General features: G+C 56.9%; 54 protein-coding genes and 2 pseudogenes (1 of these 56 running past the window's edge). 39 read left to right on the top strand and 17 right to left on the bottom strand.

Going from position 1 to position 57,671, the window contains the following annotated elements; genetic code table 11:
• Positions 1-398 carry the end of an ethanolamine ammonia lyase-activating protein gene (locus EXR70_04395; GenBank protein MSP37711.1) on the top strand. It extends 658 nt beyond the left edge of the window, so only the last 398 of its 1,056 coding nucleotides appear in the window; its start codon lies beyond the left edge, outside the window; it ends in the stop codon at positions 396-398.
• Between the two features lie 94 nt (positions 399-492).
• On the opposite strand, the gene EXR70_04390 is transcribed toward EXR70_04395, so the two are convergent.
• The 3 genes from EXR70_04390 to EXR70_04380 form a co-directional block, all read right to left on the bottom strand.
• Positions 493-1,677 carry an ABC transporter substrate-binding protein gene (locus tag EXR70_04390; protein MSP37710.1) on the bottom strand — a complete coding sequence of 395 codons (1,185 nt, stop codon included), beginning with the start codon at positions 1,675-1,677 and terminating at the stop codon, positions 493-495.
• Positions 1,563-2,690: an amidohydrolase gene (locus EXR70_04385; protein ID MSP37709.1), complete on the bottom strand. Its 1,128-nt coding sequence runs from the start codon at positions 2,688-2,690 to the stop codon at positions 1,563-1,565. Before EXR70_04385 ends, EXR70_04390 begins: the two co-directional genes overlap by 115 nt.
• Before the next feature lie 141 nt (positions 2,691-2,831).
• Positions 2,832-3,641 carry an ABC transporter substrate-binding protein gene (locus EXR70_04380; GenBank protein MSP37708.1) on the bottom strand — a complete coding sequence of 270 codons (810 nt, stop codon included), beginning with the start codon at positions 3,639-3,641 and terminating at the stop codon, positions 2,832-2,834.
• A gap of 132 nt (positions 3,642-3,773) precedes the next feature.
• Between EXR70_04380 and EXR70_04375 the strand changes: the two genes are divergently transcribed.
• Complete coding sequence (locus EXR70_04375; protein ID MSP37707.1) at positions 3,774-4,733, top strand: hypothetical protein; 960 nt, start codon at positions 3,774-3,776, stop codon at positions 4,731-4,733.
• Positions 4,734-5,082: 349 nt separating this feature from the next.
• On the opposite strand, the gene EXR70_04370 is transcribed toward EXR70_04375, so the two are convergent.
• A complete protein-coding gene (locus EXR70_04370; protein ID MSP37706.1) occupies positions 5,083-6,360 on the bottom strand; it encodes a hypothetical protein in 1,278 nt (425 codons plus the stop codon).
• 192 nt (positions 6,361-6,552) lie between these two features.
• Between EXR70_04370 and EXR70_04365 the strand changes: the two genes are divergently transcribed.
• The 3 genes from EXR70_04365 to EXR70_04355 all read left to right on the top strand — a co-directional run bounded on the left by EXR70_04365 (position 6,553) and on the right by EXR70_04355 (position 8,658).
• A complete protein-coding gene (locus EXR70_04365) occupies positions 6,553-7,275 on the top strand; it encodes a dienelactone hydrolase family protein (protein ID MSP37705.1) in 723 nt (240 codons plus the stop codon).
• 73 nt (positions 7,276-7,348) lie between these two features.
• The gene (locus EXR70_04360) at positions 7,349-8,149 is read left to right on the top strand and encodes a sterol desaturase family protein (GenBank protein MSP37704.1); all 801 of its coding nucleotides are present in this window, start codon (positions 7,349-7,351) and stop codon (positions 8,147-8,149) included.
• Between the two features lie 71 nt (positions 8,150-8,220).
• Complete coding sequence (locus tag EXR70_04355; GenBank protein ID MSP37703.1) at positions 8,221-8,658, top strand: VOC family protein; 438 nt, start codon at positions 8,221-8,223, stop codon at positions 8,656-8,658.
• A gap of 135 nt (positions 8,659-8,793) precedes the next feature.
• Here the strand turns inward: EXR70_04355 and EXR70_04350 are convergent, their stop codons facing one another.
• The 4 genes from EXR70_04350 to EXR70_04335 all read right to left on the bottom strand — a co-directional run bounded on the left by EXR70_04350 (position 8,794) and on the right by EXR70_04335 (position 12,658).
• Complete coding sequence (locus EXR70_04350; GenBank protein MSP37702.1) at positions 8,794-9,636, bottom strand: enoyl-CoA hydratase/isomerase family protein; 843 nt, start codon at positions 9,634-9,636, stop codon at positions 8,794-8,796.
• Positions 9,637-9,738: 102 nt separating this feature from the next.
• A complete protein-coding gene (locus tag EXR70_04345; GenBank protein ID MSP37701.1) occupies positions 9,739-10,947 on the bottom strand; it encodes a CoA transferase in 1,209 nt (402 codons plus the stop codon).
• A gap of 65 nt (positions 10,948-11,012) precedes the next feature.
• Positions 11,013-11,384: a GxxExxY protein gene (locus EXR70_04340; GenBank protein MSP37700.1), complete on the bottom strand. Its 372-nt coding sequence runs from the start codon at positions 11,382-11,384 to the stop codon at positions 11,013-11,015.
• 68 nt (positions 11,385-11,452) lie between these two features.
• Entirely contained in the window at positions 11,453-12,658 is a 1,206-nt protein-coding gene (locus EXR70_04335) for a CoA transferase (GenBank protein MSP37699.1), read from the bottom strand.
• Positions 12,659-12,827: 169 nt separating this feature from the next.
• Here EXR70_04335 and EXR70_04330 point away from each other — a divergent pair, with 169 nt between their 5' ends.
• The 23 genes and pseudogenes from EXR70_04330 to EXR70_04220 all read left to right on the top strand — a co-directional run bounded on the left by EXR70_04330 (position 12,828) and on the right by EXR70_04220 (position 31,626).
• The gene (locus tag EXR70_04330) at positions 12,828-13,835 is read left to right on the top strand and encodes an extracellular solute-binding protein (protein MSP37698.1); all 1,008 of its coding nucleotides are present in this window, start codon (positions 12,828-12,830) and stop codon (positions 13,833-13,835) included.
• A 4-nt stretch (positions 13,836-13,839) separates the two neighbouring features.
• On the top strand, positions 13,840-14,829 hold the full coding sequence (locus tag EXR70_04325; protein ID MSP37697.1) for an ABC transporter substrate-binding protein: 990 nt from the start codon (positions 13,840-13,842) through the stop codon (positions 14,827-14,829).
• A gap of 76 nt (positions 14,830-14,905) precedes the next feature.
• Positions 14,906-15,268, top strand: coding sequence for a VOC family protein (locus EXR70_04320; GenBank protein ID MSP37696.1), 363 nt, complete (start codon positions 14,906-14,908; stop codon positions 15,266-15,268).
• 36 nt (positions 15,269-15,304) lie between these two features.
• On the top strand, positions 15,305-16,321 hold the full coding sequence (locus tag EXR70_04315) for an ABC transporter substrate-binding protein (protein ID MSP37695.1): 1,017 nt from the start codon (positions 15,305-15,307) through the stop codon (positions 16,319-16,321).
• 160 nt (positions 16,322-16,481) lie between these two features.
• Complete coding sequence (locus tag EXR70_04310; GenBank protein ID MSP37694.1) at positions 16,482-16,718, top strand: hypothetical protein; 237 nt, start codon at positions 16,482-16,484, stop codon at positions 16,716-16,718.
• A pseudogene (locus EXR70_04305) lies at positions 16,715-17,131 on the top strand (HNH endonuclease). The gene EXR70_04310 and the pseudogene EXR70_04305 overlap by 4 nt, the downstream one beginning before the upstream one ends.
• A gap of 244 nt (positions 17,132-17,375) precedes the next feature.
• Positions 17,376-17,909 carry a hypothetical protein gene (locus EXR70_04300; GenBank protein ID MSP37693.1) on the top strand — a complete coding sequence of 178 codons (534 nt, stop codon included), beginning with the start codon at positions 17,376-17,378 and terminating at the stop codon, positions 17,907-17,909.
• 592 nt (positions 17,910-18,501) lie between these two features.
• Complete coding sequence (locus EXR70_04295) at positions 18,502-18,948, top strand: hypothetical protein (GenBank protein MSP37692.1); 447 nt, start codon at positions 18,502-18,504, stop codon at positions 18,946-18,948.
• A 33-nt stretch (positions 18,949-18,981) separates the two neighbouring features.
• Positions 18,982-19,995 (top strand): extracellular solute-binding protein, encoded by a 1,014-nt coding sequence (locus EXR70_04290; protein MSP37691.1) that lies wholly within the window; start codon positions 18,982-18,984, stop codon positions 19,993-19,995.
• Positions 19,996-20,082: 87 nt separating this feature from the next.
• Positions 20,083-20,448, top strand: a complete 366-nt coding sequence (locus tag EXR70_04285; GenBank protein ID MSP37690.1) for a VOC family protein — start codon at positions 20,083-20,085, stop codon at positions 20,446-20,448.
• Positions 20,449-20,538: 90 nt separating this feature from the next.
• Positions 20,539-21,282, top strand: coding sequence for an ABC transporter substrate-binding protein (locus EXR70_04280; protein ID MSP37689.1), 744 nt, complete (start codon positions 20,539-20,541; stop codon positions 21,280-21,282).
• A gap of 321 nt (positions 21,283-21,603) precedes the next feature.
• Complete coding sequence (locus tag EXR70_04275) at positions 21,604-22,605, top strand: ABC transporter substrate-binding protein (protein ID MSP37688.1); 1,002 nt, start codon at positions 21,604-21,606, stop codon at positions 22,603-22,605.
• A gap of 13 nt (positions 22,606-22,618) precedes the next feature.
• Positions 22,619-23,566 carry an ABC transporter substrate-binding protein gene (locus tag EXR70_04270; protein MSP37687.1) on the top strand — a complete coding sequence of 316 codons (948 nt, stop codon included), beginning with the start codon at positions 22,619-22,621 and terminating at the stop codon, positions 23,564-23,566.
• A gap of 60 nt (positions 23,567-23,626) precedes the next feature.
• Positions 23,627-24,514 (top strand): MBL fold metallo-hydrolase, encoded by an 888-nt coding sequence (locus tag EXR70_04265; GenBank protein ID MSP37686.1) that lies wholly within the window; start codon positions 23,627-23,629, stop codon positions 24,512-24,514.
• A 237-nt stretch (positions 24,515-24,751) separates the two neighbouring features.
• The gene (locus EXR70_04260) at positions 24,752-25,774 is read left to right on the top strand and encodes an ABC transporter substrate-binding protein (protein MSP37685.1); all 1,023 of its coding nucleotides are present in this window, start codon (positions 24,752-24,754) and stop codon (positions 25,772-25,774) included.
• 55 nt (positions 25,775-25,829) lie between these two features.
• On the top strand, positions 25,830-26,435 hold the full coding sequence (locus EXR70_04255; GenBank protein MSP37684.1) for an ABC transporter substrate-binding protein: 606 nt from the start codon (positions 25,830-25,832) through the stop codon (positions 26,433-26,435).
• Positions 26,371-26,817 (top strand): hypothetical protein, encoded by a 447-nt coding sequence (locus EXR70_04250; GenBank protein ID MSP37683.1) that lies wholly within the window; start codon positions 26,371-26,373, stop codon positions 26,815-26,817. Before EXR70_04255 ends, EXR70_04250 begins: the two co-directional genes overlap by 65 nt.
• 27 nt (positions 26,818-26,844) lie before the next feature.
• On the top strand, positions 26,845-27,861 hold the full coding sequence (locus EXR70_04245) for an extracellular solute-binding protein (protein ID MSP37682.1): 1,017 nt from the start codon (positions 26,845-26,847) through the stop codon (positions 27,859-27,861).
• A gap of 15 nt (positions 27,862-27,876) precedes the next feature.
• The gene (locus EXR70_04240) at positions 27,877-28,254 is read left to right on the top strand and encodes a hypothetical protein (GenBank protein ID MSP37681.1); all 378 of its coding nucleotides are present in this window, start codon (positions 27,877-27,879) and stop codon (positions 28,252-28,254) included.
• A gap of 63 nt (positions 28,255-28,317) precedes the next feature.
• Entirely contained in the window at positions 28,318-29,358 is a 1,041-nt protein-coding gene (locus EXR70_04235) for an ABC transporter substrate-binding protein (protein ID MSP37680.1), read from the top strand.
• 117 nt (positions 29,359-29,475) lie between these two features.
• Positions 29,476-30,522, top strand: a complete 1,047-nt coding sequence (locus tag EXR70_04230; GenBank protein ID MSP37679.1) for a hypothetical protein — start codon at positions 29,476-29,478, stop codon at positions 30,520-30,522.
• Between the two features lie 92 nt (positions 30,523-30,614).
• Positions 30,615-31,274 carry a hypothetical protein gene (locus EXR70_04225; protein ID MSP37678.1) on the top strand — a complete coding sequence of 220 codons (660 nt, stop codon included), beginning with the start codon at positions 30,615-30,617 and terminating at the stop codon, positions 31,272-31,274.
• Positions 30,991-31,626 carry a hypothetical protein gene (locus EXR70_04220; GenBank protein MSP37677.1) on the top strand — a complete coding sequence of 212 codons (636 nt, stop codon included), beginning with the start codon at positions 30,991-30,993 and terminating at the stop codon, positions 31,624-31,626. The genes EXR70_04225 and EXR70_04220 overlap by 284 nt, the downstream gene beginning before the upstream one ends.
• On the opposite strand, the gene EXR70_04215 is transcribed toward EXR70_04220, so the two are convergent.
• Positions 31,616-31,900: a hypothetical protein gene (locus EXR70_04215; protein ID MSP37676.1), complete on the bottom strand. Its 285-nt coding sequence runs from the start codon at positions 31,898-31,900 to the stop codon at positions 31,616-31,618. The two genes, EXR70_04220 and EXR70_04215, sit on opposite strands and share 11 nt — an antisense overlap.
• Before the next feature lie 15 nt (positions 31,901-31,915).
• On the opposite strand from EXR70_04215, the gene EXR70_04210 reads away from it, so the two are divergent.
• The gene (locus EXR70_04210; protein ID MSP37675.1) at positions 31,916-33,364 is read left to right on the top strand and encodes a MutL protein; all 1,449 of its coding nucleotides are present in this window, start codon (positions 31,916-31,918) and stop codon (positions 33,362-33,364) included.
• A 167-nt stretch (positions 33,365-33,531) separates the two neighbouring features.
• On the top strand, positions 33,532-34,536 hold the full coding sequence (locus tag EXR70_04205; GenBank protein MSP37674.1) for an ABC transporter substrate-binding protein: 1,005 nt from the start codon (positions 33,532-33,534) through the stop codon (positions 34,534-34,536).
• 322 nt (positions 34,537-34,858) lie between these two features.
• Here the strand turns inward: EXR70_04205 and EXR70_04200 are convergent, their stop codons facing one another.
• The gene (locus EXR70_04200) at positions 34,859-35,734 is read right to left on the bottom strand and encodes an LLM class flavin-dependent oxidoreductase (GenBank protein ID MSP37673.1); all 876 of its coding nucleotides are present in this window, start codon (positions 35,732-35,734) and stop codon (positions 34,859-34,861) included.
• Between the two features lie 53 nt (positions 35,735-35,787).
• On the opposite strand from EXR70_04200, the gene EXR70_04195 reads away from it, so the two are divergent.
• Entirely contained in the window at positions 35,788-36,780 is a 993-nt protein-coding gene (locus EXR70_04195) for a phosphate/phosphite/phosphonate ABC transporter substrate-binding protein (GenBank protein ID MSP37672.1), read from the top strand.
• Positions 36,781-36,828: 48 nt separating this feature from the next.
• Here the strand turns inward: EXR70_04195 and EXR70_04190 are convergent, their stop codons facing one another.
• From EXR70_04190 to EXR70_04170, 5 genes are all read right to left on the bottom strand, one after another.
• A complete protein-coding gene (locus EXR70_04190) occupies positions 36,829-37,962 on the bottom strand; it encodes a hypothetical protein (protein ID MSP37671.1) in 1,134 nt (377 codons plus the stop codon).
• A 167-nt stretch (positions 37,963-38,129) separates the two neighbouring features.
• On the bottom strand, positions 38,130-39,221 hold the full coding sequence (locus tag EXR70_04185) for an extracellular solute-binding protein (protein ID MSP37670.1): 1,092 nt from the start codon (positions 39,219-39,221) through the stop codon (positions 38,130-38,132).
• A gap of 198 nt (positions 39,222-39,419) precedes the next feature.
• Entirely contained in the window at positions 39,420-40,574 is a 1,155-nt protein-coding gene (locus EXR70_04180) for a hypothetical protein (GenBank protein ID MSP37669.1), read from the bottom strand.
• A gap of 172 nt (positions 40,575-40,746) precedes the next feature.
• Entirely contained in the window at positions 40,747-41,508 is a 762-nt protein-coding gene (locus EXR70_04175) for an enoyl-CoA hydratase/isomerase family protein (GenBank protein ID MSP37668.1), read from the bottom strand.
• A 198-nt stretch (positions 41,509-41,706) separates the two neighbouring features.
• The gene (locus EXR70_04170) at positions 41,707-42,486 is read right to left on the bottom strand and encodes a citryl-CoA lyase (GenBank protein MSP37667.1); all 780 of its coding nucleotides are present in this window, start codon (positions 42,484-42,486) and stop codon (positions 41,707-41,709) included.
• A 275-nt stretch (positions 42,487-42,761) separates the two neighbouring features.
• Between EXR70_04170 and EXR70_04165 the strand changes: the two genes are divergently transcribed.
• The 8 genes from EXR70_04165 (at position 42,762) to EXR70_04130 (ending at position 55,115) form a co-directional block, all read left to right on the top strand.
• Positions 42,762-44,006: a CoA transferase gene (locus EXR70_04165; GenBank protein MSP37666.1), complete on the top strand. Its 1,245-nt coding sequence runs from the start codon at positions 42,762-42,764 to the stop codon at positions 44,004-44,006.
• Between the two features lie 471 nt (positions 44,007-44,477).
• Positions 44,478-44,666 (top strand): hypothetical protein, encoded by a 189-nt coding sequence (locus tag EXR70_04160; protein MSP37665.1) that lies wholly within the window; start codon positions 44,478-44,480, stop codon positions 44,664-44,666.
• 20 nt (positions 44,667-44,686) lie between these two features.
• Positions 44,687-45,667 (top strand): hypothetical protein, encoded by a 981-nt coding sequence (locus EXR70_04155; GenBank protein MSP37664.1) that lies wholly within the window; start codon positions 44,687-44,689, stop codon positions 45,665-45,667.
• A gap of 95 nt (positions 45,668-45,762) precedes the next feature.
• Positions 45,763-47,988, top strand: a complete 2,226-nt coding sequence (locus EXR70_04150) for a xanthine dehydrogenase family protein molybdopterin-binding subunit (protein MSP37663.1) — start codon at positions 45,763-45,765, stop codon at positions 47,986-47,988.
• 88 nt (positions 47,989-48,076) lie between these two features.
• On the top strand, positions 48,077-49,501 hold the full coding sequence (locus EXR70_04145) for a UbiD family decarboxylase (GenBank protein ID MSP37662.1): 1,425 nt from the start codon (positions 48,077-48,079) through the stop codon (positions 49,499-49,501).
• Between the two features lie 360 nt (positions 49,502-49,861).
• Positions 49,862-51,010, top strand: a complete 1,149-nt coding sequence (locus EXR70_04140) for an amidohydrolase (GenBank protein MSP37661.1) — start codon at positions 49,862-49,864, stop codon at positions 51,008-51,010.
• 133 nt (positions 51,011-51,143) lie between these two features.
• On the top strand, positions 51,144-52,268 hold the full coding sequence (locus EXR70_04135) for an amidohydrolase (protein ID MSP37660.1): 1,125 nt from the start codon (positions 51,144-51,146) through the stop codon (positions 52,266-52,268).
• A 1,323-nt stretch (positions 52,269-53,591) separates the two neighbouring features.
• The gene (locus EXR70_04130) at positions 53,592-55,115 is read left to right on the top strand and encodes a hypothetical protein (protein ID MSP37659.1); all 1,524 of its coding nucleotides are present in this window, start codon (positions 53,592-53,594) and stop codon (positions 55,113-55,115) included.
• Positions 55,116-55,509: 394 nt separating this feature from the next.
• Here the strand turns inward: EXR70_04130 and EXR70_04125 are convergent.
• Positions 55,510-56,280: pseudogene (locus tag EXR70_04125) on the bottom strand (Fic family protein).
• A 107-nt stretch (positions 56,281-56,387) separates the two neighbouring features.
• Complete coding sequence (locus EXR70_04120; protein ID MSP37658.1) at positions 56,388-57,449, bottom strand: cupin domain-containing protein; 1,062 nt, start codon at positions 57,447-57,449, stop codon at positions 56,388-56,390.
• Between the last annotated feature and the right edge of the window lie 222 nt (positions 57,450-57,671).

Genomic DNA, 57,671 nt, shown 5'->3' with positions numbered 1-57,671 from the left:
CGATGAGCGCCCACCTCGAGCAGTATCCGTCCGGCACTTACCCGCGCGGCCATCGACACGGGCCGGGCGCGCACCTGGTGATTCTTTCCGGCGCGGGCTACTCGTATCTTTGGCAGGAAGGGCAGCCGCGCATCCGCATCGACTGGCGTCCCGGAAGTCTCTTCGTGCCGCCGGCGAATTGGTTTCACCAGCACTTCAATCCTTCACCGGAACCCGTGCGCTACCTTGCTTTGAAACCGTGGGGCTTCACCTATCAGGTCGAAGACCTTTCAAAGACCGATCAAGACATCAAGTCGGGGGGAACGCAGATCGAGTACAAAGATCAGGATCCGGAAATTCATCGCGCTTTTCTCGCGGAGTGTGAAAAGAGAGGGACTCAATCGAGAGTGGCAGTCTGAGTCGGCATCGTGGCGGTACGATCGATCAGCAAGCGGTTGCCGGTCATCTAAGTCGGGTGAGATAGCAAAGATTAAAAAACTTGCGATACCGCAGTTAGCTCCCCAAAAGCTTGCGCATAATTCGATCGTCGATCAATTCTTCGACTTTGAGCGATCCCACCTTGGGGTTCTGTACTTTCATCAAGCGCTGAACGTTGCGTAGGGCTTCGACGGACGGCAGCGGTCTGGCTTCGACGCCGGCGATAATGTCTTGGTAGCCGACTTCGGCGCTGGCGGGGTCGGGGATGCGCAGGCGGGCGGTCATGGTTTTGATCACGGCGGCTTTATTAGCCGGCGCCAGGCTGAACTGGATTCCTTCGACTAGACCTTTCAAAAAACTCTCGACGATGTTTCCCTGCTTCTGCAGAAAGGCGCGCGAGACGACGATGCCTTGGCCGGGAAACGGGATGTTGGCTTTGCCGAACTCGGCGATGACCTTGAAGCCTTTTTGTTTCAACCGATGCGTGTAGACGCCGTCCAACGTCGTCACGTCGATGTTGCCGGCTTCGAGGGCTACGGCGTTGTTGGTCTGGTCGCCGACAATCATCAGCGAAATGTTGTCGCGCGTGGCGTCCAGACCTAAATGTTCCAATCCCAAGAGCGCGCCCATCCATAAACTGCCGCCGATGCCGCCGGTGCCGAAGCGCTTGCCGCGCAAATCTTCGGATTTGTTGATGCCCGGCCGGGCGATCAATTCGTAGGTCAACTTGTTCGACATCATGGCGAGGATCTTGAGTTCGGCGCCGCTGGCAGCTGCGCCGAGTGAAGTATTGGAACCGCCGTAGACCATTTGCAGTTCGCCGGCGAGTAGGCCGGCGATGGCGGGTTGAGATAGTCGGGTCAGCACCAGGAGAACGTCGAGGCCTTGTTTGGCGAAGAAGCCTTTTTCCTGCGCGATCCACAGCGGCGAGACTCGCGAGTTGAGTGTGGACAGGCCGACGATGACTTTGGTTTGGGCGGAGGCGATGGAAAAGCTTTGAGAGTAAAGAGAGAAAGCGAAAAAGATAACGACAAGACTACGGGTTGGTTTTGTCATCGCGATTGTACCTTGAATTAGATTCTTGCCCTCACCCTCGCCCTCTCTCTTCGGAATGGGCGAGGGGATCGGATTATGAACTGGAATTTTTAGCTTAACGGTTGTTTCAGGTTGTACAGGCGCGCGGCGTTGTCGCCTAAGATGCGTTGTTGTGTTTCCGCGGAAAAGCCGGCGCTGCGAATCCTCGAAACGGTTTCCGGCCATTTGCTGTCGCCGTGAGGATAGTCGGATGCGTACATGATGCAATTATCGCCGGCGGCGCCGATGACGGCGGGCAGCATGATTTCGCCGGGCTCGCAGGAGACGACCATGCGGCCGGTGGCGAACAGCTCGCTGGGCTTGATCCGGTTCTTCGGCCGTTTACGATTTAAAATGCCGTCGTACATGCGCGGGTTTTTTTCGCCGCGCTCGTGCATCTCGTCCATTCTTTCGATCCAGTAGGGCAGCCAGCCGCAGCCGGTTTCGAGCAGGCCGAAGCGGATTTTTGGAAATAGATCGACGATGCCGCCGCCGACCAGTGAGACCATTGCCGTCGTTAACGTCAGCGGCATCGATACCGCTTTGGCGCCCCAGAAGTGATCGAACAATTCCTGGCCGACGGTTGGATACATTCCCGTGACTGTGTGCACGCCGACGCCGGCGTCGAGCTGCTCCACCGCTTCCCAGAAGGGATAGAGATCGGGATGATCGAGAGTTCGCGTGCCGATGGTGCCGGTGACCATGACGCCGACGGCGCCGAGATTTTTCATCGCGCGCTTGAGTTCTTCGGCGGCGGCTTTGGGATCTTGCAGGGCGACGACCGCGGCGAAGCGCAGGCGACCGCCGGCTTGGGCGCATTTCTCGGCGATCCAATCGTTGTAAGCACGGGCGCAGGCGCCGGCCAATCCGGCATGCTCCCAGCTGTTGATCGACATCAAGACGTTGGGATAGATCACTTGTACGTCGATGTTTTCGAGATCGAGATCGGCCAAACGCCCCGGCACGTTGCTCAGATCGATATCCTTGGTGGCGATGGTCGGCGTCGAGTTGGCGATGCTGCCCGGCGTGCCTGGACCCCAACCGAAGGGCTTGCTGATAATCCGTCCTTCGATCAGATAGAAACCGCGGCCGTCGTCGTAGGTGACGAAGCGCGGCCGCTGGCGATAGAACTCTTTGTCGAGATACTTGTCGAAGACTTCCGTCGGTATCTGGGTGTGGCCGTCGGCATCGATGATCATGGGTCCTCCGTGAAATTCATTTCTGCCAGTAGTAGTTCGCAGGTTCTCTCGTAGGGGCGACCGGCGGTCGCCCTTGCCCTCACCCTCACCCTCTCCCACTTCGTGGGCGAGGGGAAAAGAATTGCGGGCGGACAATTTTAGTTAACGCTTCACCTCGCGCAGGATGCCGCGCACGATGTTCCAGTCGACGAAATCTTTCGGGGCAAATTTTGACTCGGTGATCTTGGCATCTTGCTGGGCGCGTTTGATCAATGCGGCGATCAGTTCGTCGCTTACTTCGCCGCGTAGATTGTAGGTCGGCAGCGCCGCGTCGTATGCAGTTTGCGCGGTTTCTCGATCGAGGTTCCAGTCTTTTTGGATCAGCGCGACGGACTCGGAGGGATGGTCCATGGCGAAGTGCAAGCCGCGGATCATGGCGCGGAGAAAGCGGCGTACTTGATCCGGGTTGTCGCGCAGCTTCGCCCGGCGCATGACCAAGCCGTTTTCGACGAAGCGCGGCAACACTTCCGATCCTAAGACTAAGCGGTTGTAGCCCTTGCGCACGGCGATGGAATCGTAGGGCGGCGACAGCGTAGCCGCGGCGACGGTGCCGGAGAAGAGCGCGACCATGCCTTGGGTGACGTCGAGGGTGGAGATGTAGCCGGCGACCAACGGAGCGCCGCCAAGCGCTGCGCTGAGACCGGAGTTGAACGCCGTGATGTAATCGAGATCGCCGGAGACCAAGGCAGCGATAGCGGTATTGGTCTTGGTCGTGATCGGTTTATAGTCGAAGCCTTCGCTTTCAAAAATGCCATGGCGCTGGGCGAGATAGATCGGCAGATTGAGCACGTGCTTGGCGGAGAGGCCGAGGGTAACCGCTTCGAGTTTGCGCGTAGTTTGCGCCAGCAGCGCGGAACTGTGCAGCAATGACGCTATCATGAATATGATGGTTGCCGGGATTCGTATACTCATGGTGACTGAAGCGGATCATATTTCGAAAATTAGCTTTGGCGCAAGCGCTAAGTCGCAGGGAAAGTATTTTTCTTGAGCAACTTCGATGCGGCGTGTATCATCCGGCGAAACCAAAAATCGGAGAACCTTGTTGTGAAATGTCTTTGCCAGGCGCTGATGTTTTCGTTGCTGCTTGCCGTGCCTTGCCAGGCGCGTAAAATTTCCGTCGGCGTTCCCGTGCTCGACGTGACCCAGAGCGCGCTCTATATCGCGCGGGAGCGCGGCTACTTTCAAAAAGAAGGCTTGGAAGTCGATCTGATTCTCATGCGCGGCGGGGTGGCGAATCAGGCTCTGATCGCCGGAGGTGTCGAGTTCACCACGGTGCCGACGGCGGCGCTGCAGGCGGGGCTGCAAGGCGCGCCGGTTAAAGTCGTGCTCAGCAGCTTTCACAAGCCGATGTTTTGGCTCTACTCGCGGCAGAATATTCGCAGCGTGCGCGAGCTTGCCGGCAAGAAAGTCGCGGTGTCGAGTCTGGGCGCGGCGGGAGATTCGGCGCTGCGCGAGCTGTTTCGCAAAAACGGCATGGACGAAAATCATGACACGGCGGTGCTAGCTATCGGCACCACGGCGACGCGGCTTGGCGCGTTGTCCAACGGCGCAGTGGATGCGGCGATGATGACCTTTCCACATAACATCAGCGCCGCCGAACAGGGCTTTCGCGAGCTGATGTCGTTTATCGCTTCCGACATCATCCAGCTTCAAGGCGCCATCGTCACGCGCGATGGTTTGTTGCAATCGGATTCGGCGTTGGTGGAGAAATTTTTGCGCGCGACGATTCGCGGACTTGTTTACTATTCGACCAATCGCAGCGGTGCCGTACCGATTCTCGCGCGCAACGCCAAGTCGTCGGAGGACTTGGCGGCGAGGATTTACGATCTAGTTAAGCCGGCGCTGACGCCGGAAGGCATTCTCAATGACGATCTGCAAAGACGTGTGATGGCGCCGCTGCTCGAAAGAATCGGGCGCAAGGATATCGCGATCGGAAAGTTTTTCGATTTCACGCTGGCGAGAAAAATTCACGGTGAACTGAAGCTGGAGGGGTGGAAACCGTAAGTGCGGCGTCCTTCGATACGGACCTTCGGTCCTACTCAGGATAATCGGTCACAAATCCGATTCCCCGAGTAGCGCGCAGCGCATAGCGAGAGGCGTTTTGCGGCAACGGGTAGCGAGCGCCCAGCGCTCCACAGCCACCCCTGGATTCCGGCCTGCGCCGGAAAGACGTTCTGCTAGATTCGGAACATCCTTCGATACGGACCTTCGGTCCTACTCAGGATACTAGGTGGTAAATCCGATTCCCCGAGTAGCGCGCAGCGCGTATCGAGGGGCGCTACGTGGTAGAGGGTCGCGATCCACCGTCCACCCCGCCTGGATTCCGGCCGTCGCCGGAATGACGGAAGGGGCGTCAGCGCAATTCAGTCAAGCGCTTCTGCCAGTGCGCCTGCCAGTCGGCGCCGACGGCGAGCACTTCGGACTCCACCGTCAGTTGTGGAAAGCGGTTGGCGCTCTGCTCGCGGATCACGTGCGGGCCTTCGCCGCCGGCTTCGACGTCGCGGATCGCGCGCAAGAGCTGGCGTCGCGCGACGATGATCGCTTTGTCGCTCGGGCCTAGGAATTCCTTGCTACGGTCGACGATCTCACCGGCGCCTTCGACGATGGCGACGTCGTGGACGTTGAAGATTCGTCCCATGCCGGAGAAGCTCCAGCTCTTCATCGCCTCGCGGTCCTGCAAATAACGGTTGCTCTTATTCCGTTTAGGGCGGAAGCCATGGCCGAGTTCGTCCAAAATTTCTTTGTCGCGCTCGATGTCGCGTTGTTCCATTGGGCTGCTGCGGCGAAAGACGAAGTCGTAACGCCAATGGTGCGTGTCGTCGATGGGGACATGCCAGTAAAGATTGTAACCATCGCCCGACATCGGCCCTGGGATCGTCGCCTTGTTGGGAAACACGTAGTTAGTCACGCGGAAAAACGTCCGGCCGTCGACGTTGCGCAGCGAGAAGATGCGCACGCCGTAATCGGTTTCTTCGGCGTCGATGCGCGGCGCCATGTCGGCGTCGTAGAGCGCCAGCGGCAGTTTGCCGTCGCTGCCGGTGACGGGGCGTTTCAAATTTTCCGGCACGTTGGCTTGGCGGTGCAGATAAGAAACGTGGCTGGGATCGAGATTGCCTTCGTTGGCCTGAAAGAAATTGCACTCATGATAAAATTTCGAGACCAGTACATGGCCGGCCGGCGCCACCAGCGGTTCGTAGTTGGGCAAGAGCGGCGGCTCGCCCGGTCCCATGTAAGCGAAGACCACGCCGGCGCGTTCTTGGCAAGGATACGCCGGATGATGCACCTTCTCGCAAAAGCGCCGGTCCGGCGGCTCGCAGGGTTGCTCGACGCAGTTGCCTTGGCGGTCGAATAACCAGCCATGGTACAGGCAGCGCAGCCCGCCGTCTTCGACCCGGCCGTAGCTCAAGTCGGCGCGGCGGTGCGAGCAGAACTGGCCGAGCAGGCCGAGTTGGCCATCGTCGCCGCGAAACAGAACGAGGTCTTCGCTCATGATCTTGACCGGCAGCGGCGCGCCATCGCTCGGCAACTCTTCGACAAGCGCCACCGGATGCCAGTAGCGGCGCAATAAATTTCCCGCCGGCGTGCCGGGGCCGGTGTGGGTGAGTAGAGCGTTTTCTTCGGGAGAGAGCATCTTCTTATTTTGGATTTTAGATTTTGGATTGTTGGATTAGTTGTATCATCGTCCGTCGGTTGTCGGCAATCGCTGTTGGTGGTTCGCGATTGTGCGAAGTGGGCGACCGCCGGTCGCCCCTACAGCTGAACAATGTCGGAAGAATTGCTTGCACAGCGATCGGCAATTCATTAATACAATGAAACGAGAAAAATGGAGGCGAATATGGCTAGCAGTTGGGCGAACGTTCGAGTCGATAATAGCGACATGCCGCTTTATGTGAGTTTGCCGGCGAGCGATCGGACCGTGCCGGGCATCGTTGTCGTGCATGGGCAATCGGGCATGGAAGATTTCGTCAAAGACACGACGCATATGTTGGCGCTGCAAGGTTATGCGACCGTCGCACCCAACCTCTATCATCGCGATGGACCTGACTGTAAAGACGAAAACCCGGTGCGAAAGTCGCGCTTGCGCGATCCGTCGATCATTCGCGACATCGAAGGCGCCATCGGATTTCTCGAGAATCATAAACAAGTCGACGGCGGCCGCTTAGGCATCGTCGGCTTTTGCATGGGCGGGCGGCTGGTTTATCTAATGTCGGCAGCGAGTAAAGATTTGAAAGCCGGCGTGATGTTTTACGGCAGCAGCACGATGATGCCGTACGGCGAAGCCGGGCCGACACCCTTCGACCGCACAAGCGAGATCGGCTGCCCGATCCAAGGCCACTTCGGCGCCGAGGATCAAAATCCCTCGCCAGAAGATATGCGCAAGCTCGACGCCGAGCTGACCAAGTTCGGCAAGCCGCACGAGTTTCACTCCTACGCCGGCGCTGCGCATGCGTTCGTCAATAGCGGCTCGATAAATTATCGGCCGCATGCCGCGGCGTTGTCGTGGCCGAGAGCGACGGAGTTTTTCAGCCGGCATTTAGTTGGCTGAGGTCTGACCGACTGAGAATGGTTGCTCAAGATAGCGCGCAAAACGTTGGTTAGAATCTAGATCAGGACTTGTCATGGAGTCGCGGCAAATTCTCGTGGTGGTGGTCATGTCCATCACGTTGGTTCTCATGCTGAGCGTCGAACACAAGCGGCCGGCGCGGCAGTTTCAGTTTTATCGTGGTTGGTTGTGGATCGGTCTCGGTGTCATGTTAGTTTTTATCATCGTGGCTCAGCTCTGGTCGCTGGTTGTTCCTGGAAAGTGGTTGCGCGAGCATCGATTGCTGAATGGCGAAGCTTGGGGTGTGATTGGCGGTATCGTGATTTGGTTTCCGGTGAATACCTTCATCACTTACTGGTATCACCGCAGCCAGCACCAGTTTAATATGCTCTGGCGCATGGTCCATCAGCTGCATCATGGCGTGGCGCGGGTCGATATCCCGAGCGCGCTGGTGGCGCATCCGCTGGATGTAATTTGTTCCACAACGTCGAGTATTCTCGTCACGGCATTCCTGCTCGGTCTTGATCCGCGCGCGGTCGTCGTTACCGGCGTGTTTCAGTTCTTCATGACCTTATTCCCGCACTGGAATGTGGACACGCCGAAATGGGCCGGCTACTTTATCCAACGGCCCGAAGAACACATCTTGCACCATCAACGCGGGGTCCACGCCGGCAACTATTCCGACTGGCCGTTTTGGGACAAAGTCTTTGGCACTTACCGCGCACCGGTCAGCGAGCCGGTCACGATCAGTTTCGATCGCGCGAGGTTTGCCGATCAGTTAAAGATGCTCGCTTTCGTGGACGTGAACTCGGTGGAATACCTCAACGGATCGTTTGAGGAAGATGCGCCGAAACGAACGTCATTAAACTTTCCGTAGGAATGAGTCGTGAGGGTTGACATCGTCCAACCGGTCGGCGCAAATAGGGGGCATATTAACAGGAGGTTTTTATGGGACAAATCAAAATCGAAGGCGTGACTCATTGGTCGATTCCAGTCAACAATCTGGACGAGTCGGAGAAGTTTTATGGCGATCTGCTGGGCTTGAAGCATCTTGGGCGGCTCGGTACTTCCGGCATGTCTTGCTTCAATGTCGGCGATCACAATATCTTGCTGTGCACGCGTTCGGACGGCGTTGACAAGAACTTCGTCGAGGAGCGCAACGTGCACCATTCTTTTACAGTGGCGCCGGAGACGATCAACCAGGCCTGCAAGATTTTTAAGGAACAGAACGTTAAGATTGACGAGCTTTACTATCGTAAGGGCGGCTATTTCCCCGGACGAGAGCTTTACTTCTTCGATCCCAGCGGCAATCGCTTGGAGCTGCGCGATCCGACGTGGAAAGCTGGGATGCCCGAGCCGAGCTACGAGCAGGTCGCAAAAGGATAGTTGGTCGGCGCGATGGGCGAATGAAGGGCGAAAGATTTTTCGCCCCTACGCTATTTCGGCACTACAACAAAAAACGGCGTGAACGATTCGAATTGCTCGGATCGTTCACGCCGTTTGTCATGGCATTGATGTCGACTACTTCTTAACCGGCTCGGGCACGCCGGGCAGTTTGGTTTTCTCGTTATAATACTCCGCCGCGAACTCCGGTTTGCGCCGTTCGGCGAAGGCGGCTGAGCCTTCGTCGTAGTCTTTGCTGTTGCGCAGATGGGCGTAGAATTCGCGGTGCACTTCGAAGCCCTTTTCCCAGCCCTGGATCTCGTAGAGAAATTTGTCTTCGATGAACTCGATGGTGTGTTGGGCGATCAGCCGGCCGTTGCGGTTGATCGTGGTCGCCAGTTCGATGCAGTCGTCGAGCAGTTTTTCTGGCGCGCAAACTTTTTGCACTAACCCAAGACGAAACGCCGTGTCGGCGTCGATCATCTGGCCGCTGAGAGCGAACCAGTAGGCCCAACCGCTGGGCAGTTGGGCGACATAGCTCGGCCAGGCGGCGAGATGGGACCAGCGCACTTCGGAGCAGCCAAATTTCGATGCCGGCACGCAGTAACGGATATGGCAGGAGAGCGCCAAACTAAAGCCGCCGCCGACCGCGTAGCCGTTGATGGCGGCGATGATCGGCTTGTGCATTTGCAGCGGGCGCAGGCTGGAATAGCCGCGCGGGCCGGAGCGCGGCCCGGTCATTTCGCCGCGGGCAAAGGCGATGTTCTCTTTCAAATCGCCGCCGGAGCAAAAAGAGTCGGCACTGCCGGTCAGAATGATCGACCAAACGTCGTCATCCTCCTTGGCCTTGTGCCACGCCGCATCGAGGGCCCAGTAGAGATCGCGGCTGATCGAGTTTTTCTTCTCCGGGCGGTTGAGCTTGATGATCGCGATATGCGGATCGCGCTTCTCGTAAATACATAGGGGTCCTGGTTCTGCCATTTCTTCCTCCGTAGTTGCAGAATTCAGAAGTCAGTAGCCAGAATTCAGAAGTTTCGGAACCAAGCTTCTGAATTCTGAATCCTGACTACGGGATTCTGTTTTTTAATAAAGTACCTTCTCATCATCCAATTTCTTAATCTCATCGTCGCTAAGACCGAGCAAGTTGCGCGCGATCTCGTGGGTGTGTTCGCCCATCAGCGGTGCGACGCCGCGTACTCGGCCTGGCGTGAGCGACATGCGCATGGGAACATTTTCGGTGACCACGTCGCCGGCCTCCGGTTCGGTCATGTTCACTAGAAAGCCGGTGGCGGCGTACTGCTTGTCGTTTTTGAATTGATCTTCGACGTCTTGCACCACGGCGGCGCAGACATCGACGCCTTGGACCAGCTCCATGATTTCGTAGGGATCATGCTTCAGCGTCCAGCTCGTGACCCATTTGTCGAGTTCGTCTTTGTGGCGCACGCGGTCGAGATGGGTAGCGAACTTGGCGTCGCGCTTGAGGCCGGATTTTTCCAACAGCGCGGCGAAGCGCTGCCATTCATCGTCGTTGTAAACCGAGATGACGCACCAACGGTCGTCGCCTTTGCATTGGTAGGGTCCGTAGGGCGCGGCGACTAAGCTGCGGTTGCCTTCCGGTTGCGGCTCGCGTTTGTTGACGGTGTATTCGAGATACTTCGGTCCGAGCAACGATGCGCCGATTTCCTGCTGGGCGCTGTCGATCCACTGGCCGCGGCCGGTTTTTTTGCGCTGAATCAGCGCGAGCACCACGCCGAAGGCGCCGGTGACGCCGCCCATGAAATCGGGATGCTGCGTGCGCGGCTCCGCGGTAGCCGTGGTCGCGCCGGGATAATTCCATAAATAAGTTGTCGCCATGGTGTTGCCGACGTTGGGACCGTAGGTGAGATCGGCGGCGTGGGGACCGGTGCAGCCCATGCCTTTGACGCGGATCAAAATAATGTTCGGATTGATCAGCTGTAGATCGGGCCAGTTGAGACCCCACTTTTCGAGAATGCCGAGGCCGAAGTTTTCCACCAGCACGTCGGACTTTTTCGCCAACTCTTTAACCAGTTCGCGGCCTTTGGGCGTCGACATGTTGACCGTGAAAGACTTCTTGCCGCGCTGGAGTTTCATGAAGTCGGGCTTCTTGTTCCACAGCTTGGGATCTTCGCCGCGATGGCCGTCGCCGCGCAGCCGAGTTTCGCAGCGGATCACTTCCGCGCCGAATTCACACAACACGCGGGCGACCGTGGGGCCGGCGGCGCCGGTGGTAAGCTCGATAACGCGGATGCCTTCTAAAGGTAGTTGCGACATAGATTTGTTCCTTAGATTTAATGATTCTATTCACCACGAAGGACACGAAGGACACGAAGTAAAAACTATAGAAGAAATCGCTTAATTCCCTTTTTCAATAACGGCACGTTGAAGTTGATCAACAGTCCCACTCTTACCTTCGCAAGTCTCATATAAGTTAAAATTTGCGCCTCATGAATTTTGAGTAACTGTTCTACGCTTTTCAACTCAACAATAAGTTGATCGTCGACCAGTAGGTCAATCCGGTATCCACAATCAAGCCTGGTGTTTTTATACTCAACTGGAAATCCCACTTGGAGTCGGAACGGAACATGGGCTCGATTCAATTCATAGGCTAAGCACTGCTCATAAGTCGATTCGAGCAATCCAGGCCCTAGTTCTTTGTGCACCTCGATTGCACAGCCAAGGACTTTATTCGATAGTTCATCGAATTTCACTTATTATTACGTAATCCCTTCGTGAACTTCGTGTCCTTCGTGGTGAATCTTTTCCCCGGCTGTTTGCTTCAGATCACGCCTTCGGCGCGCAGCGCGACCAGGTCGTCGTTGGTCATTGCCAGCTCGCCGCTGAGAATTTCTTTATTATGCTCGCCGAGCAGCGGCGCGGTGCGGTGGATGGCGCCGGGAGAATCCATCAGGCGCGGCACGACGCCAAACTGCTTGTACTTGCCGATCACCGGATGTTCCATGTCGACGAACAGGCCGCGGGCTTTGGTCTGTTCCATTTCGATAAATTCGCCGGCGGTGTTGATCGGCGTCACGGCGATGCGCCGCTTCTGGCCTTCTTCGTAAAGTTCTTCCTTGGTGTAGCGGGCGCAGAATTCGGCGATGGCGCCGACGACGATCTCGGGATGTTTGCGCCGGTACGCCATTTTTTCGAAGTCCGGTCCGGAGATCGACGCTGGCTTGCCCATCCAGTCGACTAAGCGGCGCCATTGCTCGACGGGAATGATGAAGATACGGGCGTAACCATTTTTAGTTTTGTAAGGATCGTAAAGATCGGTCTCTTCGCCCTTACGCGAAGCGCGCGCCGGTTTGTCGCCGGTGTAACCGAAGTTGGGAATGAAGTAGCCGGCGATGTGGCCGCCGCATTCGTGCATGGACACGTCGATGTGCTGGCCTTTGCCGCTGTCGAGCCGGTGATAGAGCGCCACGGCGATGCCGAAGGCGCCGTAGGTCGACGCCATGCCATAGGCGATTTCTCCCGGCGGCTGCAACGGCGGCTCGCCCGGTTCACCGGCGAGATAAAGCAAGTTGCCGAGCGCGATACCGGCCATGTCATTGGCTTTGTAATCTTTCCACGGACCGCTTTGGCCGAAGGGCGTGATCGATGCGACGACTAACGCCGGGTTGACCGCGCTCAAATCTTGATAGGTCAAACGCAGCTCTTTGGCGCGCGACGGCCGATAGGTTTCAATGATGACATCGGCCTTCTTGCACAGTTCGAGCAGGATCGCCCGGCCGTCGGGTTTCTCGACGTCAAGCGTGATGCCGCGCTTGTTAGTGTTGAAGTGCAGGAAGTAGAGACTGGTTTCGGCGTGCGGCGAGTCGTTTTTGAACGGCGGCATGCGGCGCGATTCGTCGCCCGCAGGCGGCTCGACTTTGATCACGTCGGCGCCCATGTCGGCGAGCAGTTTGGTGCAGTGCAGGCTTAGCGGTCCGCCCAAATCGAGCACACGATAACCGGTTAGCGGTCCTGATGGAGTTGCCATGAAATTCCTCAGTGCGAAATGTAACTTGATTCGTGGCGATTCTTACTTGGATGAAATAAGAGTGTCAAGGCGGCGATGCGGAAGTTTCGCGTTTTGTTAATCGCAAGGAGTTTTTGATTTACAAAGTGGCGCTGGCTTGGTTAGTATCGTTGGCGTGAGGAGAGAAGGCATGAGCAAACTCGTTGTGCTGTTGGCGTTGTCGATTTCAATTCCATCGTTGGCCGCGGCTCAGACGATGCCCCAGATCGTCGAAGGCGCGAAAGCGGAAAAGGAGTTGCTGACCTACGCGACCACCCAGGCGCCGGTGATGAATCGCTTGGCGCAAGGATTTAACAGGAAATATCCGTTCATCAAAGTCGAATACTACCGCGCCGGCGCGGAAAAGATCGCTCAACGTTTTGACACCGAATACACTGCCGGGCGTCATGTCGTCGACGTCGTCAACTTGAGCGGCTCGGAGATGTATTGGACCGCCAAGAAAAATAATTTTGCCGTCTACGATTCGCCGGAAAGAAAGTTCATTCGCCCGAGCTACAAAGACAAGCAAGGCGTGTGGACGGCGCAGTACTCGACCATCGCGGTGATCGGATACAACCGCAAGCTGGTGGCGGCGGCCGACGTGCCGAAGAGTTACGACGATCTGCTCCTGCCCCGATGGAAAGGCCACATCGGTTTAGATCAGACCGATGACGATTGGTACATGGTGCTGGCCCATGTGATGGGCGAAAAGCGGGCGTCGGAATTCATCCGCGCGCTGGCCAAGCAAAATGTCGAGTTCCGCCGCGGCCGCCAGCTGGCGGCGGAATTGTTGGCTGCCGGCGAATGGGCGCTGGCGCCGACTATGCGCATCGCCGCCGGCGAGGAGATTCGCAAGAAAGGCGCGCCGGTGGATTGGGTCGCCATGGAGCCGCTGTTTCCCAATCCGCCCAACGCTCTAGCGCTAGCGCGCCGCGCGCCCCATGCCAACGCCGGCAAGTTGTGGATCGATTATATTCTTTCCAAAGAAGTGCAAGATTATTACGCCAACGAGGTCGGCGTCAGCGTCGGCCGCACCGATGTCACGCTGGCCAACGAGCGCTTGCGCAAACTGCGCTATGGCGAGATCGATTGGCCGCAGTATTTAGAAAAGTTGCCACACTACCAAGATGAGTGGCGCAAAGTCATGAAGCCTTATTGAGATCATGAAAACTAAACTCGCAATTTCACTGCTCGCTGCCTTCGCTCTTCTGGGTCGCGCTGAAGTCGGCATCGGCGCCGACAAATTGCGCGTGGCGTATGTCAGTCCAAGCCTGTCGCAATCGATGCCGTTTATCGCTAAGGAATTGGGCTTGCTCAACAAGTACGATTTGACAGCCGAGATTTTGCTGATTCCCGGCAGTCCGCGCCTGGTGCAAACCTTGATGTCTGGCGATGTCGACGTTGTGTTCGCCGGCGTCACCGCGCTGACGCGCGCGCGGGTGCGCGGCGCGGACGTGGCGATACTCGGCGCTAGCGCCAATGTCTCGGGACAAAAGCTGATGGTCAGCCGCACTTCGAAAATCCGCCGGCTGGAAGACGTCAAAGGCGCGACCATCGGTGTGTCACAATACGGTTCGGAAGCCGACACCTTTGCGCGCAACGCTTTGATGAAGGTCGGTCTGCGGCCAGACAAAGACGTGCAACTGTTGCAGCTCGGCGGTCACCCACAAGTCGCCGCGGCGTTGTCCGCGGGCAAGTTAGAAGCGGCTATTCTCGGCGGCCTGGCGCTGCTCACCGCCGAGCGCGCCGGCGCGCGCTACATCACCAGCGCCGCCGATCTAAAAATTCTCTCGCCCTCCGGCACCTTCGCGACGCTACGCAGCCAGATTCAACGCCGGCGTAGCGTGGTCGAGCGGCTCATGCGCTCGTTTGTCGAATCGATTCACTATCTCAAAACCAATCGCACTGGGTCGGTGGCGTTGATGCAGAAATATATGGGCGGCTTGAACGCCGAGGAAGCCGGTTATCTTTACGACGAGTCGATCGAATTGATGGAACGGCTGCCCGGACCCAACGAAAAAGCGCTCGCCGCCGTGCTCGAACGCGAACCCGATCCCAAGGTGAAGAGTTTCGCCATTGCGGATTTCGTCGACGGGAGTTTTTTTCGGGACATCGAGAAGAGCGGTTTGATCGAGCAACTGTATAGGAAGTAAAGATGGGATCAGGACATGCTTTGCGAGAGTGATATCTTAATTCGAAATTAACGACCAAAGACAAAAGGAGAATACCATGGCACGCATAGGACATATCGCATTACTGACCAAGGACACTGAGAAACTGGCGGAGTTTTATAAGTCCTCTTTCGGTCTCAACGAGGTCGCGCGCAGCGGCGAGCCGACGGAGAACGGCTCGGCGATTTATCTTTCCGACGGCCATATCAATTTGGCGATCCTGCCGGCGCGCAACCGGCGCGAGGGGATTTTTCACTTCGGCATGCAAGTGGAAGACGTCAAGGGCGCGGTTAGCACCGCCAAAGGCAACGGTGCTACCGGCGGCACGGACAAGCTGCCTAAGGACGGACGCTTCGCCGAAACCTTTATTCTCGATCCGGTGGGCACGCGGGTGGATCTATCGCCGGGCTGGAAAGTTTGACCTAGCTTTGTCCTGGCTCTATAGCGTTCGTTCTCAATGGAGCAAGTTATGCAGTCAAAAAAAATCATCAAGCTCTGTTTGTCATTAGTTCTCGGTCTACTGATCGCGCGGGGCGATCTCTACGCGCAGTCCGCGCTGGAGCGGATCAATGCGATCTATGCGTCGTTGGCCGGCGATCATGCCGCGCTTTACGTCGCGCAGGAGTTGGGCCTGTTCCGTAAATATGGGCTCGATGTGAATCTCAGTTACACTGCGGGCGCAGCGCAGGTGATCCAGACCATGATGGCGGGAGAGAATCAGATCGCGACAGCAGGAGGCAGCGGAGTGGTCGACGCCGATTTCGGCGGCGCGGATCTGGTCGCGGTGGCGGGCATGGTCAACATTCCCGCCTTCTACATTGTAGTTCAACCGGAGATAAAATCGATTCAAGATTTGCGCGGCAAACCGGTAGGCATCACCCGCTTCGGCTCGTCCACTGATTTTACGATGCGCTATATTTTGAAGAAGGCCGGCCTTGAGCCCGACAAAGATGTGCCGCTGTTACAAATGGGTGACCAGCCGGAGCTCGCTGCGGGCATCGAAGCGCGGCGGATCTTTGCCGCGCCGATGACGCCGCCGGCGCTACAAAAGACGCTCAAAGCGGGAGCGAGAATTCAGATTCCGCCGAAAACCATCGGTCTCAGCTTTCCCCACGTCGGCATCGTCGTGCGCAAATCTTATCTCGCCGCGCACCGCCAGATCGTCAAGAATTTCATCGCCGGCTATTCCGAAGGCGTCGCCATGCTGCAAAAGGACATAGAGGGCAGCAAGAAAGCGCTCGCCAAGTTTCTCCACACCGACGACGCCGAAATTCTCGAAGCGAGTTGGCAGTTCGGCGTCGACGTGATCGAACGCATCCCCAATCTCGATCCCGAAATGTTCAAGCTCGTCCTCGAAGACCGCGCCCAAACCCGACCGGAAGCGAAAAAATATAAACCGGAGCAGTTTTTCGACGACAGTGTGGTGAAGGAGCTGGAGAAGGAAGGGTTTTTCAAGAAGATATTTGCGCGGTGAAGGGGGGCCAGCGACGAAAGTAAAAAACAACCGATCGCCCGTGAATGCACGGCAGTCGATATCGATTCGACATCGTCCTGAATAGGGCCGGTCGGTAGGAGAGACATGTTCATTGCGGCCTGGTATGATACCGCAAGACTAAAATCTAGTGGGAGATGACATGTCACAAATGGTCGCTTTTCAGATGGAAGTGCCAGAAGATTTAGCGAAGTTTCGCTTGCCGCCGGCCGTCGACACGCGTCTCCAGTTCTTGCTGGATCGTCAAGACAACGGCGAACGGTTGACTGCCGCCGAACGGAATGAAGCGCAGGGCCTGGTAAATCTCTCCGAGCTACTTACACTTCTCCGCTTGCGGGCTCGGCGCGCAAGCAGCCATCGGCGCGCGAAAAAATCATGAGCAGCGTTCCTGCTTGATTGCGTCACTTGGTTGTGATGCGGGCGGGAGATCGATGCGAATATTGCGGATTGTCGCAGGATAGCCAAGAAGCCACGTTCCATATCGACCACATCTTACCGAAGGCGGCCGGTGGCTCATCCGTCGCTGAAAATTTGGCCCTCGCATGTGTCTCATGTTCATTGCGCAAAGAGGCCCGACGTTCAGCTTTCGACCCACAAAGCGGCCGTAGAGTGGCCTTGTTTCATCCGCGTCGCCAGCGCAGGCACGATCACTTTCGTTGGGCGGGACCGCGTGTTATTGGATTGACTCCCACGGGTAGGGCAACTGTCGCGGCGCTTCGGATGAATCGTCCGTTAATATTGGCAATACGCGCGGAAGAGATTCTACGAGGGAGACATCCACCTGCGAGTTAAGTTCCGGCGAGGAAGGATTTTTGAAGCTCGTTCTCGACCCCGCGCCCAAACCCGACCGGAAGCGAAAAAATATAAACCAGAGCAGTTTTTCGACGATAGTGTGGTGAAGGAGCTGGAGAAAGAAGGGTTCTTCAAGAAGATCTTTGCGCGATGATGTAACGAGTCGTAAAGGACAGATGTCGTGAAATTAGTATTGTGTCCCCGGAATTGTGCAGGCGGAAAGTTTCTAAGGAGTAACCACTAGATGAACAAGCCACTGCATTTGGCGATGGGTATGTTTTGCGTGGTCGCGTGGGTTTTATTGTTTGCGGCGGGGTTGATGGTTCCGTCAATTGCCTACCGCGAGGCGCTGATGAAATCCTTCACGGTTCATAATTTTTTTATGGCGGGGTTGCTGTACACTTACACGAACGTGGTCACGCTTACCTGCTTGGCGGGACTGCTGGGTGGGATTTCCAGTCGGCTCACCTTTCGCGATTATGAACCGCAGGTAGAAGCGGGCGGTGATGGAAATCATCAACTGGTGACGATTTCTATGGCCTACCGGACCGAGAATCCGATCGCCAGTATGTTTAGAAGCTTTGTCGTCTTTCTCCTGTACATTGCCGGCGTTGCCATCGGGACTCCGGGGGAAAAGCTTTTCGAGAGTACGAGCCCCGACCAGTACGCTCGCGTTGCGGGTCTGCTTTCATTGACGGGATTCGCGGTGGGATTCGATCCGACAATGTTCAGTTCGTTGTTGAGCAGTCTGCCGAGTCCGCTGAAGAGAAAGGTGTAGATCAAGTAAGGTGACACGAATCTCTATTCTAGAATACACTTCCGCCCCCACTTGTGTTTCGCGGAGTCTGAAGGAGTGAAAATGAAAAAGATTTTTGCTGCGGCATATTTTAGGACTACATGGTGTCGGCTACTTTGTCTTGCTATCGGGTTAAGTTATTCTCTCACAATTTTGGCTGCGACTCCGCCGGAAAATTACAAAGGACCAGTTGCTGAGTCTCCAATACTACAACGTGGTGACTACTGGGTTTATCAGTTCGGAAATGCCACAACACGAAAAAACACCGCACGCCCCGCTAATATAGAATTTCCCCTTTGGATAGGTAAAACGTGGCGCTACGATGGTGAAAGTTTAAGAATTGGACAGTCGGACCCAAGTAGTAAAGCGCCACGCGTCCCTGTGCGCACGGAATGCGTTGTTACAGCGTTTGGCTGGCACATTCGGAGCCTTTGAGTGCCAATGCTCGTGCGCCGTTATCGCCAACAAAGAGCGGGGCTGTGGTGAGTGGACGTTGTGGTATGCACCGGATGTGAAAAATGTTGTAAGTAGGAAGACCGAGAGTACAGCAACATCCTTCGAGCTACGAGAGTATATGCTCGTCGCTAAAGTTCCGGCTGAGCAGCAGAATACCGACAATGAGAAAAAAAAGATTGGACAAGCGGTCCCGACAGGGACCCCATCGAAACCAGTTCACACGATCCCCGAGGACGGGAGCGAAAACGTCCCGGCTTCACTTACAGAGATCGTCGTTGTTTTCGATCAGCCCATGTCAAATTCCTGGAATTTTGGTTGTTCACCGGCATTTTATCCTAACGCGGTCGCAGGGCGTACCTGCAGTGAAGGCGGCGTTTACTGGCGAGACAATCGCACATTTGTTGTTCCTCTGACTTTGGGGCTTAAACCAAATCAACGGTACTCAATAAGCGTAAACCCGAGTGTAGGTTTGGAAAAATACGATTTGACACGAGCATTTCGCGGACTTGGCCAGCCGAAACCGGTTACTCCACAGCGCTTCTTTTTCACGACGGGACCCTCATAAGGATCTGTATTAGAAATTCTTTGAGGAAGATGCGTGATGAGAAAATGGCAGTTGATGCTGGCCTGGGCGTTTCTACTTGGCTGCGTATGCTTTTCACCTTGGACTTCAGTCGCCGCGGAGTGGAAGGATAAAGCGGAAGCGGAGGGCAGGTTAGTTTTCTATACCACCGCCAACGCTTCGGACAGCAAAGCACTGACCGATAGTTTCAAGAAAATATATCCCAAGGTCGACGTCCAGTTTGAGCGCACGACCGATTCCCAGATGATGGAGAAGATTCTGATCGAATCGCGGGCGGGGAAGCCGCTTTGGGATGTAGTTTCGACGACCGGGTTTTATGGTTATCTACTCAAGAAACGGGGGTTGCTGGCTGCGTACGACTCGCCGGAGCGGAAATTCTTTCGCGATGGTTTCAAAGATCCTCAGGGTTTTTGGACTTCCAACTATACCACCTACGGCGTTTTTGGTTTTAACACTAGGCTTGTCTCCAAGGCGAACATTCCGCGAACGCATGAAGATCTGCTCAAGCCGGCGTGGAAAGGACAAGTCGGCATCGAAAGCCGCGCCTATGAATGGTTCACCGCGACGATCAGCGGGATGGGAAAAGAGAAAGGGTTGAGCTTCATGCGCGCGTTGGCGGCGCAACAGCCCAACCTGCGCGGCGGTCGAACGCTGTTGGCCCAACTGGTTGCCGCCGGCGAGTTCAACGGCACGCTCACTTCGTATATGCACAACTTCGACTCTCTCAAGGCCGGCGGCGCGCCGGTGGAGTGGGTGCCGCTGGCGCCGTCGTTCGCGAATCTCCATCCCGTGGGACTGTCCGCGAAGTCGCCCCATCCGAACGCGGGGAAGCTGTTCATCGATTTCATGCTGTCGCGGCGCGGCCAAGAGGTTGTGCGCGGGCTCAAACGAATTCCCGATCGCAGCGACACTCCGCCCGATCCGCCGACGTTGTTGCAAGGCGTGACGCCGGCGTTTACCGCGCCGGAAATTTACGACGACTTCGATCGCTATATCAAACTCTATCAGGAAATTTTCGGCGTGAAGTGACGCGCGCCGAGAGCCTGTTGAAAATAAATTTCTTGCGGAGTCATCAGTGTCGTTTCTGAACGATTGAACGATTCAAAAGGAGGGATCATGTCGATCAAGCTGAATCACACGATTGTGCCGGCCAAGGACAAAGATGCCGCGGCGAGTTTGTTCGCGAAGATTTTTGGTCTCAACTACGACGGACCTAAGGGACACTTCGCGCCGGTGCGGGTTAACGATGAGCTGACACTCGACTTCGATGACGCCGAGTCGTTCGAACCGCATCACTATGCGTTTCATGTCAGCGACGAAGAATTCGATGCGATCTTTCAGCGTATCCAGGACGCCGGCCTTACATGGGGTAGCGAGCCGCGCAGTCCGACGAATCGCCAGTTGAATACGCGCAAGGGCGGACGCGGCGTTTACTTTCACGGCCCCGACGGCCACTTGCTCGAACTGCTCACGCGCGCGTAGCTTACGAGTTAAAAACTGACCAGCGCATCGCATGCTTGACGCTCGGTTCCGAACTCGCTAGCGTCATTCTATTCAACCGAAGAGAAATGGATGGTCCCGATGATAAATCCTTCCCTCATTTCCGCTCTGGCGCCGACCGGCAAACTGCGCGTCGGCATCAACTCTGGCAACCTCGTGCTCGCGAGCAAAGATCCCGCCAGCGGCGAGCTGCGCGGGGTGGCGGTGGATCTTGGCCGGGAGATCGGCCGGCGCATCGGCGTGGAGGTTGAGCTTGTCGGCTTCGAGGCGGCGGGCAAAATGTTCGACGCGGCCAAAACCGGCGCTTGGGATGTCGCGTTTCTCGCCGTCGATCCGGGACGCGCCGGAGAAATCGACTTCGCGCCGCCTTACATTGAAATCGAAGGCGTGTATCTCGCGCCGGCCGGCTCGGCGCTGCGCGTCAACGCCGACGTCGATCGCGACGGCATTCGGGTCGGCGTGTCGGGCAAGAGCGCTTACGATTTATTCTTGAGCCGCGAGTTGAAAAAAGCGCAGTTGGTGCGGGCGTCGAGCCAGAACAGCGCCATCGACTTGATCACGTCCGGCAAAGTCGACGTGCTCGCCGGCGTGCGCCAACATCTCGAAATGAATCTGCCGAAGGTTCCCGGTGGGCGGATTTTTCCCGAACGCTTCATGGCGATCCAACAATCCCTCGGCATCGTCAAGGGGCGCGGCGATGCGGTGAAATATCTGCGCGAATTTATCGAAGACGTGAAAGCCTCAGGCTTCGTCGCCCAGGCGATCAAGAAAGCCGGCGTCCAAGGCGTGTCGATCGCGCCGTCGGCCGCGAATTAAAAGGCGATCCCCCAATAGTTGCCGATCACCAGCGTCTCGATCGTTTAAAAACGCTTAACCCAGTCAGCGTCACACCGGCGAAGGCCGGTGTCCATCTAGGATTCAAATTCATGGATTCCGGTTTTCACTCGAATGACGGAGTGAAAATTCGTCGATTGTTCTCATCCGTGTGCTAATGGTCGTCGTGCCCATGGAGATCCGTCAGTCGAAGTGCAAATCCAGACGAATATCCTGATCGCCGTCATCAGTCTCTCGACAAAAATGGGTTTGCCTGTGCTATAGGTGAGAAGATAAATCGTTTCACTAATCTCGGGAGATCCCATGAAGATTTGCCAAGTCGCAACTTGCATTACTATTGCCGCGATTTGTTTTGCTTCGCTTTCGTTACAGGCGCAAGAGAAAAAACTCGACAAGCTTCGTGTCGGCGGCGGCTCGGCGTCGGCGGCGCAGATGTCGATTTGGTTCGCCAAGGAAGGAAATTTTTACGAGAAGCACGGACTCAACGTCGAGGTGATCAGCATTCCCGGCAGCTCACTGGCGATCCAAGCGATGCTTTCCGGCGAGCTGCCGATCATTCAAGCCGGCGGCGCCGGGCCGATTCAAGCCGCGCTATCGGGAACCGACACGGTGATTCTTGCGACTATCGTGAAAAAATTTAACTGGTGGATTTACGGCCAGGCGAACATCGCGCGCATGGAGGATTTGAAAGGCAAAGTTTTCGGCGTGACGCGCTTCGGCACCCAGTCCGATCTGGCATCGCGCATCGCGCTACGCAAGGCGGGTCTCGAGCCGGACCGCGACGTGACCATGGTGCAGACCGGCGGGCCGGCGGAAACCGTGACGGCGATGGCCGCGGGCAGGGTCAACGCGGCGGCGATCAGTCCGCCAGCGACGCTGCAAGCCAAGCGCTTGAAGTTGAGAGACTTGATGGATCTGACCGGACTCGACGTCGAGTATCACGTCAACGGCGTGGTGACGACGCGGCGCTATTTAAAAGCCAACGAAGACATCGCCCGGCGCTTTCTGCGCGCTTATATCGAAGGCGCGGTGCGTGGCATGAAAGACCGCGCCTTCGCGATCAAGACCATGGGTAAATATTTTCGCACCGAAGATAAAGAAGTGCTCGACGAAACCTATGAGTTGAGCATCAAGAACGGCTTCACCGTGCCGCCCTATCCGGCGGGGATTCCCGGATTGCTGCAGGATTTAGAAAGAACCACGCCCAAAGCGAAGGGCGCCAAGCCCGAAGATTTTTTCGACAACCGCTTGGTGCGCGAGCTCGATCAGAGCGGCTTCGTGAAATCGCTGTTGGCCGCGAAGTGACTGGCGACTAACGATGTTCCTACTAATTCTCTGGTTTTTGCTGCCGTTAACGTTGGCGGACGCAGCGGATAAAATTCGCTTGGCGGTGCCGGACGTGGGCGGGCAATTTATTACTTTTCCATTGGCGCAAAAGCTCGGTTTGCTCAAACAGGAAGGCATCGATGGCGAGATCGTGCTCATTCGCGGCAACGCGGCGTTGGCCGCGCTGACCAGCGGCGATATCGACTACACGGTGGGCATTCCGCAAGGCATTCGCGGCGCGCTCGCCGGCTTGCCGCTGAAGATCGTCGCTTGTTTCGAGCCGTCGTCGACGTTGCTGCTGTTGAGCCACGCCAGAGTGAAAACGCTTAGCGATCTCGCCGGCAAGACCATCGCTGTGGGCGCGGTCAACGGCGCGCCGACGCGCATCGCCCGGATGATTCTCCAACAAGCCAAGCTCAATCCCGATAAGGAGATCAAATTTCTGTCGGTGGGCGCGGCCCAGGCGCGCTTGGCGTTGATGAAACAAGGATTGGCCGACGGCGCGATGGTGCCGCCGCCCTTCGATGTCGAGGGGAAAAAGCTCGGCTACATAGTGCTCGCGCGCACTCATGAGCTGCTGAGCTTTCCGCAGAGCGGTCTGGCGATTCACGCCAAGCGGCTAAAGGACAAACCGGACGAGATCAAAAGAATGATCAAAGCCGGCATCAAGGCCAACGGTTATATTCGCAGCAATCGCGACGGCACGATCAAGTTTCTCATGGAATGGCAGCGCGCCGGCGCGGAGATCGCCGCGGCGACTTACGACTCGATCTGGCGGGTTTACAACGCCGACGGTGGGATTCCGATGGACGGGCTTGGCTTGGTCGTGCAGGACACCAAGGAATTGCTCGAACTCAAACAAGCTACGCTCGTCAGCGACTTTGTCGATCTGTCCGCGTTACGCGCGGCGCAAACGGAGCTTGGCATCAAATTCAAATAAGTTTGGCGGCCGCATTGGCGTTACTTAAAATTTTCCAGCGTAGAAGTTACGGAGCACAGTATGGCGCAAACCAATGACAATATTTTTCGCGTGACGCTTCTCGGCACCGGCGCGCCGCCGCCGCGCTTGGATCGCTTCGGACCGAGCACGCTGGTGGAAGTCGGCGGGCAAAAATTTATTTTCGACGCCGGCCGAGGCGCCATGCAGCGGCTGCATCAGCTGGCCATTCCGTTCAGCGACATCAACGGATTGTTTCTAACCCACCATCATTCGGATCATGTCGTCGGATTTCCCGATCTCTGGTTGACCGGTTGGATCGGCCGGCCTTGGGGCATGCGCGCTCAGCCGCTGGCGGTTTACGGACCGGTGGGGACGCGGCAGATGATGGAGCATCTGCCGCTGGCGTTTCACGTCGATATTCGCGTGCGCAGTAAAAGTTATCAATCGGATGGGGTGCAGTTGGCGCCGCAGGAAATTTCCGAAGGCGTGGTCTTCGACGGCGATGGCGTCAAGATCAGCGCCTTCGAAGTCGATCACGGCGGCGAGGAATTACCGGCCTTCGGTTACCGTATCGATTACCAAAATCGCGCGGTGGTGTTGTCGGGCGATACCACATTCAATGAAAACTTGATTCGCCATGCCCAAGGCGTCGATCTCTTGGTTCATGAAGTGACGGCGGTGGCCGGCGGCGCCGCGGAAGATCCCAAGCAATTGAAAAGAATCGGCGCCAACCACACGACCCCCGAGCAAGCCGGCGAAGTCTTCGCCCGGACAAAACCGAAACTGGCGGTTTACAATCATTTGCTCTTGTTCGGTAGCGCGACGGCGCAGGACTTGATCCCGGCGACGCGAAAAAGATATGACGGACCGTTGCTGGTCGGCGAAGATTTACTGCAAATCGATATCGGAGCAGAGATTCAGACAAAGCAAGTTTCGGCCAAAGGTTAGTGAAACGAATCGGAGCCGTGTTTGCAGCAACAAAGATAAACCGAATCGTCATACCGGTGAAAGCCGGTATCCAGGTTTTTTGCCGTAGGGCGGGTCGCGACTCGCCCTCGCCTGGATTCCCGTTTTCATGGGAATGACGGAAGGGGAGTCGACTTGGAGCCGAGGGTTGTTCAGTTATTGACGATTTATTATACGTGATACGACTTCGCCCTCACCGATTGACTTGGCCGCACCACGATGGCAAATCGAAACATGCTTGTAGAAAAACTCCACGCTGCGCTATTCGTCGTTCTCGCTTTCTTATTCACAACGTCGCGTCTATTCGCCGCGACCAAGCTCGAACCGGTGACCATCGGCTATTCCACTTTCGCGGGCGCTTTCGCGCCGTTGTGGGTGGCGGTGGAGGAGCACTTGGGCGCTAAGTATGGTTTAGATGTGCGGGCGATTTACGCGGGACGGGTGCGGCCGCAACAATTACTTGCCAGCGGCGATGTGCCGTTCGTTTTGGCCACCGGCACCGGCGCCATGACTTCGCATATCGTCGGCGTCAAAGATCAGGTGATGGTGGCGACCATCACGAATAAAGTAGGCTCGGCAATTTTTTCCCGCCAGAACATCAAGAGCGTCGAAGAGTTGAAAGGCAAACTCGTCGCCACCGGCCGGCCCGGCGCGTTTCAAGATGTCATGACCCGCTATGTGCTGCAGAGCCGGTTCGGCTTGGTGCCGGATCGCGACGTGAAGTTCATGCCCACCGGCGAGCCGGCGCTGGCGATTCAAGTGCTAGAGCGCGGCGTGGTCGACGCGGCGGGGATGTCGGCGCCGTATATGTTCGTCGCGCGCAAGATGGGGTTTCGCGAGATCGCCAACTACGACAATCTTGGCGTGACCTATCCTTACTCGACGGTGACGGTACTGCGGCCGCTCTTGACCAAACAGCCGGAGTTGATCGAGAAAGTTTTGAAGTGTTTGATCGAAGGCACGCACATCATCAAAACCGACAAGCAGAAAGGCATGGCGGTTTTGGCCAAGTATCAGCGCGGCAGCAGCGACGAAATCCTCGACGCGACCTACCAGCACACCGTGGCGACGCTGGACGAAGCGCCGCATCCGACGTTGGCGGTATTTAAAAATGCTCTGGAAATGTTGACGCCGCAATTTCCCCAGGCGAAGCAGGCCGATGTGAGCGCCATGGTCGATGGCTCGTTTATGAAGAAGATTGACGATAGCGGGTTTATTAGGGGGCTTTATAATCGGAAGTAGTCAGTGGTCAGTGGGCAGTTGTCAGAAGTTCGGAGATTTCGCACGAGGTAATGTGATGGATGGGCGAAAGTGTTTTGGTTCGATTTTGCTGTTCGTTCCTGTGTTGCTTGTGGGCTTCGATGCCTTTGGCGCCGCGCGACTCGAACCTTTGACTGTTGGCTATTCGAATATCACGGCGACCTACGCGCCGCTTTGGATCGTGGTCGAGGAGCATGTTGGGCTTAAGTACGGTTTGGATTTGAAGGCGATTTATGCCGGCCGGGTGCGGCCGCAGCAGCAGCTCGCTACCGGCGAGGTGCCCATCGTCATTGCCTCGGGCACCGGCACGATGACTTCTCACATCGTGGGAATCAAGGATCAGGTGTTGGTCGCGACGATCACCAACAAAATTGGCACATCGCTATTCGCCAAGCCGGAAATCAAAAGCGTTGAAGATCTGAAAGGCAAGACCATCGCCACTGGCCGGCCGGCGGCGTTTTTGGATGCCACGGTGAGATATGTTTTGCGCAGCAAGTTCGGACTTATTCCCGACCGGGACGTGAAGTTGCTGCCCACTGGCGAACCTTTTCTCGGCTTGCAAGCGTTGGAACGCGGCGATGTCGATTCCGCACTTGTTCATCGCCCGCAACGCTGGATTTCACGAACTCGCAAGCTTCGATAAACTCGGGGTCGAGTATCCGTACACGAGCGTTGTGGTGTTGCGCCAAACCGTCGCCAGCAATCCCGACTTGGTGGAGAAATTTTTAAAATGTCTGATTGAAGGGATCTCCATCTTCAAGTCCAACAAGGCCAAGACCATGGCGGTGTTTCGGCGCTACATGAAAGGCGCCGACGAAGATATTTTGGAAGAATCTTATCAACAGACGCGCGCCACTATCGACGAGGCGCCCTATCCGTCATTGGCAGTGGTCAAAGCCGGCTTGGACATGCTTTCGCTACAATATCCGCAGGCCAAGCAAACCGATGCGACTTTGATCGTCGAGCCGTCGTTTGTGAAGAAATTGGATGATAGTGGGTTTATCCGAGCGCTTTATAAGAAATAGTCAGTGGTCAGAATTTTGGAGGTTGCCATGCGTGGGATGATTGGCGTGATCGTAAGTGGGCAGATTGCCTTGGCGGCGAGCGCTTACGCGCAGGTTAGCGATCCGAAGATTGTCGAGGCGGCGAAGAAAGAGGGCGGCGAGATCGAAGCTTACGTGACGTTGCGCACGGATACGGCGCAGAACGTTTGGAAGCTGTTCGAAAGCAAATATCCATTTCTCCGGGTCAAGCAGTACAAGGCCGACAGCGATAAGATGTTGCAGCGCTTGATGACCGAGTACCGCGCCAAAAAATATTTAGTCGACGTGCTCAACTTTGGCGGTGGGTTTCATACGCAAGTGTTGATCGAGCAGGGCATCGCCGGTTCTTATCTTTCGCCGGAGAGCAAGAACTTTGCGCCGGCGTTCAAGGACAAGAACGGTTTGTGGACGACGCTCTATTACAATCCGATGACGATCATCTACAACACCAAGTTGATTCCCGCCAGCGAGCGGCCGCGGGATTGGCCCGATCTCGCCCATCCGAAATACAAAGGACGGCTGGCGGTGGAACAGGAGCAAGTAACCTGGTACGCCGGCATGATGAAGCGCTACGGCGCGGAGAAGGGCAAGCAGCTCATGCAAGCGTTGTCGAAGCATGAACCGCGCTCGGAATCTTCAGCCCGCGGCAATGCGTTGCTCGCCGCCGGTGAGTTCGCCGTCTACATCGGCCGCGGCCACGCCGCCGAGATGCTCAAGAAAAAAGGCGCGCCGGTGGACTGGATCAAGAATCCCGATCCGCTGGTGGTGCAGCCGGCGACGTTGCAGATCGCCAAGCGTCCGCCTCATCCCAACTCGGCCAAGCTTTTGATCGACTTCATGCTCTCCGACCAGGTCGCCGAGTTGTTGGCGCGCGAACAGCGGCTACCGGGCCGCAGCAACGTCGCCGGTTTGGACCCGGCGTTCAAAGAGATCAACGCGGAGAAGATCCTGCCGTTGGCGATGGAAGAAGTGCAGGTCAGTTATAAAAAATATCTCGACGAGTTCAGAAATTATTTTGGCAAGTAGAAAGGTGAGCAGACCATGGCCCACGCAGCGGACAATTCAAAGCTCGGCTACATCACCATCGCGACGGTGCATCGGCGCCAAGAAGCGCGGCTGATCGCCGCCAAGCTGGAAGCCGCGAAGATCGAGTGTTTGCTGGTCGACGACCGGGATGCGGCGACTGGCGCACTTGGCACTGGCGAGATCAAAGTTCAGGTGCAGCGGCAAGATGTCGCGCGGGCGTTGCCGTTGCTGCGTGATGGTGGCGACGAAGTTAGCACCAGTGCGCCGATAGAAGCTAAGCCGAAGCATGTGCCGCGCATTACTTTCGCTCTTACCGGTTGGAAGCGAACTGCGCTGGAGGTTGTCACGCTTATTTCCCTCGCCGGGTTGTTGGCGCTGTGGCTTTTTTATTGATATGGACGAGCTCGCGACTGAAATTAACATTCGCTGAAAAATCCAGGGAAGTGAGAAACTAAAATGCTTGATGGAAAACTGCGCATTGCGCCGACTTGTTATCATATGCTGCATCAAGTGCCGGTGCGGACGGCACATGAGATGAACTTTTTTTACGACGAAGGTTTGAAGAACGACAGCGGCTCCCATGCCTATGAGCTGCTCACCGATTCCATGGTGCCGTTCGGTTTGGAAAAGCTCGGCATCTCCCAGGCGATGAAAGAAAAGTCGGTGGACATCGCCTTGGACGTGCAGTCGCGCACGGTGTTCTATCAGCGCGCGCGCGGCGCCGATCTCTACATCATCGCCGGCTGGCGCAACCAACATACCAACGTCTGGGTGGCGCCGCCGCATATCAAGTCGCTGGCGGAACTCAAAGGCAAGCGCGTCGGCATCAGCGACTACAACAGCATTCGCCACTGGGCGATTCAGATTCAGTTGGTCAAAGCCGGGTTGAATCTAGAGAAGGATGTCGAGTGGGTGCGCCTCGGCGTGGCCTCCCAACTGCATGTCGAAGCGATCCGCAGCGGCCGGGTCGAATGCGCGCCGGTGCCGCCGTGGTACGCCGAAGATTTGCTCAAAGAAGGCTGCAACATTTTGGTCTCGCCGGCGGATCAATATCCCGACGGCCGTCCCGAACGGATCATCGCGGCGACTGGGAAAATCCTCGAAGAGCGGCCGGATATGGTCAAAGCCTTTCTCAAAGGCATGATCCGTTCCTACTGGTTCGTGCGCGACATGCCGAGGAACTACGAGTACATCAACCGGCTCGAAAAGCGCTTGCGCTTGTCGAGCCCGGACCCAGAGGAGCGCGCCAACCCCCATGCCCGCAGCCTGCGCGATTTGGAAGCGATGCCGTTTCCACTCAACGGCCGCGCCACTGGCTTCGCAGACATGCTCAAAGAGGAAGAGCGGTTGGGCGAGCTTAACTATAACGTCCCCGCGATCAAGGACGTTGTCGCGCAGGATCTGGTCGACGAAGCGTTTAAAGAGCTGCGCGGCCGCAAAGAATTAGACGAAGAGTTTCAGCGCCTCAAAACCGTTGAGACGCGCTGGGGATATTAGGCCGAGCTGCGCTCGGCATCTCAGATTTCAAATTGCAGATTCCAAATTCCAGATTTGGCGATCGTTGATTTGTTCCCTCGCCCACGAAGTGGGAGAGGGTTAGGGTGAGGGCGGAATTTGCAAACGACAGCAAGAATTACACTTAAGATTTTTGTCTGCGTGTTTTTCTTCGGCCTGCTCGCGGCTTCACCGCTGCGCGCGCAACCAGCCAAAAGTTTTTACGCCGGCAAGACGATCACCCTGTTCGCCGGCTCTTCGCCGGGGGGCGGGACCGATCAGACCGTGCGGCTGCTCGCGCGCCATCTGGAAAGGTATATTCCCGGCAAGCCGTCGATTCTCGTCGTCAACAAGCCCGGCGCCGGCGGACTGATCGCCGTTAACGAACTTTATAATTTGCGCAAACCGGACGGTTTGACGATGAGCAACATCAACACCGGCGCGATCTTCGCCGTGGCCGGACACAACGATGCCATCAAGTTCGATCTGGAGAAATTTATTTACATCGGCCAGGCGCTCGACGAAGCGCAGACGGTTTACGTTAGATCCGCGACGCCGTACGCGAGCTTGGAGCTGATCAAAAAAGCCAACAAGGAAGGCAAGCAGCCGCGCATGGGCGCGCAGTCCCTTGACCACACCAGCAACTTTGTCGTCAAGGTGGTGGAGCAGATTCTCGGTCTGGATTTTCGCGTGATCCCAGGATATCCGGGCACGCCGGAAATCTTGCTCGACATCGAACGCGGCGCGCTCGACGGCCGCGCCCAAGGAACCGGTTCGCTCATGGCGACCAAACGGGAATGGCTTAAGAGCGGCTATATCACGCCGCTGGTGACGTCGAGAAAAGTCCGCGACCCGCGAGTGCCGGGAGTGCCGAGTATAGCCGAGCTTGCGCCGGCGGGCAGTAAAGGTTTGCTGAGCGCGCTCGCCGCGGCGCAGAACATCGGCCGAGCGATAGCGCTGCCGCCCGGAGTGCCGGCGGATCGGGTGAAAGAGCTGCGCGACGCCTTCGCGGCGATGACCAAGGACGAGCAGTTTTTAAAAGAAGCCGACAAGCTCGGCCTGGAGATCGGCTTGATCCGCGGCGCGGACTTGAACCGCGACGTCGAAACCACGCTGCGCGACAAACGCATCATGGATCTGTACCGCATGATCGCGTCGGCGAAATGAAATGAAGAAGGCATCAGGCAATAGGCAATAGGCAACAGTAAGACTTTCGGATTTTTCTTTGTGAAGCGATCGTGGGTCGTAAGAAGTGAAGAATGAAAAGTTGTGGAGATAAAATGAATAGAAGAACCGCCATCCGGCTGCTGACAACTTTCTTTCTGACGACTGCTTCTCTCGCCGAGGCGCAGCAGTCGGGGAAAATCTTTCGCATCGGTTTGCTGGATCCAAGCACTGCTTCTAGTAGCGCAGGGCTCTTGGAGGTGTTCCGGCAGGAGCTGCGCAAGCTCGGCTGGATCGAGGGAAAGAATCTCACCATTGAGTACCGATATGCCGAGCAAAAGAATGAGCGCCTGCGTGAGCTTGCGGCGGAGCTGGTTCGACTTAAGCTTGATTTGATTTTGGTCGCATCGGGACCGTCGGCGTTAGCGGCCAAGAGCGTCACGACTACCATTCCCATCGTGATGGCGAACGTTGCGGACCCCGTGGGTGCAGGTTTGGTTGCCAGCCTGGCGCGGCCGGGGGGGCAATGTCACCGGTTTCTCGAATTTATCGCCCGAGCTAAATACCAAAAGGCTAGAGATACTCAAGGACGCAGTCCCCAAGCTCAGCCGAGTTGGGCTTCTGCGGCCGCTGGGAACCAGCATAATAACAGACCTCCAGCTAAAAGAGCTCAGGCCTGCGGCTTTGTTTCTGAAGCTAAAATTGGAGGAGATCGCGACTCAAGTCGACGCCAAAGGTTTAGAGAGCGCCTTTAAAACCGCCAAGCAGAAGCAGGTGGGCGCGATTATGACGACCGGCGCTCGCAACTTTTTCGCGGAAAGAAAGCGGATCGTCGAGCTTGCCGTCAAATACCGGTTGCCGGCTATTTACTTCCAGAAGGAGTTTGTCGATGAGGGCGGTCTTATGTCCTACGGGGCGGACTTCGATGACCTGTTCCGCAAGGCAGCCCACTACGTAGACAGAATCCTCAAGGGAACGAAACCTGCCGAGTTGCCTGTACAGCAGGCGATGAGGTTTGAATTCATCATTAACCTGCAGGCAGCGAAACAAATTGGAATCACGCTTCCATACGAACTGCTGGCGCGGGCGAATCAAGTTAGAAAGTGAGGTCAGTGAATGTTTCTATCGGGAAAGGTCCGTCATACCGTTGGAGAACGGTATCCATCTGAAGGGGATGGGGATGGACCCCGGTTTTCACCGGGGTGACGGTAAAGTGGGCATCCAGGTTTTTTCTGTAGGGGCGGACCTGCGTGTCCGCCCTCGCCTGGATTCCCGCGTTCGGGGGAATGACGGAAAGGGTAGTCAACTTCCATTCGACATTGTTCGAATCCCGCGGCTTCGAGCCGAGGATTTTTTTAATTTTACATTTTTTATTTTTCATTGATCCGATTCTCCCATGAACCCACTCGCCATCCTCATCGATTTCGGCAGCACGTTTACCAAGGTCACGGCTGTCGATTTGACTCGGGCGCAAGTCATTGGCCGGAGCCAATCGCCTTCGACGGTGTCGACCGACGTGCGCGAAGGGTTGCTGCGCGCGCTGACGTTGCTGCACGAAAAGCATTCTATATTCGACGCGCAGCCGAAAGATTTGTCGATGCTCGCCGGCAATAAAGTTTTGGCTTCGAGCAGCGCGGCGGGAGGTTTGCGCATTGCGGTTGTCGGCAACGTTCCCGGCTTGACCGTCGAAGCGGCGAATCAAGCGGCGCTCGGCGCCGGCGCCAAGATCGTCGGCTCCACCGCGTTCAAGCTCAGCGATGACAAGATTAAAGAGATCGAAGCGCTTCGCCCCGACATGATCCTGCTGACCGGTGGCGTCGACGGCGGCGATAGCGAAACTATTTTGCACAACGCTCGTCTGTTGGCGCGCTCAATGCTTTCGGTGTCGATTGTCGTCGCGGGCAATTCAGCCGTCACCGACCAAGTTGCCGCTGAATTGAAACAACATGGCAAAGAAGCGATCGTCGTCGATAACGTCATGCCCAAAGCGGGCAAGCTGGCGGTGGAAGCGGCGCGCGAAGCGATTCGGGAAATTTTTATGGCCCGGATCACCCACGCGAAGGGGCTCGACGCGTTGACCGGCATGGTGCCGGTGGTTTTGCCGACGCCGATGGCGGTGCTGCAAGGAGTGCGCATCGGCGCCGACGGCACGGGCGAGGAAAAAGGCTGGGGCGACATGTTGGTCGTCGACGTCGGCGGCGCGACCACTGACGTTCATTCCATCGGCTACGGTCAGCCGCAGGGTGAAAACGTCATCGCTCAAGGATTGGCTGAGTCCTATGCGAAACGAACCGTCGAAGGCGATCTGGGAATTCGTTTCAACGCCGCGACAATTGTTGGGCGCGTCGGCTTGGACAAACTGCTCGACGATTTGCGCGATGGATTTCCCGATGCCGTCGTCGAGCGCGAACAGCTAAACGACTACATCGAACAGATCACCCAAGAGACCGGCACGGTGCCGCTGGAAAAGTGGCACATCGCCGCGGACGCGGTGCTGGCCAATAACGCCGTCACCATCGCCGTCGAGCGCCACGTCGGCCGGCGCGAGCGCGTGGTCGCGCGCGAAGGCGAGGCGTGGGTGCATTATGGCAAAGACATGCGCGACACGCGCACGTTAATCGGCATCGGCGGCGTCTTCGTGCACAATCCCCACGCCGGTTACATCCTAGCCCAGCGCTCGGACGCCGATCGGCACGGCGTGCAAGCGCTACGGCCGCGCGATCCGCAATTATTTTTGGATTCGTCTTACTTACTTTACGCCGTTGGGCTTTTGTCGGAGACGATGCCGCAGGTGGCGTTGCAATTATTCAAGCGCTATATCGCGCCGGTGGCGACGCGAACATAGATGAATGACCCTCGGCGGTATTCAGGCGGGTGCGGAATTCGTCGACCAGCAGTTGCTCTTCATTCCGCCATTCCGGCGCAGGCCGGAATCCAAGTTTTTGCGGGTGAAGCGAATGCCAAGATGGATGCCGGCCTCCGCCGGCATGACGAATTAACTGGCGGTGAGCGATGATGCTTGGAATCATTCTCTGTCTTGTAGCTGTCCTTGGCTGGTATTCGACTTTCGTCGCGAGCGCCGTCGCGGCAACGCAATTGGATCCTGTCACAGTCGGCTACGCTTCCTTCTCCGGCCATTACACGCCGATGTGGATCGCCGTGGAGGACGGCCTCGGCAAGAAATACGGCATCGATCTCAAAGCGGTTTACGCCGGCCGAATGCGGCCGCAGCAGTTGCTGATGAGCGGCGATGTGCCGATCGTCATCGCCACCGGCAGCGGCGCGCTGACTTCGCACATCGTCGGCGCCAAGGATCAAGTGATCGTCGCCAACTTCATGAACAAAGTCGGCGGCGCGATCTATTCAAAGCCGGAGATCAAAAGTCCTGAAGATTTGCGCGGCAAGACCATCGGCGTCGGCCGCGCCGGTTCGATCTCCGATTCGATCATCAGATATGTTTTGCGCGCGAAGCTGGGACTGGTTCCCGACCGCGACGTAAAGCTTTTGGTCGTCGGCGAACCCGCGCTCGGTTTGCAAACCTTGGAGCGCGGCATCGTCGACGCCGCGCCGCTTAACATGCCGCTCAATTTGAGCGCCAAGAAGTTGGGTTTTCGCGAGCTGGTCAATTACGAAAAGCTCGGCATCACGTATCCGTCTAACACGGTTACGACGTTGCGCCAGACAGTCGTGAAAAATCCTGAGCTGATCGAGCGTTTCCTGAAAACTCTGATCGAAGGACTGTATATTTTTAAAACTCAGAAAGAGAAGAGCCTGGCGGTCATGCGCAAGAACCTGCGCGGCGCGGCCGACGAGATTCTTGAAGAGACCTATCAGAACACGCTCGCTGAGATGGAGCTGGTGCCGACGCCTTTGCTGTCAGTGATCCGCAGCGGTTTGGATATTCTTTCGTTGCAGTATCCGCAAGCCAAGCAGACCGATGCCAATGCAATCTTCGACGCGTCGTTCGTGCGGCGCATTGAGCAAAGCGGTTTTTTCTCGGGGCTGAGTAGGCGGTGATGCTGATTGGCCGCAAAGGACGCAAGAAAAGACATCGGATGATTTCCCGCAAAGGCGCAAAGGCGCGAACGATCGGGAAAGCCGTCATTTCGACCGAAGGGAGAAATATTTCTGAGATCCCTCGCCTCCACTCGGGATGACGGGCCTTGCCCGTCACTTGGCGTCTTTGCGCCCCTTCGACTTTGCTCAGGACATGCTTTGCGAGAGAAAAATCTGAACTTGAAAATCCAGGAGGGCAAGGCGCGCCTTGCCCCTACAGCAATCTCGATCGGGGATGGATACCGGCCTGCGCCGGTATGACGGATTAAAAACCCACCGCAGTTCAAACGATTTTCGCCGCGACTTCGGCGAGGCGGTCCATTTGGTCGAGATCTTCGGCGCAGGGGCGGAGAATAAATTCGTCGACGCCCATGTCGGCTTGGCGCTGGATCGCTTCGATCAACTTTTCGTCAGTGGTCGGCAGCGCGCTGAGTCTGCGCTTTGCGAGCTCGGGATTGTAGCCGTAGTTGGCGTTGATATAGCGCGCCGCGTGATCGTTGGCGTTGGGTCCCAGCGCGAAGTAGCTGGCGCCGACCCAGCGCGGCTGGCCTTGGCGTTGGTTTTCTTTCCACGCTTGTTGAATATCCCGCCACATTTTCGCCATCGCTTCCGGTTCGCCGCCGCCCGGCGCCATGTAGCCGTCGCCCCACTTGCCGATACGCTGGGCGATGGCCGGCACGTAGCCGCCGATAAGTAGTTCGGGTCCGCTGGGATGAACTGCCGGTGGGCCGATGGGTCCGGTTTCCTCGGATAACTTTTCGCCCGCCCAGAGCCGGCGCAGCAGCGCGAATTGATCTTCCGACAAACGGCCGCGGCGATGAAAATTATTTCCGCTGGCGAGATAGTCGTTCTTACGCACGCCGATGCCGACGCCCAACGTCAGTCGGCCGGCGGACAGCGTGTCAATGGTCGCGGCTTGGCGCGCCAGCAAGGTCGTTTCGCGCGTCGGACCGATGACCACGCTGGTCATCAGCCGAATTCTTTTTGTCGCGCCCGCGGCCATGGCCAGCACCGACAACGGTTCGAGAGCTTGCGATACGACGCGATCGGTGACCACCAAACTGGAGAACGGACCTTGCTCGGCGCGGGTGGCCCATTCGAGCATCAACGCGCCCGAGGCGTTAGCGATGCGGCTAGGTAATCCAAGTGCGATGCGCATGAGACCTCCGTAATTCTATTCTTGCCAAGTTTCCAGCAATCTTGTAGAGCCTAATGACTATGAACATCTCTACGAGAAATCCCTCGATGGCGTCAAGAACTTTGCGCTACTTTGGAAAAGTAGTCGGCTGGCGGCTGTTGTTCACCATGACATTGTCGGTCGCGTTCGGTTGGCGCAGTGACGCCCACGCGCAGAACGGCAATCAGGCGGCGGTGAAAACGCTCAATTTGGGATTGGTGTCGGAAATCAACCGTACGGCCATCGAAGAACATTTTCGCGATTTAGTAACGTATGTGGCGCGCAAGCTGGCGCCGGGTTCGAACCTCGAAGCCAAGGTGGTGGTCGCACCGACGCCCTTTGAGCTGGTCAAGCTTCTGGAACAAAAGCGCGTCGACTTCTACATGGAGAGCGTCTATCCGACCTACACGATCAACTACGTGCACGACGCCGGCAAGACGCTGCTGCGCCGTTGGAAGGGCGGCCTCGCGGAGTATCAAAGTTTGATTTTTGTCCGACAGGACAGCGGCATCAGAAGGATCGACGACCTGCGCGGCAAACCCATCGCCTTCGAAGATCCCGGTTCGACTTCGGGTTATCTGATGGCGAAGTTTTTTCTCCAGCGGCGCGGCCTCAAGCTCGCCGAGAAAAAAGAGTTCGACGCCAATGCCTCACCGGCGCAGCTACATTATTTTTTCGCCCATTCGCAGGAAAAATTGTTCGACGCGGTGATGACCAAGCGGGCCGACGCCGGTGCCTTCAGTGATGACGATTACGCGCACTTGGGTGCGAAGGAGAAGGCCGACATTAATATTTTGGGCCAGACCGAAAAATTTCCGCGCCATTTGGTTTCGGTGCGCGCCGATCTCGCCATCGCGACCGCAAGTCGCTTGGAAACGATCTTGCTCGGCATGGCCGAAGATGAAGAAGGCCGGCGCATTCTAAGTAAAACCGATCAAACCACCAAGTTCGACCGCCTCCCCGGCGGCGACGCGGCGCTGCGCAAACGGCTGCTGGAAAGTTTTTATTCGACGGAGATCAATCTATAGCGCCCAATGTTTTGCCGCGGTCGGTGAAGTAAGTAGCTAGCGCCGGGCTTATCCCAGCGCGCCGATCTCGGCCATGCTGGCGTCGAAGGTGATGCGCTCGTTTTGCTCCGGTTGGCGCAGAATCCAGAACGGATCTTTGCCCTGCTGTACGGCTTCGATGGATTCCTTGATCAAGTTGCGCAGAAGAATCACTCCTTCATCCGACGCGCCAAGATGTTCTTTGCTGCGATCGTAGATCGGCCCTTGGCTTTCTTGGGCGACGCGGTCTTGGTCGTGGGAGGCGACACCCCACCAACCGTCGTCGACGCGGGTGTAAACGCCGGGCTTGTCGTCTTCGAAGCCGATGGTTTTAAGCACCAGCGGTTTGCCGCGATCCTCGCCCGTGTAGGGCGTAAAGCGCAGCCAGTAGGTCGCCGTCATGGTGTCATCGGTGGGCACGCGAAAGCGAATCGCGTGGTCGGGAATCCGTCCTTTGCGCGCGGTGGTGTGGCGCGTGTGCGACGGAAAGACCCAATGCGAATGTTTCGGTTTCGACACTCCGGGCACGTGCATGGTGATCTTGGCGCCGTAGGCGGTTTTTTCCCAGCCGATCTCCGGCCGCTTGAGCGCCATATGCGGATACTCGGGGGCGTGCAGCGCGACTAGATGAGTTTGATCGACGGAATTTTCTGCGCGCTGCAGCCAGTTGCAATATTCCGTGCCGGCGCCGATAACGCGCTCGCCATTTTCTTCGAGCAGCAAATCGTAACGCGGCATCAGCGGCTCGGGATCGGGGCCGATGTAAGCGAAGATGAAGCCGCCGAGCTCTTGGACTTTGTACGCGGGATGTTGGATGCGCTCTTTGAAAGTGCTGTCCGCCGGTTCCGCCGGCTGCTCCAGACATTTGCCTTTCACATCGTAGAGCCAGCCGTGGTAGCAGCAGCGGATGCCGTTCTCTTCCACCCGTCCAAATTCAAGAGAGGTGCCGCGATGGGAGCAATGCAGATCGACCATGCCGAGAGTTCCCGCGCCGTCGCGGAACAGCACGAAGTCTTCGCCGAGCAAGCGCGCGCGCACCGGACTGCCTTTGGTTTTGACATGTTCGGAAAAACCCACCGGCCACCAATAACGGCGCATCATTTGTCCGGCCGGCGTGCCGGGACCGACGTGGGTGATCAGTTGGTTTTCTTCTTTGGACAACATGGTTTTCGCTCCTGGTTTAGTTCGTTTGAATCAGTGTCCAGTGTTTTGCGCTGCTCAGGTGTAAAGGCCCCTCGATACGGACCTTCGGTCCTACTCGGGGAATCGGATTCAAGTCGACCGATTTCCCGAGTAGCGCGCAGCGCGTATCGAGGGATTCTTTTGACTTCTCATGACCCTTTCAAAATTTTCGCCAGCTCCTCTTTGAACTGTAATCCTTCGGCGTCTTCGTTCTTAAGATAGTAGCTGATCGACAGTTTGGGCTCTTGCACGGCGACTTTGTTATCCTTGAGGTATTTTTGCATCAACGTGCCCTCGACCAAATGGGAGCTGCGCGATTCGTGCTTCTGCATGATGTCTTGAGCTTCGCGCGTAGTCATGAAGGCGGCGAAAAGTTTTGCCGAGTTGGGATGGACGGCATTTTTCGGCACGCTCAACTGAAAATAGTCGGTGTTGATCGGCGAGACGCCGGGCAAGGCGACCAGCGGCGCGCCTTTGGGCTGCCATGACCACATCGCGCTAAGCGCATCGCCAAAGTTCGCCATGATGGGAAACTCACCGCTGACGACCCGCTCTTCTTCGCTGTAGCGCAAGCGCCCGCCGCTAATCGCCACGAGCTTGCGCGCGTAATCTTTTACCTTGTCCGCTCCCCAGACGAGAGAGAGTTCGGCGAGCCAGGCGACGTAAGGCGGAATCGCAATCTTGCCGGCCCAAGTGGGACTCAGCTTCGGGTCAACGAGATCGGCGTAATTCTTCGGCGCCTTGTCTTTGGGAATCAAATCTTTGTTGTAGACGATGCCGTTGGGCGATGTGTAGGTCAGCACGGTTTCGCCAGGAAAGATTTCCATCTCCTTGGTCACCCAAGAAAAGAGGCCGGCGTAGTTTACTTTCTCCAGGGCGTTTTCTTTGTGCAGCAGCGCCTGATGCGACTGGGAGCCGAGGAAAATGTCGGAGGAGACTTTGCGCCCGGCTTTGATCTCGGTGATATGACGCGCCGCGCGGGCGTTCATGTCGGGACCGGCGGCGAAATTGATTTTGCTCTTGAGGGCGAAACGTTTGTTGAATGCCGCTTCGAGATCGGCCAGCCCTTTGCGTCCGCCGAAGGTCTGCGCGCCGGCGATGAAAGTGATTTCGTCTTCGGTTTTCGCACCGGCGATGAGCGATTGCAGCGTGTCGGCGGCGTTTAGATGAGACGCGCCGAAGAGAAATAGCGCGAGCAGCGGACCACTGAGCTGGAAAACTCCGATGACGGACTGTTTCATACTTTTCTCCGAAGTGTTGCTGTTCAATTCCAATTCGATGAATTCAAAAATTCACAATACTAGACTCACCCGCGTCCTATTCCGTCATACCGGCGCAGGCCGGTATCCAGGCTTTTGCCGGCGAACCTAAGGACAAGGATGGATACCGGCTTTCGCCGGTATGACGAATCGGAAAGTTTCTTGACCCATGGGACAACATCACGCAACTTTAATTTCCCCCGGCACGATGGTGATCATTTTGTTGACCTCGGGATTGCGGACGATGCCGACGGGGTCTTGGCCGTTCTGCACGGCCTCGATGCATTCCCTAAACATGCGGCGCAGCTGGATCACGCCTTCATCCGAGACGCCGAGGTGTTCGCCGCTGCGGTCGAAGATCGGTCCTTGGCTTTCTTGGGCGCAGCGGTCTTGATCGCCGCGGGCGATCCAGTTGGTCTCTTCATCCCAACGGTATTTGCCGAGTACGCTGTCGCCTAAACCTTCCGCCGATTGATCCTTGGGGATTTTCGCCGTGACTTTGCCATTCACAATCGGCGCGAAGTAAAGCGTGAAATGCATCGTGTTGGTGTCGTCCACCGGCACACGCCAGCGCAGCGCTTCGTAGCCTTCATGGGTCGCCGCGAAGGCGGCGGGGTGGTCTTCGTTCAAGTGGTAACCGACCTTGTTCATGTTGGGAAATAGGAAAAAACTTTTGGTCATGAACGAGCCTTGGCTGACGGTGCGAGTGAAAGTCGCTTTGATCCCATAGTCGAACGGATCGGAGGTTAGTTTTTCATTCGACCACAGGCGCGTTTTCGGCGTGCGATGGAGCCATTTGAAATGATGTTGATCGACGCTGTTTTCCACCGCCTGTAAAAAATTGCAGTGCATCACCCGGCCGGCAAGGGCGCGCACGCCGTCCTCGCGAATCATCACATCCCAGCGCGGCAAGAGCGGCGCGGGTTCGGGACCGAGATAGGCGAACAGCAAGCCGCCCAGCTCTTCGAGCTTGTAGGCTTTTTGCTTGATGCGGTCTTTGTAAGTGCTGTCCGCCGGCTCGCCGGGCATTTGCATGATCTTGCCGTCGGTGGCGAACAGCCAGCCGTGATAGCAGCAGCGCAGGCCGCCGTCTTCGATGTGGCCGAACTCCAGCGACGTGCCGCGATGCGGACAACGCAAGGTGAGAATGCCGAGCTGGCCTCGATCGTCGCGGAATAGCACGAGGTCTTCGCCGAGCAATCGGCGGCGTAGCGGCCGGCCTTTGAGTTCGCTGGCGAAGCCGATGGGATGCCAATAGCGGCGCATCATTTCGCCGCCCGGCGTGCCGGGGCCGACGTGAGTGATCAGTTCGTTTTCAGCGACGCTGAGGGACATGGGAGTTCTCCTGGTGCGTTAGATCGTCATGCCGGCCCTTCGACGGCGCTCAGGATAGACTCCGGCCGGCATCCAGGTTGATGCTGGTGAACCGAAGACAAAGATGGATACCGGCCTGCGCCGGTATGACGGAATTGCAACTGGTTAGTCGCGCGAATTGCGAAAGATACATCTAGCGGATTCCTTTGCGATCCAAAAATGCTTTGAAGCCTTCTTTCGGCGAGTTGGCTTTGAGTTTGTTCTTGCGCGCGCTCTGTTCGTTGTCGAAACGTTCACGCCAGGGGGCGCCGACGTCGTCGTCGAGTAATTTCTTAATGCCCTGGACCATGCGTGGGTCATTGGCGCCGATCTGTTTGGCCATGTCGATGGCGCTGGTCAACAAATTCGCGCAGGGAACTACTTGGTTGAGCAAGCCGATGCTGAGGGCTTCTTCGGCTTTGATCGGCCGGCCGGTGTAGAGCAGCTCTTTGGCTTTGGGCATGCCGACGACCAGCGGCAGCGACCATGTGGAATTGGCCCGGCCGTATTTCGCCGCGAGAAATTGAATCTCGGCGTGTTCGCAGCCGATGCGAATGTCGAGCATGGTCGTCAACTGCGCGCCGGCGCCGTAGGCTAGTCCATTGATGGCACCGATGATCGGTTTGGTAAACGTCGCCAGATGCCAGTTCATCTCGCGCCGTTGATCGGTGCGCGCGGCCATTTCTTCCGGCGTCGATTTCACCATTTGATGAATGTCGCCGCCGGCGGTGAAGGCGCGCGGCCCGGCGCCGGTTAACACCACCACGTGAACGCTGTCGTCATTTTCAATCTTGCCGAGTTCTTCCTCGAGATCGCAGGCGAGTTCGTAGCTGAGCGCATTGAGTTTTTCCGGCCGGTTAAGCGTGACGAGCGCGACTTTGTCGATGCGCTCGGTCAAAATATTTTGGTAGCTCATTCGTTTCTCCTTCAGTTTCGCGCATTACATCAGAAAGCCTTGCGGGGTTCAAATTGGCGATGGGGTGAAGGAAAATGCAACCGGGCTTCGGAATATCTCTCGCAAAGACGCAAAGGCGCTAAGGATAGGAACTAAGAAGTTCCGAACTTTGCGTGCTTGGCGCCTTTGCGAGAGTAATTTCCGGTCTCGAAACCTGTGCTAGCCTCGCACCGGTTCGTAGACCAGCGCTTGTTTGATGGCGAGATCGATTTGCGGCGCCATGGGGTTTTGAATTTCTTCGGCGATGTGGCCGATGGCGCCGAGCGTGCGGCCGATCAACGCGAAAGCCTTGGTAATTTGCCAAGGGTAACCCATGTCCAGTGCGATGGCGGCGATGGCCCCGGTGACGTTGACCGGGATCAGCCGTTTGCGCCGTTCGCTCGACCGTTTGGATAGGCACTGGATCAGCTCGCAATACTTGCCGTAGACGCCGGTGTCTTTGGCGATGTTAAATAAAGTCTCGGCGCGCGGATCGCCTTCGGCGTGGGTGCGATGGCCGATGCCCGGTATGCGCTGCTTGCGCGTCGTGTAGTCGTCGATGATTTTGGTCGCGACGGCATCGTTCTCGGGGTTCTGGGTGTCGTTGGGCAGTGCGTCGAGCAGCATCTTTGCCGACCACTCCGACGAGCCGAGATGGACGCTGCCGGCGCCGCATAGCGCGGCGGCCACCGCGGCTTGCATCGCTTCCGGGGCGCAATGATAGATCAAGCGCGCCGCAACCACATGAGAGATCATGCCATGCTCGACCAAGATGACCATCAGCGCGTCGAGCATTCGCGCCTCGTTGGCGGTGGGCAAGCGGCCGCGCAGGATCAGCGAGGTCATGTCGGTGAAAGTGATCTTGCCGACCAAGTCTTTGTTCAAGTCATAGCCGCGCACCAATATGCGGTGCAGGTCGGCCTTGCCGATGCCGGTGACGATTTTTGCCGGTTCTGCCATTTTCGTTTCCTCCAGAAAATTAATTTGCTGCACTGGATATAGGCCAGCCGGGTCGTTGCGGTCAACCCGGTTCGGAAATTACTCTCGCAAAGGCGCAAAGACGCAAAGGTAAGAAATAATAAACTCCGAACTTTGCGCTCTTTGTGTCCTTTGCGGTTAAATTTCCAGGACCGAAGCTCTTTGACGTGATCCTCTCGATCCGCTCCGGTTGGTTTATTTCCGCTAATTTTTATGTGTACAATGTGGCGATTCAAAAACGAGGCGTAAATCCATTCATGGCTGACTACATTAAAGAACACTACGATTTTCCATTGACCAAGATGAGCGTCAACAAACCGCTCAAGGGCGTGCGCGTGATCGACGCCGGCAACATGGTGGCGGCGCCGTTCGCGACGGTGCTGCTCGCCGACTTCGGCGCTGAAGTGATCAAGATCGAACATCCGAAAAATGGCGACGGCCAGCGCAAGCTCGAACCGATCATGGACGGCATCCCGCTATGGTGGAAGTCGGTGGCGCGCAATAAACGCTGCATCACTCTCGATCTTGGTAAGCCCGAGGGCGGCGAGATTTTTCGCCAGATTGTCAAAGGCCAGGATGTTGTCGTCGAAAATTATCGCCCAGGAACATTCGAAAAATGGGGCATCGGTCCCGACGTGCTGCGTGGCATCGATCCGCGCATCATCATGCTGCGCATCTCCGGTTTCGGTCAGACCGGGCCGTACAAAAATCGCGCCGGCTTCGGCCGGGTCGCCGAAGCGATGAGTGGGCTGACCAATTTGATCGGCGAGCCGGACGGCCCGCCGATGTCGCCAGGCTATCCTCTTGGCGATTTGATCGCTGGCATATTCGGTTCGCTGTCGATCATGATGGCGCTTTATCATCGCGATCAGCATGGCGGTAGCGGGCAGGTGATCGATCTCGGTTTGTTCGAAGCGGTGTTTCGTTTCTTGGACTTCGATCCGATCCAGTACGATCAGATGAAAACCGTGCATCATCGCACCGGTAATCGCGTCGCCTACGTGGCGCCGAGTTCCATGTTCAAAACCAAGGACGGTAAATATTTAACTCTGGCCGCGAGCACGCAGAGCGTTTGGTTGCGCTTGGCCGAAGCGATCGGGCGCAAAGATATGACGACCGATCCTAAATTTCTCGACAATTCGGCGCGGGTAGAAAATTCCATCGAGTGCAATGGCGTCGTCGGCGCCTGGATCGAACAGCACACGCGCGACGAAGTGATCGAGCATTTCGACAAGCATGGCGTCGCCTATTCAGCCGTCTTCGACATGGAAGACGCCTTTCGCGATATCCAATACCGCGCCCGCGAAGCGATGGTGCGCGTCCCCGACCCCGACCTCGGTGAGGCGATCGTGCAGAATGTCGTGCCGAAATTTTCCGACACCCCCGGTTCGGTGGATTTTCTCGGCCGCAAGTTGGGCGAAGACAACGAAGCGATTTACTGCGGCGAGTTGGGTTTCTCCAAGGAGAAATTGGCGGAACTCAAAGCGGCGGAGATTATTTAGGGTCTGCTTGTCAGAACGTAGGGACGGGTTGCAGTGTACGCCCGGTCCGATAAAGACTCGAAACCCATATTTCCTTGTGCTAGGTATCAGCAATGGCGCAGAAGTTGACCGCGGCGCAAACCCGGGCTTTGAGACGTGTAGCGGCCGGATGGGACAAACTTTCCGACGGGGAGTTTGCGCGATTATTCGGCGATGCTCAGCCCGTGAAAGTCCGTCTTCGGAGGCCACCGCCAAAGATGCTCACGGTCGCTCTCGACGAGCAGACGCTGAACCGCTTGAAGCGCATAGCTCGAAACAAGCAAATCCATACGCGCCATTTAGTCGCCATGTGGATCGCCGAGCGACTTACTAAAGAACGTGCTGTCCAGAAATAATCCTTCGCGCCAACCTCACGCTTCCGCGTGATCGCTCAGAAAAGTCTTCTTAACCACGAAAGACACGAAAAGGTTCTCAGAGTTTCGTGATTTTCGTGTGTCTCGTGGTTTAATCTTTCTTCCGGCGGCGCCTGAGCGGGCGCAGCATCTAAAGCTGTTTGAGAAATTTGGCCGCGACGCGGCCATCGTCAACATTCGCGGCTCCGTTATCAACAGTGCGGCGTTGATTGACAGTTATCATCGGCTCCATGTAGGTTCCGCTGGTGACATTTCAACCTGGGCGTGAAATGAGAGGGATGAACGATTATGATGACCAATCTCGCGCCGCCGCAAATCAGAGCCACCACCGGTTTAGAACTTGCCGCGGGCATTTTCACCAAGTGCTCGGATCAATTGGCGACCCAACTGCATGTCGCGCTCACCGCCGGCAAGAAAGACAGCGGGCCGCTGGAGTTTCGCATCGGCATCAACGGCGATGTTTATGGCGGCATGCGCGCGCCGCTGGAAGTCGGCATGCGCCGCGTCGATATCGCTTACGTCAATCCGTCGGCGATGGTCGCCATGGCTTACCGCGGCAAAGGTTATTATAAGCAGAAGCTGGAGCTGCGCGTGCTCGGCTGCTTCCCGTCGTGGGATCGTATCGCGTTGGTGGTGTCGAAGGATTTGGGCGTGAAATCGTTGACCGACATCGTGCGGCGAAAGATTCCGCTGCATGTCTCGACGCGCTTGTCCGGCGTCGACAACGGCACTTACTTTGCGATCGCGACGATTCTCGGCTTCTACGGTTTCTCATTCGAACAAATCAAAAAGTGGGGCGGGCGAGTGCAAGAGTGCGGACGACCCTTCGCTCAGGAGCGGATGACTGCGATCAAGAAACGGACGCTGACGGCGATCTTCGACGAAGGCGTGAGTACCGAGGGCGGCTGGCTCGATCTCGCGCTGGCGAACGGCTACGAGATCATTCCCATCGAACCGGCGATCGTGAAAAAACTCGAAGCGATGGGCTACAGCCGGGCTGTGTTGCCGAAGAAGCGTTTCAAACAATTAAAAGAAGATATCTTGACCATCGACTACAGCGGTTGGGCGTTAGTCACGCACAAGTGGCTGCCCAATCGCGTCGCCTACGCCGCGGCGCAAACCATCGACGAACGGCGAAAAATTATTCCCGTCGACGATGACCGGCCGCTCAATATGAAAAATCTTTGTCACAGCACGGAGAAATGTCCGTTGCGCGTGCCGCTCCATCCGGGCGCGGCGAAGTATTATCGGGCGAAGGGGTATCTGTAAGATTGGAGTAATGGAGTAATGGAGTGATGGGTTCTCGGACCAGCAATACTCCCGTACTCCAATACTCCATCACTCCAATTTTCTAAGGAGTTTTTATGAGCTACCAAGTCGTCGGTCAATCCACACCGCGCATCGACAATACCGGCAAAGTCACGGGCGATGCGCATTACACTTCGGACGTGTTGCTGCCGGGAACTTTGTGGGCGAAATGTTTGCGTAGTCCCCATGCCCATGCGCGCATTGTTAAATTAGACACCAGCCGGGCGGCAAAAGCGCCGGGCGTGCGCGCGGTGCTCACCGGCAACGATGTCCGCGGCATTCTCTACGGCCGGCGCTATCGGGATATTTCCGTGCTGGCGCAGGATTCGGTGCGCTTCATCGGCGAGCGGGTTGCCGCCATTGCCGCCGATACGCTGGAGCAAGCCGAGCAGGCGCTGGAGTTGATCGACGTTCAGTATGAAGAATTGCCGGCGGTGTTCGATCCGGTGGCGGCAGCTAAAGAGGGAGCGCCGCTGATTCATCCCAACGTCAACAGTTACAAAGGTTTGCCCAAGCAATTCGACAAGCCAACCAACGCTTTCGTGCAGGACGTTTTTACCCGCGGCGATATCAGTCAAGGTTTCGCCGAGGCCGACGTCATCGTCGAGAATACTTACACTGTGCCGCGGGTGCATCAGGCGTTTCTCGAACCGCACTGCTGTCTGGTTTGGATCGACGAGCAGGAGCGCATTCAAATGTGGTCGCCTTGCAAGGTGCCGCAGGGTTTGAAGTCGAGCATGGCCGCGGCCTTCGATCTGCCTAAGGAAAAAATTCGCGTCAATCCGGTCGCTATCGGCGGCGACTTCGGCGGCAAGGGCGCGCCCATCGACGAGCCGATTTGTTACTTACTCGCCAAGCGCAGCGGCCGGCCGGTGAAGATGGTGATGGAGTACCGCGAAGAGTTTATCGCCGGCGCGCCTCGCCACGCCGCCGTCATGCGATTGAAGACGGGCGTGACGCGCGACGGCACCATCGTCGCGCACGAGATGGAAGCCTATCTCGATGCCGGCGCCTACGGCGGCTTTCGTCCCGGCGCGGTGATCGGCGGCGTCGGCCATGCGGGCGGCTGTTATCGCGCGGCGCATGCGCGCATCGCCGTCTCTCGCGTCTACACCAACAATATTCCCGGCGGCCAGATGCGCGCGCCGGGCGAACCCCAAGGCGTATTCGCGGCGGAATCGCACATCGATTGTGTGGCGCGCAAAGTCGGCATGGACCCGGTGAAGTTTCGCTTGAAAAATTTGATGGTCGAAGGCGACGAGACGCTCACCGGCAGCCACTATCGCGCCATCAAAGCCAAGGAGACGCTCAATGCCGCGGTGAACGCCGCGGGTTACAATTCACCGAAAGCAAAAAACGTCGGCCGCGGCGTCGCCATGGGCTATCGCGGACCGGGCGGCGGCAACACGGCGCTGCAGATTTCTCTCAACGCCGATGGCACGATGGTGATCCACACGGGCTTGTTCGAGCAAGGCACGGGCACTTACACGACGCTTCGGCAAATCGCCGCGGAGGAACTCCACTGCGATCCGGAAGAGTTTCGCATCGACACTTTGGATACGGACTTGGGCGCGTCCTTCGATTCCGGCATCGGCGGCAGCCGCGGCACAAGAGTCGCCAGCGGCGCGGCGTTCACTGCGGCCTGCGATGCGCGAGAAAAACTTTTCGCTTTGGCGAAAAATTTATTGGGTTGGTCGAAAGCCGACATCGCCCTCGACGGCGAGCACTTGGTTGACAAGAAATCGAAACAGCGTCGGCGCTGGTGCGAATTATTATTAAGCGTCGGCCGCGCCATTGTTGGCGAGGCGGTCAACAAAGACGAAGAGCACTCGCCGGTGACGGCGTTCGCCGCGCAGGTCGCCGAAGTCTCCGTCGATCCGGATACCGGCGAAGTGACGCTACGCAAATTGACCACGGCGCATGACACCGGCGTGATCATGAACCCGGTCGGCCATCAGGGCCAGATTGATGGCGGCGTGATGCAAGGCGTCGGCTACGGTTTGATCGAATACTTGCCAGTGCAAGACGGCAGAGTCGAAGTGGCCAACTTTGGCGAATATAAAATTCCCAACGTCAAAGATATTCCCGCGCTCAAAACCGTGCTCGTCGAGAGCAGCAGCGGCGTCGGACCGTACAAAGTCAAAGGCATCGGCGAGAATCCGATCTCGCCGGTGGCGCCGGCGATCGCCAATGCGATTGAAGACGCGGTCGGCGTGCGCATTCGCGATCTGCCGATCACGGCGGAAAAGGTTTACGCCGCGCTGCGCGCGAAGAAATCGTAAAGGGTGAAGGGTAAGGGGTTTAGGCTGGGAGGACGCCTTACGTCTTACGCCTCACCCTTTACCCCTTACCGTTTTATGCGGAGGAGAAATGGCATTCGATTCATTGGGCGATTTCATCAAAGCGGCGGACGCGGTCGGCGAAGTGTTGCATGTCGATGGCGCGGATTTGGAGCTGGATGTTGGCGGCTTGACTGAACTTACGGCTGAGAAGAATGGACCGATGGTGCTGTTCGATAAATTCGCTGGTTTCCCCGCCGGCTTTCGGGTTGCCGCGAACGCTAATCGCACGCTACGCCGCTTCGCTTTGGCGATGGGATTGCCGCTCGATATTCATCCGCTGGAATTACTGCGGCGCTGGCGCGACAAGCGCGCCGATTCGAAACCGATTCCCGCGCGGGTTGTCAAAGACGGACCGATTCTTTCTAACATTCAAGAAGGCGCCGCCGTTAACATCGAAAGTTTCCCCGCGCCGCGTTGGCATCCGGGCGACGGCGGCCGCTACATCGGCACTCAGGACATGGTGATTGTGCGCGATCCCGAAGCGGGCTGGGTCAACATGGGTTGTTACCGCGCGATGATCCAGCGGCGCGATCGCGTCAGCTTGTGGATCAATCCGCAAAAACACGGACGCATTCTCGCGCAAAAATATTGGCGCGCGGGAAAAGCCGCGCCGGTGGCCGTCGTGTTCGGCTGCGAACCGGTCACCTGGATGACCGCGTCGATGTCGCCGCCGTTTGGGACTTCCGAATATGAACTCGCCGGCGCGTACCGCGGCAGTCCCGTCGATGTCGTCGAGTTGCCGCTGACGAATTTACCCGTGCCGGCCCACGCCGAGATCGTCATCGAAGGCGAAATTCCACCGGAGAGCGAAGAGACCGCCGTCGAAGGACCTTTCGGCGAGTGGCCGGGCTATTACACGCATCAGGGACCGGAAGCGGTGGTGCGTATCAAGCGCATTTACTACCGTGACAATCCGATCATCGCCGGCGCGCCGCCGCTGCGGCCGATCAACTGGAGCAACTTCACCAACTACGTCCATCTTTGGGAGCATCTCGAACGCTCCGGCATCACCGACGTGCACGGCGTGTGGGGATTTTACAACGGCCTGCTCACCGTCGTGTCGCTCAAGCAGCGCTACGCCGGCCACGCCAAGCAAGCGCTGATCACCGCGGCGGGTTTCCGCCATGGCGACATGAAGACTTACTACGTGACGGTGGACGACGACATCGATCCGACCAATCAAGAAGAAGTTCTGTGGGCGATGTGCACGCGCGTCGATCCGACGACCGCCGTCGACGTTGTTCGCGATGCTTGGACCGCCGATCTCGATCCGCGCGTCTCGCCGGCGCGGCGCGCCGAAGGCGATCTGACGGTTGGCAGAATGTTGATCAACGCTTGCAAGCCGTTCGCCTGGCGCGAGCAGTTCGCCAAGACCAATGTGTTTGGCGTTGAAGATCGTGAGAAGCTGCAAGCGAAGTGGGGCGAGCTGCTGGCGACCATCGGCAAAAGGTGAAGGAAGACTATTCACCACAGAGGGCCTAGCGCGGCAAAGCCGCAACCGAAGAAGATTGGCCGCAAAGAATGCAAAGGCCACAAAAGGGACGTAGGGGCGACCGGCTGGTCGCCCTTCGGATCGGCTACACAGAAAATTTGCGCAAGGCGCGAAAATTATCATGGATAGTATTACAGAGATCACAGAGTAGAAGATGCCATTTGCAGTAACTGCAAGAGACCCAGAGCAATTCCTGTGTAGGGGGCGTGTCGCGACACGCCTAGTGGCGAAGCATTGGTGGTCTGGATTCTCGAAATAATAGTACATATGACTTGGTAGAGTGGCCGTAGGCCACTACTGATTTAGATTTTCGGAGGGACAATGCAGATCAAACATAAACTCATCAGCGCGGATTCCCACGCGGGTTTCGACCGCGGCGATTTTACGCATCGCATGTTCGCGACTAAATGGGGCGATAAGATTCCCAAGATCGTTGAGACTAAAGAAGACGGCAAGCGCATCGACCGCTGGACCGTGTACGGCGAGGTGCGTCATGGCGATGTCGCCAATTGCCCGGCGTTGATGGGCGAGCCGTTTCCGACCTATCCGCAGCTCTACGAAGAAATTCCCAAGGCCTATCACGATCCCAAGGCGCGCTTGGCGATGCTCGATGCCGACGGCGTCGACGCCGAAGTGCTGTTTCCCAACCCGCCCGGCGGCACGTTCTTCGAGTTCGGCGATGTCGAGTACGAGTTGGATGTCGTGCGCGCTTACAACGACACGCTGGCCGAATGGTATCGCGTCAGCGACCGCTATGTGCCCTTGGCGATCGTGCCGTACTTGAGTTCGCCGGAAGCGATCAAACGCGAGCTCGCGCGCGCCGCGGCGGCGGGCCATCGCGGCGTCAACTTGATGGGCGAGATGCCCAAGGGCTTGCCGCACATCACCGATCCTTACTGGTATCCGGTTTGGGATGTTTGTCAGGCGCTGGAGCTGCCGATTCATTTTCACGGCTCAGCCGGATTGAGCGCGGGCGCGTCGGTGCGCAAGTGGAGCGGTTACTCGCCGCGCCAGGCGCACTCGGCGCAGACCGCGACTTCGGCGGTGACGCCGGCGCAGATCGTGCCGCAATTTATTTTTTCCGGCATCACCGAAAAGTTTTCCGGCTTGATCAGCGTGTTTCCCGAGGCCGGCGTCGGCAGCTTGAACTACGTGATCGCCACCTGCGATCACGAGTGGGAGAGCCGCCACTTGTGGACCGAAGGCATCACCACGAGGCCGAGCGAAATCGTGCGCCGGCAGATGTACGTGAACTTTTGGTTCGAGGCCGAAGGCATCAAGCTGCGCGACGACATCGGCGTCGACAACATCATGTGGGAGTCGGATTTTCCGCACGTGGCGTCGTACTATCCGCACTCTTGGCGCGAGGTCGAGCGCGTGCTCACCGGCGTGCCCGAAGCCGACCGGCGTAAGATGCAATACGAGAACGCCGTGCGGCTGTACAAGATCGACGCGGTGTTACCTGCCTAAGTGTTTCTTTGGGGAGAAAAGCCGACCTCACCACGAAGGACACCAGGAGCACGAAGTTCGGAGTAAAAATAATCCGAACCCTTCGTGTCCTTCGTGAACTTCGTGGTGAACAGTTTTAGAGAGGAAGGTTTGCATGCATTTGAAATATGGCTTTATCAGCGTCGACGATCATGTTCAGGAGACGCCCAAGCTGTGGATAAATCGTGTCGAGAAAAAATTTGCCGATCGGGTGCCGCATTTAGTCAAAGCGAAGGATGGCAGCGAGCAATGGTTCGTCGACGGCCAAATGCTTCTCGACGGCCGCAGTGCGCGGGCTGGCGCCTTGATGGCGGATCGCAATGAAGATCCCAAACGCTGGGCCGACGTGCCGGCGCCGGCGTACACGCCTTCCGAACGGTTGAAGGCGATGGACTCGGCGGGCATCGATTATTCTGTTCTCTACCCGACCGTGGCTGGTTTGGCGGGCGAGACGTTTGGCCGCTTGCAAGATTCCGAGTTGGAGATCGCCTGCGTGCAAGCTTACAACGATTGGCTGATCGACGAATGGGCCAGCGCCAGCAAGCGTTTCATTCCGCAGTGTCTGGTGCCGATCTGGCCGGTGGAAGCGGCGATCGCCGAGATCAAGCGCGCGGTTGCGCGCGGTCATCGCGGCGTGATCTTGCCGTCCTTGCCCATGCATCTGCGCAACGTTCCGCATATCAGCGGTCCGGAATATGACCCGCTCTGGTCGGTGTGCGAAGAATTGAACGTGCCGGTCTGTCTCCACGCCGGCGGCTCGCCGGAATTACAATCACCGCTGCCGCCGAAGATGAAGCCGGCGCTGGCCGCGGCGGTCGACGCGGCGACCAAGCCGGTGTCGAGCGTGTTCGTTATTTCGCTTTACTCGTTTTCGCGGGTCTTGCTGCGCCACCCGAAACTGCGCTTGGTGTTAGCCGAGAGTGCGCTCAGTTGGGGCATGCTCTATTTAGAATGGGCCGATCATCAATTCGAACATGACGGCCTTCACCGCGAAGGCTACGACCTCACGCCTCTGCAAATGTTCAAGCGCCAGTGCTTTTTTAATTCTTGGTACGATCCGGTCGCGCCGTTCACCGATTACATTGGCGCCGATCGCATCCTATGGTCGGCGAATCTGCCGCTGGCCAATTCGACCTGGCCGCGCACTAAGGAAACCATCGATCATTGTTTCAAGGGAGTATCGGCGGAAGCACGCGAACGAGTGTTGTGGAAAAACGCGGCGGAGCTGTATAGGTTGTAAAAATGGGCGAAAGTACCACCAGGAAAATACCGCAGTGCGCATTAATGGTTGTGGGTCTCACAACGATCATACTTGCGGCTCTTGGACTTTGGTCTAACTATTCGACACTTATTTTGGATTATTCAGTGACACTGGAAGGATTCGGGCAGAAAGCTGACCTTTCAAAGTTCTACGTCATGTTCTACAGGATGTCTGCGATCTGTGCCGTGCTTTACCTGCTCCTCCTTGTAACTGGAGTTCAACTGATTCGAAAGAAAATCAACTGGCCTTTTGTTCTATTGGCGGTTGTGGTTCTTGAAGTCGTATACGTATTGGCCGTTGGGTGGCTTTGGGCACATTCGCCAAACGCAGCCAGCATTGCGGCCGCATCTGGAATATCAAGCGGAGGTTTGATGTACCAGGGTTATGTAGCGTTCCCAATTTGGGGGCCTGCGTTAACATTGTGGGCGCGGCATAGGATGCTTGCACCGGTCGTATCATCTGACCTCTGATAGAATTCCGGGGACACAATACAATTTGTTCTTGGCTGAAGGCATTGGGCTCTACTAGGGTTTGCGCACGGCGCGAATTTCCAGGGTTGTAGCGTCTGGTTCTCCTCATCACGTCACGCAGCGGGGGCGTGCGGTCCATTCCTATTTTCCAAAGCGATAGTGAGAAAAGTTCCTACTTGGATTTTATGGCCGAAGAATTGAACCGCTTCGGTGTCGATGTTCTTGCTTGGTGTTTGATGACGAATTACATTCTGTTGCTTCGAGGGATTCGTACGAGGGATTTGGGGTCAGACATAACATTCATTACAATCTTGACATTGATCCCGTGTTTCTGTTAATCCCTCCTCATGGCCCGCCGTCCCAGAGTCTTCGCGACCGGACTTCTCTACCACGTCATCGTCCGCGGTCAGTGATTGGGGGCGCCCATTAGCCGACAGGTCAAGCAGGCACAGAGGTTCCTGTGAAAAGAAGTTTCTTCTTTCCCTGTATTTCCTTCGGATTGAGTTCATTGAGGATTGCGGGTCAGACTTCCATTTCTAGACTTTCTTTTCAGTTTGTTGTGACGTAAAAGTCCGACCCTGAACACCTTGACTCCCTGCTGGGTTGTGAGAGATATGAGTTTACCATTGCTGTTGGAGAAGCTGTGTCGTGATATGCATGCTCACGGCGGGAGTCGACGATTTTGGTAATATTTGACAAAGTGCCACGGCAAACATATCGAGGGGGCCGCGCGGGATAGCGGTTATGCCGGCGACAAATTGAGCGCGTGTAGCTCAAGAGCTAATTCTGTTTGGGTTTCGAAGATTGAAGAAATGTTGGGAGCAGAGGTGCCATGGTAAAATTTCATTTATTAATTTTGTCTGTCTTGTCTGTCCTGTATTCGTTCGGTGGCCAAGCGCTGGCCGCCGCGAAGACCGATCAAAAGGTTAGCGCCTCCATCGCTCTGCCGGGCGTGCAGGTAGAGACGCTGAATCCTTACGGCCACTCGACGACGCAGATCTATCCGACCTGGAAACATGTCATCGAACCGCTGGCGGAGTGGAGCTGGAGCAAGAAACGCATCGTGCCGATCCTCGCCGAGTCGTGGAGCAATCCCGATCCGAGCACATGGCTGATCAAGCTCAAGAAGGGTATCAAGTTTCACGACGGCAGCGAGTTTACTTCCGCCGATGTGGTGCATTCCTTCACGCGCATTCAGAAAGATCCCGATAGCAAACAGGTCACATCCATCGCCCATGTCGATGCCATCGAAGCGGTGGACCCATTGACCGTGCGCTTGCACACCAAGAAACCGGACGCCGCGCTGTTGTTCCGCCTGGGCCAGCGTTTTATCACCAACAAGGCCGCTTACGATCGCTTGGGCGCCGCCGCCGCTGATAAGCTGGCACTGGGCACTGGGCCCTACAAGTTCAAGGAATGGGTGCGGGGCCAGTGGTTCGTGGTCGAAAAGAATCCCGCGTATTCGCACAGCGATCACAAGCCGACGGTGGATGAAATTGTTTTTCGCAACATTCCCGAGTCGGAGGTGGCGATCACGTCGCTGTTGAACAAGGAAGTGGACCTGATCTCGAATGTGCCGCCGGAGAGCGCGCCGCGTGTCACCGGCCTGGCGCGCATCGAGAGCGCGCGGACGATCAATATTATGTTTCTGGGCATGCACGCTTCGGTGCCGCAGTTCCAAAGCAAACTGGTGCGCCAGGCGATCAACTACGCCATCGACCGCAAGGCGCTGACGCAGAATGTGCTCAAGGGATTCGCCTATCCGATGGACGCGCCGGTAGGACCGGATCAGTATGGCTACAGCTCGGAGATCCGTCCCAAATACAATATCGATCCCGCGAAGGCGAAAAAATTGCTGGCGCAGGCCGGCTTCGCCAGCGGCTTCGAGGTCGACTTCCTGGTGCCGCTCGGACAGTACAACAAGGTCAAGGATGTCGCTGAAGCGATCGCCGGTATGCTCGGCACCGTCGGCATCCGCGCCAAACTGCGCACCCAGGATCAAGACAGCGGTTTCGCCGCCATTCAGAACGGCAAAGTTGCCATGTATATCTTCGGCCGCGGCGCGGTGGTCGATCCGAGCGAATATCTGCACCAGTATTTTCGCACCGGAGTCACCAAGCGTCTGGAGTACTCCAACCCGGCGGTGGACACCGCGCTGGACGCCGAGCAAGCGAGTTTCGATCCCGCCCAACGCGTGAAGCTGTTGCAGAAGGCGATGTCGTTATTGATGGACGAAGCGCCGATGGCATGGTTGTACCAATATCAAGGTTTGCAGGGAGTCAGTAACAAGTTCGACTTCAAGGCCAATCCCGGTGAGGACGCCTACGGCTGGGATCTCAAAGCGCGGGCACGCTAGTGGATCGTCTCACGTGGTTGGTAGTTTATCCGGCGTGTAACTCACCACGAAGGTCACGAAGGGTTCGGATGGCCAAATCTCCGAAGTTCGTGCCCTTCATTCTACTATAGTTATAAATTTGCGCGGCTCGCGCAAACTTCTCGGAAGTTGAAGGCGTTCGGATTCGGAAGTTTCTCTCGCCAAGGCGCAAAGACGCCAAGTTCGGAAAAAAAGAATAACAGTAGACAAACAAATTCGCTTCTTCTTCTCCGATCGCTGCGCCTTTGCGAGAGATTTTGCCAGACCGACCGGTGCGCGAAGCACACCCTACCAATTCAAGCACATCAACGACGCGGCTATTGCGTAGGTTTGAAAGACTTGGATCCTTGAGGGTCATTTTGATCGCCGCCTCGGGCTAAGATCGTTTGTCGGATTCCGATTGCGCGGGTTGCGCGTCCTTCAGGGAAATCAAGTATTCCTCCAATGTGGAATCCAATCTCTGATGCATGAACGTCTGAAATGGGTTGAGGTCGTCGCTTAAAGACGCGTGTTCGAGTGCGTCGAGATAGATCTTGCGATCTTCCGGGCGCACTGCCACTGGCGGATAGCCTGAGCGAAGTAATATTAAGTTCATCAGCAAGCGGGCGGTGCGGCCGTTGCCGTCGCTGAACGGATGGATCGCTACTAAGCGAAAATGGCCATCGAAGCTTCGCGCGGGTAGCGGTTCTGCCTGTACTAGCCATGCGCCGAACTCCTTCATCAATTGCGGAATCTTCGCAGGGTTCGGAAAAACGACAGGCGAACCGGCGATACGGCGCGGCAGTGTGCTATAGATTCCGCCAATTTCCGGCTGGCTGCGGGCGACGATGCGTCGATGGAGTTCGCATACCATGTGTTCATCGATAGGATTCGTTTTCGCCGCGCATTCGCGCATCCACAACACCGCGTTGTAATGATCGACAGCTTCGAGGTGGTCGCGCAACGGCTTGCCGCCGACGGTGATGCCATGCTCGATGAGTTCCGCGGTTTCGCGCAACGTCAGCGTGTTGCCTTCGATAGCGTTGGAAGTGTAGGTCAGATCGACGTCGTAGGATTTCTACAGCGCGAGCAAAACCTCTCGTGACAAGGTGCGTAGCTTGTCGAGTTGCGCTTTCTTGGCTGCGATCGCGGCTAACAGCTCATCCATGCTTTGCTAAATATAGGGACTAACCACGAAACACACGAAATAGATTCACGGAAAAATTTCATGGGTTCGTTTCGTTCGCGTATTTCGTGGTTGATCGTTTTGATCTTCTACGCCGCTTCTTCTCTGAACAGTCCCAAGCTCTCCAGCACCGGCCGGTCGGTGACGGAAAAGATGATCGCCGGTTCGGTCTTCGACTTGTTTTCGAAATGGTGCCAGTTCCATGACGGCACGAAGAAACAATCGTGGGCGCCCCAGGACAATTCTTTGCCGGCGCCTTTTTTTTGTCCGACGTTGGTGACGCCGGCGCCTTGGACGACGTGGTAGATCGTGCTGCTGGTGTGGCGATGCGGCGTCGTGCTTTCGCCCGGCGGGACCATTTGCAGCCAGCAGCCGATGGTCGGCATGGTCGGTCCACCGGTGATCGGATGGGCGTATTCGAGCAGGACGCCGTCGTGGGGATCGCGTTGGCCGGCGGCGGCGATTTCGTTCAGCGATCGGTACGCGTCGCGCCATTTGTAGTTGTAAGGTAGCGCGGCGTTGCTGGCGTTGTTCATGCGCGGGCGAATCGCGCCGTATTGATGGCGGCCGTAGCCGTCTGGTTTGACGATCGGCTGCGCCGGGCCCTCGGCGTAGTTCTCGTGAAAGTTGGCATCGAGATAACCGGTCAGTTGGGCATCCAACACATCGAGCCAAACGAGATTTTTCGTGCTGCAGTTGTAGTGGTCATGCCAGGTCCAATTGGGCGTGAGCACCAAATCGCCGGGCTCCATGAGCATCTGCTCGCCTTCGACGTTGGTGTAGCCGGTGCCGTCGCCTTCGACGACGAAGCGCAGCGCATCGGCGGTATGACGGTGGCATTCGGCACGCTCGCCAGGCTTGACGAGCTGGATCGACATTTGAATCGTCCGGCTGGTGGACTTTTTCAATGTCAAAGACGGATTGACCAGCTGCACCGTGCGCCGTTTGGCGGCGTCGTCGATGCCGCCGAGCTTGATCACCTCGCCGGACTCGATCAAGCAGGAATAAATCGCCGACCACGGCCAAAGGTACGGCACTAAGTTGGCGTTCTGCTCGCGCGACTGCCAGTGGCCGCCGAGGGAATATTCCGCCAGGCGTTTGTGTAGAGCGATGACTTCAGGGGTTTCTGGAACGGCATGTGCGTCGGCCATGTTTTTCTCCTCGTGTTGAATTGACCGCTAATCTATCGCTAGTGCGCGCGGAGTGTCAACGCGCGGAGAATCGTTTTGTTGTAGCAAAGTGATTATGTCAGGGGTTAACGGCAACGTAATTATGTCAGGGTGGAAGGATGACAACCCTGACAATGAAAGACGAGAAACGACTAGACGTAATTCAACGAGTATATCGCAGCGAGATCACCGTGGTTGAGGCCG

Source organism: Deltaproteobacteria bacterium, assembly GCA_009692615.1.
Classification (GTDB): domain Bacteria; phylum Desulfobacterota; class Binatia; order UBA9968; family UBA9968; genus DP-20.
Note: the sequence above shows the minus strand (reverse complement) of the source record. Positions and strands in the feature narration are given on the sequence as shown.

Bases quoted from the DNA above. Each gene is read 5' to 3' on its own strand.
- EXR70_04390 (MSP37710.1), bottom strand. From the start codon at position 1,677: ATGGCCGGAAACCGTTTCGAGGATTCGCAGCGCCGGCTTTTCCGCGGA.
- EXR70_04385 (MSP37709.1), bottom strand. From the start codon at position 2,690: ATGATCATCGATGCCGACGGCCACACCCAGATACCGACGGAAGTCTTC.
- EXR70_04380 (MSP37708.1), bottom strand. From the start codon at position 3,641: ATGAGTATACGAATCCCGGCAACCATCATATTCATGATAGCGTCATTG.
- EXR70_04370 (MSP37706.1), bottom strand. From the start codon at position 6,360: ATGCTCTCTCCCGAAGAAAACGCTCTACTCACCCACACCGGCCCCGGC.
- EXR70_04365 (MSP37705.1), top strand. From the start codon at position 6,553: ATGGAGGCGAATATGGCTAGCAGTTGGGCGAACGTTCGAGTCGATAAT.
- EXR70_04360 (MSP37704.1), top strand. From the start codon at position 7,349: ATGGAGTCGCGGCAAATTCTCGTGGTGGTGGTCATGTCCATCACGTTG.
- EXR70_04355 (MSP37703.1), top strand. From the start codon at position 8,221: ATGGGACAAATCAAAATCGAAGGCGTGACTCATTGGTCGATTCCAGTC.
- EXR70_04350 (MSP37702.1), bottom strand. From the start codon at position 9,636: ATGGCAGAACCAGGACCCCTATGTATTTACGAGAAGCGCGATCCGCAT.
- EXR70_04345 (MSP37701.1), bottom strand. From the start codon at position 10,947: ATGTCGCAACTACCTTTAGAAGGCATCCGCGTTATCGAGCTTACCACC.
- EXR70_04335 (MSP37699.1), bottom strand. From the start codon at position 12,658: ATGGCAACTCCATCAGGACCGCTAACCGGTTATCGTGTGCTCGATTTG.
- EXR70_04330 (MSP37698.1), top strand. From the start codon at position 12,828: ATGAGCAAACTCGTTGTGCTGTTGGCGTTGTCGATTTCAATTCCATCG.
- EXR70_04325 (MSP37697.1), top strand. From the start codon at position 13,840: ATGAAAACTAAACTCGCAATTTCACTGCTCGCTGCCTTCGCTCTTCTG.
- EXR70_04320 (MSP37696.1), top strand. From the start codon at position 14,906: ATGGCACGCATAGGACATATCGCATTACTGACCAAGGACACTGAGAAA.
- EXR70_04315 (MSP37695.1), top strand. From the start codon at position 15,305: ATGGAGCAAGTTATGCAGTCAAAAAAAATCATCAAGCTCTGTTTGTCA.
- EXR70_04310 (MSP37694.1), top strand. From the start codon at position 16,482: ATGTCACAAATGGTCGCTTTTCAGATGGAAGTGCCAGAAGATTTAGCG.
- EXR70_04300 (MSP37693.1), top strand. From the start codon at position 17,376: ATGAACAAGCCACTGCATTTGGCGATGGGTATGTTTTGCGTGGTCGCG.
- EXR70_04295 (MSP37692.1), top strand. From the start codon at position 18,502: ATGCTCGTCGCTAAAGTTCCGGCTGAGCAGCAGAATACCGACAATGAG.
- EXR70_04285 (MSP37690.1), top strand. From the start codon at position 20,083: ATGTCGATCAAGCTGAATCACACGATTGTGCCGGCCAAGGACAAAGAT.
- EXR70_04280 (MSP37689.1), top strand. From the start codon at position 20,539: ATGGTCCCGATGATAAATCCTTCCCTCATTTCCGCTCTGGCGCCGACC.
- EXR70_04275 (MSP37688.1), top strand. From the start codon at position 21,604: ATGAAGATTTGCCAAGTCGCAACTTGCATTACTATTGCCGCGATTTGT.
- EXR70_04270 (MSP37687.1), top strand. From the start codon at position 22,619: ATGTTCCTACTAATTCTCTGGTTTTTGCTGCCGTTAACGTTGGCGGAC.
- EXR70_04265 (MSP37686.1), top strand. From the start codon at position 23,627: ATGGCGCAAACCAATGACAATATTTTTCGCGTGACGCTTCTCGGCACC.
- EXR70_04260 (MSP37685.1), top strand. From the start codon at position 24,752: ATGGCAAATCGAAACATGCTTGTAGAAAAACTCCACGCTGCGCTATTC.
- EXR70_04255 (MSP37684.1), top strand. From the start codon at position 25,830: ATGGATGGGCGAAAGTGTTTTGGTTCGATTTTGCTGTTCGTTCCTGTG.
- EXR70_04250 (MSP37683.1), top strand. From the start codon at position 26,371: ATGTCGATTCCGCACTTGTTCATCGCCCGCAACGCTGGATTTCACGAA.
- EXR70_04245 (MSP37682.1), top strand. From the start codon at position 26,845: ATGCGTGGGATGATTGGCGTGATCGTAAGTGGGCAGATTGCCTTGGCG.
- EXR70_04240 (MSP37681.1), top strand. From the start codon at position 27,877: ATGGCCCACGCAGCGGACAATTCAAAGCTCGGCTACATCACCATCGCG.
- EXR70_04235 (MSP37680.1), top strand. From the start codon at position 28,318: ATGCTTGATGGAAAACTGCGCATTGCGCCGACTTGTTATCATATGCTG.
- EXR70_04225 (MSP37678.1), top strand. From the start codon at position 30,615: ATGAAAAGTTGTGGAGATAAAATGAATAGAAGAACCGCCATCCGGCTG.
- EXR70_04215 (MSP37676.1), bottom strand. From the start codon at position 31,900: ATGAAAAATAAAAAATGTAAAATTAAAAAAATCCTCGGCTCGAAGCCG.
- EXR70_04210 (MSP37675.1), top strand. From the start codon at position 31,916: ATGAACCCACTCGCCATCCTCATCGATTTCGGCAGCACGTTTACCAAG.
- EXR70_04205 (MSP37674.1), top strand. From the start codon at position 33,532: ATGATGCTTGGAATCATTCTCTGTCTTGTAGCTGTCCTTGGCTGGTAT.
- EXR70_04200 (MSP37673.1), bottom strand. From the start codon at position 35,734: ATGCGCATCGCACTTGGATTACCTAGCCGCATCGCTAACGCCTCGGGC.
- EXR70_04195 (MSP37672.1), top strand. From the start codon at position 35,788: ATGACTATGAACATCTCTACGAGAAATCCCTCGATGGCGTCAAGAACT.
- EXR70_04190 (MSP37671.1), bottom strand. From the start codon at position 37,962: ATGTTGTCCAAAGAAGAAAACCAACTGATCACCCACGTCGGTCCCGGC.
- EXR70_04185 (MSP37670.1), bottom strand. From the start codon at position 39,221: ATGAAACAGTCCGTCATCGGAGTTTTCCAGCTCAGTGGTCCGCTGCTC.
- EXR70_04180 (MSP37669.1), bottom strand. From the start codon at position 40,574: ATGTCCCTCAGCGTCGCTGAAAACGAACTGATCACTCACGTCGGCCCC.
- EXR70_04175 (MSP37668.1), bottom strand. From the start codon at position 41,508: ATGAGCTACCAAAATATTTTGACCGAGCGCATCGACAAAGTCGCGCTC.
- EXR70_04170 (MSP37667.1), bottom strand. From the start codon at position 42,486: ATGGCAGAACCGGCAAAAATCGTCACCGGCATCGGCAAGGCCGACCTG.
- EXR70_04165 (MSP37666.1), top strand. From the start codon at position 42,762: ATGGCTGACTACATTAAAGAACACTACGATTTTCCATTGACCAAGATG.
- EXR70_04155 (MSP37664.1), top strand. From the start codon at position 44,687: ATGATGACCAATCTCGCGCCGCCGCAAATCAGAGCCACCACCGGTTTA.
- EXR70_04150 (MSP37663.1), top strand. From the start codon at position 45,763: ATGAGCTACCAAGTCGTCGGTCAATCCACACCGCGCATCGACAATACC.
- EXR70_04145 (MSP37662.1), top strand. From the start codon at position 48,077: ATGGCATTCGATTCATTGGGCGATTTCATCAAAGCGGCGGACGCGGTC.
- EXR70_04140 (MSP37661.1), top strand. From the start codon at position 49,862: ATGCAGATCAAACATAAACTCATCAGCGCGGATTCCCACGCGGGTTTC.
- EXR70_04135 (MSP37660.1), top strand. From the start codon at position 51,144: ATGCATTTGAAATATGGCTTTATCAGCGTCGACGATCATGTTCAGGAG.
- EXR70_04130 (MSP37659.1), top strand. From the start codon at position 53,592: ATGGTAAAATTTCATTTATTAATTTTGTCTGTCTTGTCTGTCCTGTAT.
- EXR70_04120 (MSP37658.1), bottom strand. From the start codon at position 57,449: ATGGCCGACGCACATGCCGTTCCAGAAACCCCTGAAGTCATCGCTCTA.